This window comes from Prevotella sp. RM4, from assembly GCF_000701965.1.
GTDB lineage: Bacteria > Bacteroidota > Bacteroidia > Bacteroidales > Bacteroidaceae > Prevotella > Prevotella ruminicola.
The window spans coordinates 1-57,417 of the sequence record NZ_JNKG01000002.1 but is presented as its reverse complement, the minus strand read 5'-3'; the positions used below and the strand labels follow the sequence as shown (position 1 = coordinate 57,417).

The following is a 57,417-nucleotide window of genomic DNA, read 5'->3' as shown; positions in this document are numbered from 1 at the left end:
CATCGCTGAACAGCTTAGCCAGGGGCACTACACCATTGTGAGCCCAAGGCAGATTAGGAGCAAACTCGATTGTGCCATTATAATAGTTGCCGTTAGGAGCACCAATACCCATGGCCTTGATTTTCTCGATACCACCAACCTGCTCGATGATAGGCTGCAAAGCCTGGACCGATGCGGCCACGTAATCATCTACATTACTGTAACCACCAGTTTTGATGGCTGTAGTGGCCTTGATATCGCCACGGGCATCAACAATACCAAATACCGAATTGGTACCTCCTAAGTCTAAGCCAATAACGTAAGGCTTAATTTCTGCGTTCTGTTCGTTCATAATTATAATAAGTTTATTAGTCTATATTAATATCGTATTTTGATTTCAAGGCACAAAATTACTAAAAAATTCGGCATAACACTTGACTTTTTACGGAAATTAACCATTATTTTATAAAAGAATGACTAAAATCAGCCGTAAGCGGAAATTTTTTCGTAACTTTGCACCCGTTATGCCAATTCATATACCAATAAATATATTAGACTTCATCTTTAAAGGGATGTTGATCGGTGTGATTGCCAGCGCACCGATGGGACCGGTAGGTATTCTGTGCGTACAGCGCACACTGAATAAAGGCCGCTGGTTTGGCTTTGCCACTGGCATAGGTGCCGCTGTGAGCGACATTATCTATGCGGCATTTGCTGGCTTCGGAATGTCGTTTGTGATGGATTTTATCACCAACGATCAGAACAGATTCTATCTGCAGATAGCGGGTAGCATATTGCTGCTGTGTTTCGGCTGGTACACCTACCATACCGACCCCACACAGAAAATGCACCAGAGCGGTAAGCAGCAGGGCACACTGTGGTACAACACGTGGACGGCCTTTCTGGTTACATTCTCTAATCCGCTCATCATCTTCCTGTTCCTGGCCATGTATGCCCAGTTTGCCTTTGTGCTGCCCAACCATCCGTTCGAGATGATTGTGGGTTTTGCCAGCATTGTAGCAGGCGCGCTGCTGTGGTGGTGGGGACTGACATGGCTGGTAGATCAGATACGCACTAAGTTTGATACTAACGGTATCAAGATCATCAACAAAGTAATTGGCGTGGCAGTAATCGTGGGCAGTATCATTATGCTGCTCGGACTAACCACCAACCTGGTAAGATTTTTTTAGCATAAAATATGTTTATAGCAAACGAACTTAGAAAAACCAACATTGCCGAGTATCTGCTGTATATGTGGCAGATGGAAGACACGGTGCGAGCATTCGACTGCTCGCTGCAACGCATCAAGCGCGAGTATATTGAGCGCTTTGACTACAACGACGAACAGAAGGAGGAAGAGACCGACTGGTTTGGCAACCTGATACGCATGATGAATCAGGAGGGATGCCGCGAGCAGGGACACCTGCAGATTAACAAGGTTACCATGCAGATGCTGATTGAGCTGCACCAGCAGCTGTTGCAGAGCAGCAAATTTCCCTTTTACAACACGGCTTACTACAAAGTGCTGCCCTTTATCGTAGAGCTGCGCAACCGTGGTGCCAACAAGGAGGAGAACGAGATTGAGACATGTTTTAACTCGCTGTACGGTGTGATGTTGCTGCGCCTGCAGAAGAAGGACATTTCGCCCGACACAGCACATGCCGTAAAGGAGATAACAACTTTTATCGGCATGCTCTCAGATTATTATAAAAAGGACAAAGAAGAAGGATTGAAATTCGAGTAATTATTAGGCACGGATTTACACGGCTTTTAATAAAAAGACACGGCTGGCTGCGCAAAAAAAGCAGTGTTTCTCTAAAAGAGAGCCGCGTAAATCCGTGCCAAGAAAAAAAATAGAGCGTCATGAGGATATTGATAACCGGATGCAATGGGCAGCTTGGAAACGAGATGCAGCTGCTGGAAAAGGAAAACCAGCAGCATACCTATTTTAATACGGATGTGGCTGAGCTGGATATTACCGACGAGGAAGCCATCAACCGATTTGTAACTGACAACGAGATTGACGGCATTGTGAACTGCGCCGCCTACACTGCCGTGGACAAGGCTGAGGAGAACCAGGAGCTGTGCCACAAGCTGAACGCCACCGCCCCAGGATTGCTGGCCAAAGCCATCGAGAAGCGTGGTGGATGGATGATTCAGATTTCTACCGACTATGTGTTCGACGGTACCAATCACCGCCCTTATACCGAGCAGGATAGTGTATGTCCCAACAGCACCTACGGTCGCACCAAGCTGGAAGGCGAGCAGGAGGTAACCAATGGTTGCAAGCGCTCGATGATTATCCGCACGGCATGGTTGTACTCTACATTCGGCAATAACTTTGTAAAGACGATGATTCGTTTGGGTAAGGAGAAGCCCGAGCTGGGTGTTATCTTCGACCAGATAGGTACACCTACTTATGCACGCGACTTGGCTGTAGCCATCTTTGCCGCCATCAATCAGGGCATCGTGCCAGGCATTTATCACTTCAGCAACGAGGGTGTTATCTCGTGGTACGACTTTACCAAGGCCATCCACCGCATTGCCGGTATCAACACTTGCCATGTGCGCCCTCTGCACACCAGCGAGTACCCTACTCCCGCCGCCCGTCCGCACTACAGCGTATTAGACAAAACAAAAATAAAGCAGACCTACAACATCGAAATCCCCTACTGGGAAACCAGCCTAGCCGAGTGCATCGCTCTTTTAGGCACGGATTAACACGGCTTTTTAAAAAAAAGGACACGGCTATGTTATACGAAGATTTATCAAAGAAAATTGTACATGCCGCTCATCTCGTACACGATGAGTTAAAATTTGGTTTCCTCGAGGCCGTGTATGGTAACGCTTTGTATAAAGAGCTTAGTAGAATGGGCCTGAAGTGTGAATGTCAAAAACCATTAGATGTTTACTATAAAGGCGATAAAGTTGGGCACTATGTTGCCGACATGGTAGTTGAAGATAAGATTATTATAGAATTAAAGGCTGTAACTGATTTACGACCAGAGCATGAATGGCAGCTAATAAACTACTTGGCAGCCACCCATATGGAGTTGGGACTATTGATCAATTTTGGTCGCTCAGTGAAAGTTAGACGTAAGATATTAACAAAAGAAGGGCAAACGGACGAAGAATAAGCCGCGTCTCTTTTAAAAAGAGCCGTGTTAATCCGTGCCTAAAGAATATGATTTATGAATCAGGAAATAGAAAGAAGACGTACATTTGCCATCATTTCGCACCCGGACGCGGGTAAGACTACACTGACAGAGAAATTTCTGCTGTTCGGTGGACAGATACAGGTGGCTGGAGCTGTAAAAAGCAACAAGATTAAGAAAACTGCCACCAGCGACTGGATGGATATCGAGAAGCAGCGTGGTATCTCTGTATCGACCTCTGTGATGGAGTTCGATTACACCCCCGATGGCAAGGACATCGAATACAAGGTGAACATTCTGGACACCCCAGGTCACCAGGACTTTGCTGAGGATACCTTCCGCACACTCACCGCTGTAGATTCGGCTATTATCGTAGTGGATGGTGCCAAAGGTGTTGAGACTCAGACCCGCAAACTGATGACGGTGTGCCGCATGCGCAAAACACCCGTTATCATCTTTATCAATAAGATGGACCGCGAAGGTCGCGATCCCTTCGACTTGCTCGACGAACTGGAGCAGGAACTCGAAATCAAGGTTCGCCCACTGTCTTGGCCTATCAATCAGGGTGCCAAGTTCAAGGGCGTTTACAATATCTACGAACAGAAGCTCGACCTGTTTACACCCGACAAGCAGCGTGTAACAGATAAGGTAGAGGTTGACATCGACAGCGAGGAACTCGACCAGCGTGTAGGCGAGGAGAACGCCGCCAAGCTGCGCGAGGACCTGGAGCTGGTGGATGGTGTTTACCCCGAGTTCGATGTAGAGACCTATCGCGAGGCCGAAGTGGCCCCCGTATTCTTCGGATCGGCCCTGAACAACTTTGGTGTGCAGGAGCTGCTTAACTGCTTTGTTGAGATTGCACCATCGCCCCGCCCCACCAAGGCCGAGGAGCGCGATGTGCAGCCCGAGGAGCCCAAGTTTACAGGATTTATCTTTAAGATTACCGCTAATATCGACCCCAACCACCGCTCGTGTATCGCATTCTGTAAGGTATGCTCTGGTAAGTTCCAGCGCAACCAGCCTTACCTGCACGTGCGCCAGGGTAAAACGATGCGTTTCTCAAGCCCCACACAGTTTATGGCGCAGCGTAAGAGCACCATCGACGAGGCTTGGCCAGGCGATATCGTAGGTCTGCCCGATACAGGTGGCATGTTTAAGATTGGCGACACACTGACCGAAGGCGAGAAGCTGCACTTCCGCGGACTGCCTTCGTTCTCACCTGAGTTGTTCAAGTATATCGAGAACGACGACCCCATGAAGGCCAAGCAGCTGCAGAAGGGTATCGACCAGCTGATGGACGAGGGTGTGGCACAGTTGTTCGTTAACCAGTTTAACAACCGCAAGATTATCGGAACCGTAGGACAGCTGCAGTTCGAAGTTATCCAGTATCGTCTGGAGAACGAGTACAACGCCAAGTGCCGTTGGGAGCCCGTACATCTGTATAAGGCCTGCTGGATTGAGAGCGACGATCCACAGGAGCTGGAGAACTTTAAGAAGCGTAAGTACCAGTACATGGCTAAGGATAAAGACGGCCGCGACGTGTTCCTGGCCGATAGCGGCTACGTGCTGAGCATGGCCCAGCAGGACTTCGAAAACATCAAGTTCCACTTCACATCAGAATTCTAAATGATAGGCACGGATTAACACGGCTTTTTAATAAAAGACACGGCTGGCTGCGCAAAAAGCAGCGTTTCTCTAAAAGAGAGCCGTGTTAATCCGTGCCAAAAGAAAAAAGCGTATGAAACAAGAAGACGATATAAGACAGGCTATTGAGACGATGCGTAAGGGCGGTGTAATCCTCTACCCTACCGACACCGTTTGGGGTATTGGTTGCGATGCCACTAACGCCGAGGCCGTGAAGCGTGTTTACGAGATTAAGCAGCGCGAGGATTCGAAGGCGCTGATTTGCTTGGTGGATAGCGATGCCCGCATGCAGCGCTACTTCCGCAATGTGCCCGATGTGGCCTGGCAGTTGATCGACAGCTTGAAAGAGGCTACCGATGCCAAGCCAACCACACTGATTCTGGATGGCGCTATCAACCTGGCACCCAACCTGATTGCCGAGGATGGCAGCTTGGGTATCCGTATCACCAACGAGCCTTTCTCGAAGGAGCTCTGTTTCCGTTTCCAGAAGGCCATCGTATCAACATCGGCCAACATCAGTGGCGAGCCTGCCGCACAGAACTACTGCGACATCGACCCACGTATCCTTGAGGCTGTAGATTACGTATGCTGGAGCCGTCGCCAGGAGCACAAGCCCCACACCCCCTCGAGCATTATCAAACTGAAAGAAAACGGCGAAGTTACAGTAATACGAAAATAATAATTAGGCCGTGCCAAAAATAAAAAGATGGAGACAACAGTAACAGATAGAAGACCGGAGTGGCTGAAGCGGTTGCACGACTGGCGCGTGGAGCACGTAAGCGAGAGGATGTTTATGATTATCCTCGCCCTGCTTGTGGGCTTTTTCGCCGCCGTGGCTGCCTTTGTGCTGCACTGGATTATCAACCAGATTGTAACGCTGCTCACCAGCTCGTTCAACCAGAGTCGTGCCAACTGGCTCTACCTGGTTTACCCCGTTGTGGGTATCTATCTCACGTCGCTGTTTGTACGCTATATCGTAAAGGATAACATCTCGCACGGTATCACGCGCATTCTCTATGCCATCTCATCCAACCGTTCGCGACTGAAATCGCACAACTGCTGGTCGAGCGTCATCGCTTCGGCCATCACCATCGGCTTTGGTGGATCGGTAGGAGCCGAGGCACCTATCGTGCTTACAGGTTCGGCCATCGGTTCAAACCTGGGTCAGCTGTTCCACCTCGACCGAAAAATGCTGATGACGTTGGTTGGTTGCGGTGCTGCAGGTGCTATCGCCGGTATCTTTAAGGCCCCGATAGCCGGACTGGTGTTTACGCTCGAGGTGCTGATGATAGATATGACCATGTCGGCCCTGCTACCTATCCTGGTATCGTGCGTAACAGCCACCGTGTTTACCTATATCTTCAGTGGCGACTCATCGCTCTTTACCTTCCATCTGGATAGCGAGTGGAGCGTGGAGCGCATACCGGCCTGCATAGGCTTAGGCATTGCCTGCGGACTGGTTTCGCTTTACTTTATCCGCATGATGGGCGCCTGCGAGGATGTGTTCTCGAAATTCAAGGATAAGCCTTACGTAAAGCTGGCCATCGGTGGTACCACGCTTAGTCTGCTCATCTTCCTGTTCCCAGCCCTCTACGGCGAGGGCTACAGCAGCATTAACCTGCTGTTGAACGGACAGAATGCCGACGATTGGAACCGCATACTCAACAACTCGATGTTCTCGGGGCAGGGTTCGCTGTTGTTGGTATATATCGCCTTGGTACTGTTTACCAAGGTAGTAGCCACATCGGCCACCAATGGCGGAGGCGGCTGCGGTGGAACATTCGCACCATCGCTGTTTATCGGCTGTTTTACCGGCTTCCTCTTTTCGCGACTTTGGAACATCAACTCCATCGGTGTGTATGTGCCCGAGAAGAACTTTGCGCTGCTGGGTATGGCAGGTGTGATGTCGGGTGTGATGCACGCGCCGCTTACGGGTATCTTCCTGATAGCCGAGCTGACTGGCGGCTACTCGATGTTTATGCCGCTGATGATTGTGAGCGTAGTGGCCTATATGACCATCAGCATTTTCGAGCCTCACAGCATCTATGGCTCGCGCCTGGCCAAGCAGGGAAAACTGCTTACCCACCATACCGACCACGCTGTGCTGACGCTGATGAATCTCGACTCGGTAATTGAGCGCGACTATCTGGGTGTTGAGCCCGATATGGAGCTGAACGAGATTGTACACAAAATCAGTCGCAGCCACTCCACAGTACTGCCCGTGCTCGATGCAGGCGGCAAATTGCTGGGCGAGATCGACATTATGAAAATCAGAAACGTAGTATTCAGAATAGAACTCTATCACCACTTCAAGGCGTCGCAGCTGATGACCGATCCCAAAGCACTGCTCACGGATGGCATGCAGATGCGACAGGTGATGCGCACCTTCGACCGCACCGGTGCCAACTGGCTCCCCGTGCTCGATGCCGAGAACCGTCTGAAGGGTTACATCTCGCGCCAGCGCATCTACACCATGTATCGCAAAATGGTGGCCGATATGTCGGAAGATTAAAATTTAGGCACGGATTAACACTGCTTTTTAAAAAAAGACACGGCTGGCTGCGAAGGAAGCAGCGTTTCTCTTAAAGAGAGCCGCGTAAATCCGTGCCCCCCAAAAAAATAAAAGAAATGAAGAAGGAAAATTTGCGTATTATTTTTATGGGAACACCCGAGTTTGCGGTGCCAACACTGCAGGCTCTGGTTGAGAACGATTATAATGTAGTGGCTGTAGTAACTCAGCCCGACAAACCCGTTGGTCGCCATCAGACTGAGATGCAGCCATCGGAAGTTAAGAAGTATGCTCTTGAGCACAACTTGCCCGTACTGCAACCCGTAAAGATGAAGGATCCCGAGTTTGTAGAGCAGTTGCGCTCGTATCAGGCCAACCTGCAGGTGGTAGTAGCATTCCGCATGCTGCCCGAGGTGGTTTGGGATATGCCCGCCTACGGCACCTTTAACGTACATGCCGCTTTGCTACCACAGTATCGCGGTGCAGCCCCCATCAACTGGGCGGTGATTCACGGCGAAACACAAACAGGCGTAACCACCTTCTTCCTCGACCACGATATCGACACCGGTCGCATCATCATGCAGAAGCCCTTCGCTATCCCCGACACAGCCGACGTAGAGTATGTGTACGACGGACTGATGAACCTGGGTGCCGAGATCTGTCTGGAGACATTAGAAAAAATTATCGCTGCCGACGGACACCCCGAGAGCATTCCTCAGGAGCAGATGATTCCCGTAGGTAGCGAGCTGCACGCAGCACCGAAGATATTCAAGGAGACCTGCCAGATTAACTGGAACCAGCCAGCCAAGCAAGTTTACGACTTTATCCGCGGTCTTTCGCCCTACCCCGGCGCCTGGACCACACTGGTATCGCCCGATGGTAAGGAAACGGTGCTGAAGATTTTCAAGACCAACAAAACCGGAAATACCACCGGCGAGCTCGGTCACACCGCCATTATCGACCGCAAGCCCTGCATCAAGGCAGCCGACGAGTTGCTGATGATCGAGGAGCTGCAGTTGGCAGGAAAAAAGCGCATGAATGGCAAAGATTTCCTGAATGGCATTAAAAATTTCGATAATTATATAATAAAATAAGGTATATTTGCGTTACTATAATAGGTAGAACAATAAAAACAGATTGCCTATGAAGATTTTTACTCCAGACGACAACATGTTCAGCGAGAAGACGTACAAGCCGCGCAAGCAAACGCTCGACCTCATTCGTCTTGTTGCATACACCTATCGTAGTAACTGCAACAAAACGTCGAACCTGAACTAACTTAAAAAATTATGGCATTAGTATCACCATCATTACTTGCCGCAGATTTTCTGCATCTCGACCGCGACATCGACATGATTAATCGCAGTGAGGCCGATTGGCTTCATCTGGATGTGATGGACGGATCGTTCGTACCCAACATCTCGTTTGGTTTCCCCGTACTCGAGGCAGTAGCAAAAGCTTGCAAAAAGCCACTCGATGTACATTATATGATAGAGCACCCTGAGCGTTACATTGCACAGACAGCCAAGTTGGGTGCCATGATGATGAATGTGCACTACGAGGCTTGTGTACACCTGCATCGCACCATTCAGGAGATTCACCAGGCTGGTATGAAAGCCGGTGTAACACTGAACCCCGCCACGCCCGTTAGCGTGTTAGAGGATATTATTAACGATGTGGATATGGTACTGCTGATGAGCGTAAACCCAGGCTTTGGCGGACAGAAGTTTATCGAGAACACCATCGATAAAGTAAAGCGCCTGCGCCAGCTGATCACCGAGAAAGGCAGCCACGCACTCATCGAGGTTGATGGTGGTGTGCAGGGCCAGACAGCCCCACGCTTGGTCGAAGCTGGAGTTGATGTGCTGGTAAGTGGCAGCTACGTGTTTGGCGCAGCCGATCCCGAGGGCATCATCAAGTCGCTCCGTTCACTCTAAGCTGAGATTAAGATTGTATTCGCGCGAGTATTTGCGCATGTTGATCAGGGCGTAACGCATACGTCCTAACGATGTATTGATGCTGCATCCCAACTCCTCGGCTATCTCCTTGAACGACATATCCTGGAAGTATCGCATATACACCACCTCGCGCTGTGGTGCAGGCAGGGCATTCATCAGCAGCACCAACTGCTTCAGCGTGCGCTGGTTGGTAAGCTCGGTTTCGCGATTCACATCTATCACCTCTTCGCCCTTCACGGCACTCAGATCGTTCTCCTTAGGCGCATCTACCACAAAATTCTTCTTCAGGTCGCGATAGTAGTCAATCACCGTGTTATGTGCCACGCGAATCATCCACCACTGCAGTTTACCTGTCTCGGTATACTGGTGGTTCTGTATCTTGCTGATAATCTTCAGGAACGTTTCCTGAAACAATTCGTTAGCCAACTCCTCATCCTTCACTACACGTATAATGTAGCTGAAGATATTGTCCTGGGTGCGTGAGAGTAACTCGTCGAATGCATGGTTATTACCATCTAGGTAAGCCTGAACTAATTCCTGGTCAGTCATACTTGTAAATGTACTCATATGCTCAAAAATTAAAAATTGAGTAGAGTTTGTTTCGATAGGCAATAATCATTTAAATTGTTAATAATCTGCGGCAAAAATAGATATTTTTATCCAAATCACCAAAAAAAATGCTCAAAATCTTAACATTGTGACATTTTTTTACTACTTTTGCAGTATCGAAGTAACCTAAAAAGGAAAAAATATGAAACTATTCGTACCAGGACGCCTGTGTCTGTTTGGTGAACATACCGACTGGGCGGGACACTACCGAACAATGAATGCCGACATTAAACCTGGAGCAGCTATCGTGACGGGTATCGAACAGGGAATCTACGCCGAAGTAGAGAAGTCGAGCATTTTTGAGCTTTACAGCACAGCCGATGAGATTAAAAGCGTGTGGCAGGATTTCAGCTGTCGCATGGACGAGACAGAACTAAAGCGTATTGCAAAAAGTGGATCATTCTTCTGCTACTGTGCGGGTGTGGCATCGTACATGCTCGAGTGGTATAAGGTTGGCGGTGTGCGCATTCGCATCACCGATATGACGCTGCCCATGAAGAGTGGCTTGTCGTCGTCGGCCGCCATCTGTGTGCTGGTGGCACGCGCTTTTAATCAGTTATATAATCTGAATCTCAACACGTTAGGCGAGATGAACATTGCATACTTAGGCGAGTTGCGCACCAGTAGCCGTTGCGGCCGCTTAGACCAGGCCTGCGCATTTGGTGTAAAGCCTAACCTGATGACCTTTGATGGCGACGAGATCGAGGTACGCTCGCTGAACGTCAAGAAACCCTTGCACTGGGTGTTCGCTGATTTGTGCGCCGAGAAGGATACCATCAAGATTCTGTCGGATCTGAACAAGGCCTACCCCTTCCCCAATAGCGATGCCGAACGTGCCGAGCACGAAGCTCTGGGACAGCTTAACCTGGATATCGTCGATCGTGCCATCAAATACATGGCTGCCGGCGATGCCGAGAGCTTAGGAAAACTGATGACCGAGGCCGAGGCGATGTTCGACGAGAAGATTGCGCCTATGTCCGAAGCCCTGCACTCGCCCAAGTTGCACGCCACGTTGAACGATCCCAACATCCAGCCTTTGGTTTGGGGTGGTAAAGGTGTAGGTTCGCATGGCGATGGTTCGGTACAGTTCCTGGCGCGCGATGCCGAGTCGCAGCAAAAGGTGGCCGATTATCTCAATGCGCATGGCATGAAAGCCTACACGCTCACACTCAAGCCCGTACACACCGTGCGCCGTGCTATCGTGCCCGTGGCAGGTTTCGGTACACGTCTTTACCCCGCCACGCGTGTTATCAAGAAGGATTTCTTCCCCATCCCATGTCCCGATGGCATGGTACGTCCGGTGATACTCATTCTGCTCGAGGAGCTTATCCAGAGTGGTATCGAGGAAATCTGTCTGGTATTAGGTTCCGAGGAGGAGCGCCAGCAGTATGCCGACTTCTTCGAGCATCCCCTGCCCGATGAGCATCTGCGCAAGCTGAACCCCGAAGCCCAGGAGTACGAGAATCATATATTAGATATAGGTAAGAAGCTGCACTACGTATATCAGCGCGAAAAGCGTGGCTTTGGTCATGCTGTTTACCAGGCAGCACAGTTTGCAGGTAACGAGCCCGTATTGCTGTTGCTGGGTGATACACTGTATCGCAGCGATTCAAATAAGCCTTGTGCCTTACAGATGATCGAGGATTACGAGCGCTACAACCGATTGATGGTAAGTATCCATCCTATCCCCCTGGCCGAAGTGAGCCGCTATGGCATTCTGCACGGTGTTTGGGAGGATAACGATCACACCATCCTGAACGTGAACGCTATGTGCGAGAAACCCAAGGCCAGCTATGCCGAGGAGTTCTTAGGTGTACGCAACAAGAAAGGCGACAAGGAGTACTACAGCGTATTCGGACAATATATCCTTACCCCCGAGGTATTCTCGCAGTTGCACGAGGACATCATGCAGAAGGAGATTGAGGGCGACCACGTAACCGAGATTGAGCTTACCGCAGCTCTCGAGGCTGTTCGCAAGCGCAGTGGCATGGTTGGTGTAAGGCTACGCGGACGTATGTACGATATGGGTAACCCGCTATCACTTGCCAAAGCAACACTCGAGTACCCACAGCAATAACAAAAAAGAATCCCGCACTTAAAAATGCGGGATTTCTTTTTTTATTTTACTAAGCTTAACAAGTACTTGCCGTAATCGTTCTTGGCCATCGGTTTGGCCACTTCCTCAAGCTTCTCCTTGCTTATCCAGCCACGTTTAAAGGCAATCTCCTCCAAGCAAGCCACCTTCAGGCCCTGGCGCTTCTCAATCACCTCGATAAAGGTCGAAGCCTCCGAGAGCGAATCGTGTGTACCGGTATCCAACCAGGCAAAGCCACGCTGCAAGGTCTGCACCTTCAGTTTCTTCTGTGCCAGATACTCCTGGTTAACGGTGGTAATCTCCAGCTCACCACGAGCCGATGGCTTGATGTGCTTGGCAATCTCAACCACGCTGTTGGGGTAGAAATAAAGACCTACCACGGCGTAGTTCGACTTGGGGTGCTCGGGCTTCTCCTCAATGCTCAGGCAGTTACCCTCGGCATCAAACTCAGCCACGCCGTAGCGCTCGGGGTCGTTCACGTAATAACCGAACACAGTGGCCTGATCGCGCTTTTCGGCATTCTCAACACTCTCCTTCAGCAGGCCTGTAAAGCCCGAACCGTAGAAGATGTTATCGCCCAGCACCAAGCAGGCGCTGTCGTCGCCAATAAACTTCTCGCCTATGATAAATGCCTGTGCCAGTCCATCGGGTGATGGCTGCTCGGCATACTCAAAATGCACACCGTAATCCGATCCGTCGCCCAGCAAGCGCTTAAAGCCTGGCAGGTCGTGTGGAGTCGAGATAATCAGAATCTCGCGGATACCAGCCAGCATCAGTGCCGATATGGGGTAGTAAATCATCGGTTTGTCGAAAATAGGTATCAGCTGCTTACTGATGCCCTTAGTAATGGGGTAAAGGCGTGTACCTGAACCACCAGCTAAAACAATTCCTTTCATACGTTGATATTTAAAATTTGGTGCAAAGATACAGTTTTTGGCACGGATTACACGGATTACACGGATTTTTTATATAAAATTATTATTAATCTGTGTTAATCCGCGTAATCCGTGCCTAATTTTTATTAATTTTGCAGTCGATTTGTAATTATAAATAGATTTTTATGGGATTTTGGAATAAATTATTTGGCAATAACAGCGAACAGAAGGTTGGCGGCATGGAGGATTTCATGACGCTGATTCGCGTATATTTCCAGGCAGCCATGGCAGCCGACTTGGGAATTACCAACCTCGCTGCCCTGCCCGACCTGCGTGTGTTTAAAACCACACTCAAGGTAGCTACCGTAAACAATAAGTTAGGTGTTGGCGAGCGCACCCGTTGTAAAAAGATGCTCAAGGAGATGTACGGCATGGACGACGATTTCTTTAAGGAGATCGACTCAAGCCTGCGCAAGCGTTGCAAGAAGGTTCAGGATGCACAGACCTACCTGCTGCAGTTCCAGGGCTTTACTCAGGACATCATGATGCTTACCGGCAACCTGATGAAGTTTAAGCTCCGCCTGCCCGGATTCATGAAGAAGGCACTCTACACCATGACCGAGAAGACCGTGAACGACATCTTTACCAAGAACGACTTTACCGACCCCGCTGTACTGAAGAGCGTGGTAGCCGTTCGCGAGTACAACCGTCGCTTAGGTTTCTCACAGAAGTGGGTAACCGACTTTGTGTTCAAGGTGGTGATGCTGGCTAAGAAAGAACCCAAGCCCGCACAGGACGACAAGTAAAAGGTTTAAAATATCTTAAAAGATAGCTGATACGCTATACTTTAAAAGATAAATTATATAACTTTGTACACCAAATAGTTACATCATGAGTGCAAACGAGCAAACGATATTGGCGTTCGAAACGCGTGTAAGACAGATGATTCTCCACTTCAAGCAGTTGAAGAAGGAGAACGAAGATCTTCTGGCACAAATCGAAAAGGGTAAGCAGGACATAGCCGACCTGCAGGCCAAATTGACTCAGGCACAGAATGATTACAATTCACTGAAGATGGCTAAGATGATGCAGATTACCGACGGTGATCTTGAAGGCGCAAAAGCCCGCGTCACCAAGATGATAAAAACGGTAAATCAGTGCATAGCCATTCTGAGCGACGAACAATAAATAAAAGGTGCCCACAATGACAGAAGTGAATAACGAGAAACTACATATCAGGTTGCACGTCTACGACGAAGAAATCGAAGTAACCATCAAGCGTTCCGACGAGGAATTCTATCGTAAGGCAGCCAAACTCATTACCGACCGTTATAACGCCTATTCGCAGGCTTATAAGGGTAAGAAGGGCGAGCATACCATAGCGCTCATGACGCTGATTGATATCGCCCTGATGTACGAGCGTGAGCGCGGCAACCACGACACTGATCCCTACAATAGTATTCTCACTAAGTTGACTTCTGAAATAGAGGAGGCACTTAAGTGAGAATATCATTTTATTAACATAGATTTTATATGGATATCATTATTGTACTACTGATCGCTGCAGGCGCCCTCGCATTAGGAGGAGTCTGCGGATACCTTGTATTCCGCTACGTTCTGAAGGGGAAATACAATGAAATGATCGACACTGCCACCAAGCAGGCCGACGTCATCAAAGAGAAAAAACTGCTCGAGGTGAAGGAAAAATTCATCAATAAGAAGAGCGAGCTGGAGAAGGAGGTGCAGCAGCGCAACCAGCACATCCAGCAGAGTGAGAACAAACTCAAGCAGCGCGAGATTTCGCTCAACCAGCGCCAGGAAGAACTGGGCCGCCGTAAGAACGAACTCGACAATCAGCAGCAGCGCATCGAGAACGAGAAGAAGCTGCTCTCTGTAAAGGCCGAGGAGCTCGAGAAGATGCAGCTCAAGGAGCGCGAGAAGCTCGAGGAGGTATCAGGTCTCAGCGCCGAAGAGGCTAAGAACCGCCTGGTTGAGTCGATGAAGGACGAGGCTAAGACTGCCGCTGCCAGCTACATCAACGAGATTATGGACGAGGCCAAGCTGAACGCTAACGCACAGGCCAAGAAGATAGTTATCCAGACCATTCAGCGTGTAGCTACCGAAACCGCTATCGAGAACTCGGTAAGCGTGTTCCACATCGAGAACGACGAGGTGAAGGGTCGCATCATCGGTCGCGAGGGTCGTAACATCCGCGCACTCGAGGCCGCCGCAGGCGTTGAAATCGTTGTCGACGATACTCCTGAGGCAATCGTTATCTCTGGTTTCGATCCTGTTCGCCGTGAGGTTTGCCGCCTGGCACTCCACCAGCTGGTGAGCGATGGCCGTATCCACCCTGCACGTATCGAGGAGGTAGTTGCCAAGGTTAAGAAGCAGCTCGACAACGAGATTATCGAGACTGGTAAGCGCACCGCTATCGACCTGGGTGTTCACGGTCTCCACCCCGAGCTCATCCGCATCATCGGTAAGATGAAGTACCGCTCATCATACGGTCAGAATCTGCTGCAGCACGCGCGCGAAACAGCCAACCTGTGTGCCGTTATGGCCAGCGAGCTTGGCTTGAATCCTAAGAAGGCTAAGCGTGCCGGATTGCTGCACGATATCGGTAAGGTACCCGACGAGGAGAGCGAGTTGCCACACGCTATCTACGGTGCTAAGATTGCCGAGAAGTTTAAGGAGAAGCCTGATATCTGCAATGCCATCGGTGCTCACCACGACGAGATGGAGATGCAGACACTGCTGGCTCCTATCGTACAGGTGTGCGACGCCATCTCAGGTGCCCGTCCTGGTGCACGTCGCGAGATTGTAGAGGCTTACATCAAGCGTTTGAACGACCTCGAGGCCATCGCTATGAGCTATCCCGGTGTTACCAAGACCTACGCCATCCAGGCTGGTCGCGAGCTCCGTGTGATTGTAGGTGCCGATAAGATGAACGACGCCGAGAGCGAGGCCCTCAGCGCCGATATCGCTACAAAGATTCAGAACGAGATGACCTATCCTGGTCAGGTAAAGATTACCGTTATCCGCGAAACACGTTCTGTAGCTTATGCTAAGTAATCTTTAAATAATCTGTTTGATATCAAGTAAATCAGATACTGTGTAAGTGGGGGCCTCAGGGTCTCCACTTTTTATGTCGTATCCCCAACGGTTAAACAGCAGCGCATCTATGCCCACGGCCATCGCGCCCTTAATGTCGGTTTGCAGGTTGTCGCCTATCATCAGCGTTGTTTCGGGCTTGGCTCCTGTCTGCTTAAAAGCATACTCAAAATAGCCCGCAGCAGGTTTGTTTACCCCCGCATCCTCGCTCAGCACAATCGTATCAAAATAGTCGCGCAAACCGCAGGCAGCCAGTTTTTTGTACTGCACCTCGTGGAATCCGTTGCTCGTCATGTGCATACGGTAGCCCTTTTCGCGCAGGTATTGCATCAACTCGTGTGCACCCTTCACCGTGCCGGGCTTATTGCTGCAGTACGCCAGAAATTGGTCGCTCATCTCCAGGCAGTACGCCTCGGTAGCAGCATCACCCATGCCCACACTCAAGGGTCGGCGGAATCGCTCCACTATCAGGTAGTCGCGCGTAATCTCACCCTTCGAGTAGCGACCCCAAAGGTCGATATTCGCCTCCCAGTAAGCATCGTAAAACACCTGAGGGTCAGCAAAATAGCGTCCCAGCTGGTAATACTCGAACGTTTCGCGTATGGCAATCTCCGAGTTGCCATGGGTGTCGTAGAGCGTGTCGTCAAAGTCTACAAACAAATCCTTATATACCTTATTCTTTTCCATACGCTGGCAAAGGTACGAAAATAGTTGCAAAGTTACGTACTTTTTTAGTGCGCAGTTTGGTATATTGCCAAAAAATCACTAATTTTGCAGCCAAAGCTCTATAAATGCCCTAAGCAATGAAACGTCTACTCATATTTTTCATCACCTTAACAGCTGCTTTTGCAGGCGTTAAGGCGCAATCGGTGGAAAAGGAATTGCAGGCCGACCCTAACCGTGCGGCAGGTATGTTCTATGCACTCCCCATAGGCAAGATGCCTAAGGATACCCCCGCGCCCGCCGGTAAAAGACCATTCTACATCAACCACTACGGCTGCCCGGGTTCGTATTATCTCGATAAAAAGGATTACTATACCGATACCTACGCCACCTTTGCAAAGGCCGACAGCTTAGGCAAGCTTACCAAGCTGGGTAAGGATGTGTTCCGCCGTATCAAGTTACTGTGCCAGGATGCGCAGGATCGCGATGGCGAGCTCACCCCTATCGGCGCCCAGCAGTCGCGCGACATGGTAAAGCAACTGGTTGATCGTTACCCCGATATGTTCACCCCCGATGGCTACTACAGCGTGCGCAGTATTGTTGAGAACCGCTGCATTATGACCATGCAGGAGGGGCTGCTGCAACTCTCGGCCATGCACCACCCCATCATTGCCCGTAGCAAGGCTTCGGTACAGGAAAATCGTTTTATGTGTCCCGAAGATAAGATACTTACCTCGCAGCGTACCGATTCGCTCACCATGCTGCATTACAATCGCTTTGTATCGCTCAACTCGAGCGACAACCGCCTGATGCAGTCGCTCTTTAACGATCCCTTCTACGTGGTTTCAAGCATCGATGTACCCAAGCTGGCCCGCCAGTTGTTTATTCTGGCAGGTAACGTGCAGCATGCCAACATCAATAAAAAAGTTACCCTCTGGGACATTTTTACAGATAAGGAGATTCACCAGCATTGGCGCAAGCAAAACGCCTGGCACTATATTAACTATGGTGGCTGCACCCTTAATGGCGGCTATCAGGCCTACCTGCAGCGCGCCACCCTGCGTAATATGATGCACATGGGCGACAGCGTGCTTAAACGTTATAGTCCACTGATGCACCTGCGCTACACCAACGAGCAAGTTATCATGTCGATGGCCTGCCTGATGGAGCTTAATGGCTGCGGTTTGCATACCGACAACCTCGACTCGCTCGAAGCCTATGGCTGGGCCAACTATCGCATCGCCCCCTTAGGTGGCAGCATTATCATGATTCACTATCGCGCCAATCACGACGATCCCGATGTGCTGGTAAAAGTACTGCTCAACGGCGAGGAGGCACGCCTGCCCATCAAAACCGATTGCGCCCCCTACTACCACTGGAAGGATGTTAAGCGCTACTATCTGCGCAAAATCTATCGCTACGAGAACCGTCGATTCAGCCACAAAAAAAGATAACATTTCATGAACACCAAAATCAAATACACGCTCCTGTTGATACTGGCCGTAAGCAGCTGTAGGCTGTCTGTGGCCCAAAGTGTTATCGACCTGATCAAGCAGCGCCCATCCTACGCATCATGCAATTACGATGTGTATCCCGATAGCATCACCGCCAAGCTCACACCAGCCCCCGCTGACAAAAAGCCGTTCTATATCTCGCACTATGGTCGCCATGGTTCACGCTACATCAGCAATCGCAGCGGATTCGACACCCCCTACTTCATGATGCTGCATGCCGACAGCCTCGACGAGCTTACACCTACAGGCCAGCAGGTACTGCGCCACATGAACAATATCATGCGCAACACCGAAGGCCGCTGGGGCGAACTTACCGGCTATGGCAAACAGCAGATGCAGAATATAGGTCGCCGCATGGCCGAACGCTTCCCCGAGGTGTTCCATCCAGGCGCCAACGTTACCTGTATCAGCACCGTTGTGCCCCGTTGCATCGAGTCGATGGGCTCTTTAGCCATGGAGATGCTGCAGGTATGCCCGCAGCTGCACATCACCATGCAGGCCTCAAAGCGCACCCAGTGGTATATGAATTATCAGGACAAGAAATTACGTAAGAGCTATATGACCCCTGAGGCTCAGAAAGCCTTAGACGCCTATACCGCCACCCGTATGGGTAACACCCGACTGATGGAGCTGATATTCAAGAATCCCGATATCGCCGAAGAGTTTGTAAACCAGGAGGACTTCAGCTATTATCTCATGAAGATGGGACTCTTCCAGCTCAACACCAACTTTAATCGCAACACCAACCTTATTGGTCTTTTTAATACCAACGATCTGTATCGCATGTGGCAGGTCGACAACGCCTACTGGTATCTGCAGCATGGCGCCTGCAAACTTAACGGTGGCAACCAGCCTTACACGCAGCGCCACCTGCTTAAGAAGATGATTGCCGATGCCGACAGCTGCATCAAACTACCCGATCCTGGTGCACAGTTGCGTTTCGGTCACGAAACCGTACTGCTCCCATTGGTATGTCTCATAGGTGTTAACGGGTTTGATTTCTCTACCGACAACCTCGACGAGCTCGAGGGCCATGGCTGGTGGTGCAGCAGTGTGTTTCCGATGGCCAGCAACCTGCAGTTCATCTTCTACCGCAGCAATCCCAAGGATAAGGATGTGCTCGTAAAAGTACTGCTCAACGAGGTCGAGGCCACCCTCCCCATCTCCACCGACTGCGCCCCCTACTACCACTGGTCCGACTTCCGCCAGTACTGCCTCAACAAACTCGCCGCCTATAAGCAATAACTGCTTATATCATTTATACTACGCTTGTATAAACGCCACCTTTCTACGATTATCTTTGGGGCGCACGGCGAAGTGCAACCACACGGCACCATAGCGATTCTTTTCTATCAGCAGTTCGTCATAATCCTGCTGCGTCTCTTTAGCATAATCGATAAGGATGGCCGCATAGCAGATGGCCTGTTCCATGCCATTAGTGCGGATATCCACCGCACAGCCCGTTAAGTGATTACTGGTTGGGGCTCCACCAACTTTTCTGTTCAACTGAGGCGATCGATAACCAGAGTTAATGATAATCGGTTGCGAGGATCTTTCCCTCAGAACCTCCAGCCAAGTGCAGAGGTTTTTCAAATGGGCTATAACCTCATGACTGGGAATGTTATACACCTCAGGATACTTGCTCCTGGTGAACTCCCCGAGCACAAAATGCTCGGAGAGGTTTGCTTTACTGTTTAACTGTACTATCTGTTCCATTTTCTTAATGTTAGTTTGTTAGGATGTTAGGACGTTAGATCATGAGCAGACCGGTTTTACGATAGCGCACCTTGGCGCAACCATCTTCAACATAGTCTTCTGCCTTTTCTATCAGTCGGTCCTTGGTTAGTCGGCTGATACGCATATAGGCTGTAGCAGCACTCTTAAGCTGGAAGCAACGCACCACATCATCGGTTGTAAACACATCGGGCAAGCGTTCGAAACCTTCGTAGGTTTTCTGACGACGCTGAACGTTTACGCTGACATCCTTCAGTTTGTTGTCGAAGTAGGTTTCGGCCATCGCACCAAAGTAGTAACGCTGGCAGGCGTACTGTATGTTTACTATCAATTCTGCCAATCGCCAATCGATTTCGTCCGTTTCGAATGTACCACACCAGTAGTTGCCTTCCTGATGCAGATCGCCCCAGTGGCGCATCACAATAAACGGAGCCGAGAAGTTCAAGCCATGGTAGGCACAACGCTTTAGCAGCATCTCGTCGGCTTTGCTGTCGTTCTCTTCAGCATCGGCCATTCGACGGGCTGTCCAGTCGTAGAGTTCATCCACCAGCTTCTGAACTGAGAGCTCGCCCTTGGTACGATCCAGCTTTTTAGCCCATTCCTTTAAGCGGTTGTCGCTATCGTAATCCACATTGCTTTCACGACTCATCATCTTAAAGTTGGTAGCGGGCAGCGGAATGCAGGTCAGTCGGGTGGCCAGTCCTGAGCCGAAGTTCTGCGCGTTCACCTTCTTTTTCAGCGCGATGGGCGTACCCGTGTAGATGTAGTTCCAGGTTACGAAGAAATCCTGCAGGATAGAGTCGTTGTTAGAGTAAGCCTGTCCATCCTCCTCGTTGTGGAACGCCTTCAGTTCCATGCTCTGCTTGTCGATCCAGCTACCACCTTTCTGCACGCAGATGGTGTTGTCCAGCTCGGTATCAAACGTCAGCATGTGCAGCTGCATGGGCTCGCCATCCACCTCCTCTACGCTGTTAACCATGTCCTGAATAAACTGGGCATTACTGGTTCGTGCGGGGTGTACACGTACAATCACCTTAGGTTTCTTAGGCTTCTCCTTGTTGGCGCCCTTGGTGCGCATCTGTTCACGATAGGCATTAATGGCCTCCTTACCTACTTTATCAGCCTCGATGATAGGTGCTGCCAGCAGCTTAAACAAGCGGGTGGCAAAACTCTTACCACTTGCTGGATCGCCGATAATCAGCGTTGAGTTGTTCAATCGTCGCAATTCCTCTGGACGATGGTAAAAGCGATACGTGCATCGTGTCATCAGCGTCATCAACAGGCCGCCTGCTACAAACAGGGCCGCTGGGTACTGGTTGTGCTTCAAGCCCTTGCACACATCCTTCAGGGCTGGATAGTACTCACTCAGGGCCTCAATCTCTTCACCCCATTCCCACAGCATCTGTGCCATGGTATCATCCTTCAGCACCGCCGCCGTTGACGCTTTCGTGCCCTTCGTAATCTCCTGGTACGTCTTACCCGTAACCTCCTGGATAGCCTCAAGCATGGGTTTACTGGGCAGCTGATTAAGGAATTTCTTCTCCTTATCGCGTTTGTGCTCAACGGCACTCGATATGGTGTTCTCCATCCTTTCGCCCTCGCTGATGAGTTCCTGTACCCACGTCTGCTTTTCGAGCACTCGCTGCACATCAACCCTATCGCCGTCGAGTAGTGTGAGCAGATCAGAGGCCAACTTGAGGCTTTCGTTATGTCGGTTTCTATCCTCTCGGCATGGCAGCTTATCGCCATAGCGCTTATCAATAATACACTGTACATCATATCCACGCCACATTACAGGTTCGTTACTATGCTCGATGGGAGTTGATGTTTCTGGAAGATTCGCACTCTCGCTCTGTGAGCGACCGTCTCGATATAGAGCAGTATATCGCTCAGCATACTCTTGGTTCTCATAACTAAACAGTTCTTTATCAATAAATAAAATATCGGTATATTTACAAATGTAACTCATTCTCGACGAGTCTTTGCAGGCCTCATCCACTACCACCTCGTCGCCCAGCAGTTTGGCCATAGCGTGCTGATTATCAATCAGGTTGCCCCAATCCAGTCGGGCCTTGAACACAATCTTCAATCCCTTTCCACTGGGTGTGATATACACGAGAACAATGCCCAATGCCTTCAGGTCGAGGCCCTTATCTATCCAGCCCTGATACAGGGTTAACGGGTTCTCGATATGGTCGAGATCCATCACCACCAGGCCCGTTAAGCGGGTGGCTGCCTGTTTGCGCCAGGCACCTAATCTACCTTTGGCCGATGTTGTTTCGTCGAAAGTAGCCTGGAAGATGAATGCAGGCAGTTTGCGTTTCAACGCTGCATCACCCGTTTCACGATACTTATCGATATTCTCGTTCCACTTGGTGCCCTTAACAAGAGCCCAGAACTGAGCCTCATCTACCGGCAAGGTGGGGTTACTAAAGTTTTTCTGATAGCAAAACATAATCTTAAATTTTCAATTATCAATTTCGAATTAAGCCTTAGCAGAATTCAATCAGTTCACGTTCTATCATCGCATTCTTGGCGTCGCGATGGTGATCGTCCATCAGCCCCATCACTGCTGCAGCACCCAATTCTTTGGGGAAACTGCCATACACCTTGATACGCTGTATACTCTCCTTAACCCAGCCCCATGGCAACTTTTTTACCAGGCGGTCGTTCGCGCAATTACGCGACTTACGCTTATAGGCATTAAATGTTATCACTCCCGTAAACTTGTCACGATGTAGTGAACCCTCTACGCGCTTTCCTTCAACGAGGCGCACAAGAACCTCTTCGTCAATAGCAATATATTTTTTCATAACTTGTCGAATTGATGAGTGAAGGGTTGTGTTAGAATTTGGCCATTTTCACTACGTAGACTTCCTCCACCACACTTCGACTCGGTTATTTACTTACCTTTCTTAGATGTTACCTTTCGCAATTTCCCTTGCAGCCTGTTTCTTGTATTCCTTCAAGGCATCATAATAGTTATCACGTATAGCCTTCTCCAAGTTCACACCATCAAACATGGCGTTAACCGTTATACATGCCAACATGTTGGTCAGAATAGCTACCAGCACAGCCTGATCCCAAGGGTTACGGATGTCGAGCTTATCGGCTATAGCTGTAAACTCATCACCCCAAGTCTGTACATCATTAGCAAACTGCTTTTCAATATCGTCGGTGCCGCTAAACATGCGCACCATCTTTTCAATCTTTGTCATTTTCTTCATAACTTTACTTTTTTATTTGATTAGTACTATTTGAGTTCCTTTCAGGCGAACCACGGCTCCCTTTTGCAAGCCTGCATTGCGCAGACAGTCGTTCATTTCCCACTCAGAGCATACCGATTTCTTTTCTACCATCTGCCCCGTCTTAGTGCACTGCCTTGTACCATCATTCTGGCTTTCCTTATGCTTGCACGATGCGCAGCATTTGTTCACCTTAATGTGATAGGCATTAACTATCTGTTCCATCACGCTACACCTCCCTCTCTTCCTCTATCCATGCGTAACACGTTTCCAATACGTAATCAGCCGATGGGCATCCCGTCATTCGTATCACGTCGTCGCACACATAGTCAACCATATCCATTGCCAGTTCTTGCTGCATCTGACTGCTGAACCCTAACAGCTGTTGGTTAAGCATAAACAGCAACGGTTGGCTTAACTTGTTCTCCAGTTGGCACATCACGCTCTCGGCATCATGCTCCAAGCACTGTACTCTCATCAGGTCTTCATCTTCGTAGATGAACTGACCGCCTTTTCTCTTTTCAAAAATACTTTGTCTTACCATAACTTTTAATTTTAAATTTGCGTCGTTTTTTCCTTTCGACAGTGCAAGGACAGTGCAAACCGAATGCAATCGAGCTCGCTCGAATTGCTGAGGTGCAGCCTGTTCTCGCTGATTTCATCGGCAAAGTTCGCAATAAAAATTCACCCCACGAAGGCTTTATTTTCTATTGTCCGACGTATCGTCCGACACCTTTAAGCTTCGTCCGACCAACCGTCCGACTTATTGCTTTGAGCCCTCATAAAGGCACTCAAAAATCGCTTCACCAAGTTCTTTCTGCGTAGTGCCTCGCTGGCTTTGGGGCTATCGGTAAACGTCCAGTCGGGGTACTTGCCTTTTACCTTAGCTATGGTATCGTAGATAGTGGTGCGACCAGGCAGATTATCAAAATCCGATTGGTGCATATAGTCGATAAAATCTTTGGGGGTATAGAAAAAGGGCAATCCTTTTACCACGCTCTCGTTCATAGCCACCATCAGGTAAGCATAGTCGCAGGGATTTTTAAAGGCCAGGGCCTGTCGCATTTCGCGAATGGCCGATGCCACATAGGCATCAATGGTAAGTTTCTTGTCGCCAGTGCCGCAAACATTCAGCACCTCTACCATCGGGCACAGATCAACCATACCCATAAACTTCTCAAAAGCTGCGTCGTCGATACGCAATACTACTTGTTTCATCTTTTCCAAGTGTTTTGTGAGAAGAGCATGATTGCTGCAGCTTTTCACCTCAGAGGACTCCCACCCCACTCGGATTCAACATTAATTTTAATTATCAATGGCAAAGGTACAGTTATTAAAACAAAAAAAGCCCCTATATAGGGGCTATAATAGGGGCTATAGTAGGGACTATATAGGGGATACTTATATTGATTATCAGGCAGTTACATTAATCCTTAAAAACCACATCGATATCATCATAGCGGGCAGGTAACTTACCTAACTCTGTGCATTTATGCTTTTCCTGGGCCAGATTGTTGATACCCCAGAAGTCTTCAAAAGTTTTCCATTTGGTTTCCAGTTCCAGCTTTTCTGCAAATAGTTCTGCAATATACATTGCTTGCTGGCGAGTAGTGCTTGCCAATAGCATGTAGTGCTGGTCAACAAACTGCTGTTTTACCAGTCGTTCCCAGTATTTCACCGCTTTTTCTGAAGCTAAAACTCCCGTCAAAGTACGCGTATGGTAGTCTACATCAAGTCCGTACTCTGCAGCATGGCCGTTAATCACATCTGTCAGGATACAAAGGATATCCAGCGTTTCAAAAAACTCATCTATTTCTTTCTCCCTGTCGGCATCGTCATAGGGTATGTTTTGCGAGAACACACGCCAAGCCTCATCATCGTCTTTCATCTGATACCAGCGGCTGGCAAGTTTAATACGCGCAAAATTCTCAATCAACCGCTCGCGCTCCTCAATAGCTTCTTGCAGCAGATATTCGCTCATGCACCCCTTTGCCCATTGTACCAGTCTATCGTTGGTAGATCTATAGGTAAGCGTAAGACTTTGCGCAAAGCGATACTCCCTATTGTTAGATAGCTGAGTGCGCAGATCTACGTATGGTTCTGGCTTAAGATTGGCGTAAAACTGCACTAAAGCCTGCTGACATCGCTTTCGAACTGCACCCAATGAGAATAACCGATCGGCATCTTGCTTTAACCGGTTAATCCTATCACGTACTACTGGCGAATAGTCGCCACGTGGTATTAGTGGTTCTTTATTCAAGGCGGTAATCATCGTAACAATAAATTGATTCCAACCAATACTTAAGATAACTCAACGGTAGACTATGTTCATCGTCAAGTTCCATGTCAAGATTGTATTGCTCTGCAATCGGCAGAGCAATTTTAAGCATATCGTTAACGAATAATTGATAATTCTCTCGATTCCTGCTGCCATCACAAAAACTATCACGAACAGGCTTTATCTTCTGCCAAATCTCCTTAGTTGCAGCTAAATAGTCTTTATGGTAGGTATGATTCACATCACCCCAAAGTGAGTCAATCAGCCCAACTTCTTCGATACAGAGCCCACGTTGTGCACCTTCCTTGATATGGGCGTTTACATTATTTATTATATCAAGCAGGCTATTGATATACGAATTACATTGGTCTACATTGGCCCAATCAGGGATAAAGCCATGTAGTTTCTCCCATATATAATCATAAACAGCCGAAGATATTCTCTGGTATTCGAGCATAGTTATACTTTCTACCATCTTGGCGACAAGCGCAGCTATTCTTCTATATTCCGTAACCTCCAGCCAATACAAAAGTTCTTCGTTTTCTGGTGAGAACTGATACGGATCGTCTCCAGTTCCAGCCTCAAACCTAGAGCTGAGCCATCTTAACGAAAAGCACTTTCCCCAAGGGTTCTGCCCCATCAAGCATCCCATCAGCCTTACCATATCAAGAAGCCAGCCATCCACATTCTCCATAGGTATAAACGGGAATGGTTCGTCTAAATCCAACAGTTTTTTCTCACCATATATTTGCGACACGTACTTCTGGGCTGCATCACCATTTGGCTGCTGACCAATTATCTTTTCTATATTGTAAAGCATAAACTGCCTGCTATCGCTTTCATTAATGCCTTTAAAAATAGTAAAGTCAGTACCTTCAAACACCTTTTTCCTAAGGTCAGTCTGCTGCAGACGTTTCATATACTCAGAAGAAAACAGCTTTGTTTCCTTCTTAAATCTCCATAAGCGCTGAATCTCTTCAAGCAGCCTACCATACTCCTTCTTCAGTTTTTTGTTTTCATACTGAAGTTGTTTTATGTCTTTTGTTTCCATATATTACATATCTTATTATAACAGTCCAAATATTATTCCTAACTGGTCACATTTTGTGACCGGTTCAACCTCTATTTGGTTTTTGTTGTTCTTAGCCATTGATTAATTCAAATTAATTTAAGTACACAAAAGTACAAATAATCCTGCACCTAACAAAAAATGCTGGATAGATATTAAGACTATTTAGCAGAAGGCTTGCCAATCAAGAAAATTTATTTCCATAGTGTTTTTCCGCAAAAAATCGTTAAATTGCACTACTTTAGTGCATTTTTCTTTCATTTTATGCACTGTTATAGTGCATTTTTATTATATTTGCAGCAAAAAATATAACGATTATGGATATTTCGCTTATTGAATTTATGGAGAGTCAGTTGAAGTTAACCACTTCAACATTCCATCGGTATATGTACGATCAGGTGAGTTGGGAGTCGAGAATGTTTGGACTTGTTGGGCCACGTGGTGTGGGAAAGTCAACAATGATCCTACAATACATCAAAGAGAACAGAGACAAGCGACACATGCTATATGTAGCCGCCGACCATCTGTATTTCTCAACCCACACACTTATCGACACAGTAGATGAGTTTGTAAAAGACGGTGGTGAGCAGATATTCATCGACGAGATTCATAAATACGAGAACTGGTCGCGAGAATTGAAACTCATCTATGACTCTCATCCTGACTTGAAGGTTGGATTCACAGGCTCATCAATACTTGATATCACAAAGGGAGCATCCGACCTTAGCCGACGTACGCTGATATTCACTATGCAGGGACTTTCGTTCCGAGAATATCTGGCATTGTTTCATAACATAACCGCCCCGGTATATACCATCAACGATATCCTGGAGCATAAAGCGAAACTTGATACCATCAATCATCCACTGCCCCTATTCAGGAATTATCTAAAAAACGGCTACTATCCATTTGCAAACGAGGGTGGCTATGAGATGCGTTTACGCCAGGTTATCAACCAAACAATGGAGGTAGACATCCCCCAATATGCGAATATGAACGCATCAACAGGCCGCAAACTAAAGAAGCTACTGGCCGTGATAGCACAGAGCGTACCCTTTAAACCTGTCATGGAGTCGTTGGCCACAGTGATAGGTGTAAGTCGCAACGTGCTACCCGACTACTTCCTCTACATGGAACAGGCTGGTATGATAGGACAACTACGCGACGACACTGGCGGCATACGTGGTTTAGGAAAGGTAGAGAAAGTATATCTTGACAACACGAACCTGGCCTATGTACTTGGACATGAGAGTACCGACATTGGCAACATCCGCGAGACTTTCTTCTACAATCAGATGCGTGTAACTACTGATGTCATCAGTTCACGAATAAGCGATTTCGAAATAGACGGCAAGACCTTTGAGGTGGGCGGAAAGAGCAAGAAGCAGAAGCAGATACAAAATGTAGCCCAAGGCTACGTAGTAAAAGACGATATCGAAACAGGCCATACCAACATCATCCCCCTCTGGCAATTTGGACTGACCTATTAGCAATATAATAACATTCTAAAAAGTACAAATAATCCTGCACTTAACAAAAGATGCAGGATATATATTAAGACAATTTAGCACATGGGCTTCCATCCCCTTAGACATTCACTCACATATGGTGAAATATCTTCAGGTTTTGATGTCACAAAATGTGACTTCAAAACTTCTAAGATCACCGCTCGGCCCTATGGGACGCTTGCCTAAGCAAGAATTTGAGATCTTAAACATTAGGTGGTCGCAAATTGCGACCACCTAATTCATATCCACTTTCTGTTAATAATTAGAAATCATCAAGAATGTCTTTATTAATAGAAGAATCTTTCATCTTTTTCAAAATAACACTTCGGCACTTTTCCAAATAACTGCCAAGCTGGTTTTTAATATACTCCCTATCAAGGAATTCTGTTCCTGTAGATACCCGTAGCTTAATGATACCGTGTTCTTCTATCTTATTGATTATATTCGGGGTGAGTTCGAATATTGCAGAAAAATAATCCGCTTCACCTGATGGATAAATTTTCGTTATACTCCCAATAGGTATCCCATAACCCGGAGTATCTATTTTTCCAACATTCAGATTTTTGCAAGGAAGACACAAAGATTCACAATTGCCCAGTTTTATGACCACCTCACACGAAGGAGCCATACTATGGTGCGTAGCTACAAGTAAATACCAAGTAGTTTTATATTTCCCCTCAAATATTTTCATGCCGATATCAAACGCAACACCATCAACTTTAAATTTCTTTGTTGTTGTCATTATCTGATGAAGCCCATCCTCTTCAATCCTATCAACGCTTATCTTTTGTGCATGAGCGGCCATACACAACATGGATAAACCAACTATAATTACGTGTTTCATACTGCACCCAAACATATTATTCTAAACTTAGCATTCCAATGATGCTTGCAAAGATAGCACAAATATTTGTAAGCTACAAAGTTTTTAAAGCGAAAATGATCTTTTCCACTCAATCGTAGGAATCTTGTAAAGGTCAACAATTTGCTTACACATAGAAATATCTATTTGGAAACCATTACATTTCTTGCTTTCTTCTATACTATTTATCTCATTATTTGATACTAAATCACGTATATTATACCCATAGTGAACACATCTTCCTCTGTTTTCCATGCAATGTTTACAAAAACGGCAATCGTATATCTTATAGCCATTTACAAAAGCTCTCATCAATCCATAAGTCATGAGGTTGTAGGACGAAGTAAAAACGTCTGGAACAACAAGACCATAAATAGCATTATCCGGCCAGTTGTCAATATGACGGCAATCAGTATCTTCTAATAATTTGTAGTCAGTTTCGCCACCATCTTTTGTCAACACAAATCTTTTAAGTTTAATTGTACACTCTTCACAAACCACCCTTTCAAAATTGTAAAAACGGACACTTGGCCGAAAAACACTATCATATGGATTATTTGGACACTCCACATTTATATTCAACAGATCTTCCGTTAATGGTTTTTCTGCATCAGAATAATTAAGAAGTTCTATAATTTGCCCTCTAGCTTCATAACTAGCCTTGCCTTCAAAAGAGCATTTGATTGTAGTATATGGAACGGAAGAATTCTGCTTGATTAATACAAGATTACCATTTTCATCTTCCATACAAATATCATAAACCTCTTTTAAATCTTTTCTTATTGTTATTTCTTGTTTTTTACATTCGTCACATGCAAACTTGCATCCGGGATATTTGGGGCATTTTTTGATAGCATTATATTGTATAAAAAAAGTATCGGATTGATAAAACCTCTGTACAAGACTTTGCTTGGCTTTTATGTAGCGATACTGAACACACTTTTTGAATATGCTACTTGATTTTTCTACTCTTTTAAAATTGAAAAACCTAACCTTTGGTAAATAGCCATATTGATAAGGGTTTCCTGATGTATAATCTAACATCACTAAGTCTTCATTCAATGGACTAGAAATATCATTGTCTTCAGAAACCTTAAGCTCTATAATCTGAATACCTGAGTTAATTTTTACAGACTCACAGTCGTGCGTATATGCTATTTCTAAGAAAACCGGCTTCCTATTTGGATGATTATGGCTGGATAGTTTTAAATCTGCCCGAAAAGGGAAATGGGAATCCTTTTCTTCGATCTCACACGTATCGTATTTCTCTTTTAAATCGACTTGTTTCAAATAATCCCTCACACATGCCTCTGAATGCTTTTTGCAACTATTATAATTAGAGCATACCTCTTTCACATAATATGAAACAATAAAACTTTCACTCTCATCAAAACGTTTCTTAATTATCTTTTTTGCTAATTGATGAAGATAGCTCTCATGGTTACAATCAGGATTTACTGTCTTATGTCGAAAATGCCAATCTCTTACCTCCCCCATAACTGGGCGCATGGTCTCACCACAAGCTATACACCTATAGTCATCACGTATAACTTCCATACCTTTAGTCAGATGAACAAGCTCATCTTTATCATTATAAGCATAATGATGAAAATTGTCTTCTATTATATTATGATTATCCATTCTCGCTTAAACAATAATTAACCGCTACATAATTAATATTCAACGATCCATTCAGGCTCATCTGAAGGATACCACTTGCTGTACTGGAATGCGATATATGTTATCAATCCGAACTGATCTGCACTATATTTCTCTGCCAGCTTCTTTATATCATCATTAGCTGTCTTGAGCCACTCTTTGCCTTCTTGCTTCCACATACCGATTTTCTGATGAGTGGTAACAAACATCATCTCACCATACCAGAACTTACTTCTAATATCATCAGGGGAAAATGGATTATCCTCCTCTCTATTGTAGTATAAGAAAGACATGTATGGATTGAAATACCACTTTCCTAATTGCCAAAGATACATATCCAATTCTTTGATAGAACATTGCAAGCCATATCGCTGTTGGAATGCTTTAATGGCCATCATAAACGTACCATAATCCTTTAAGTCTTCACGCTTAAAGTCAGCAAATCTATCCCGCATGTTCATTGACACCAAAACGTTTTCTACATAGCTGTCGTATATCGCATAGTAATCTGGCTGATGATGGCTACAATATTTTGTGGCAAATGAATAGTACTTTTTACCTATCTCTTTTACATCTGCAATATCCTCAACTAATGACAAGTCGTGCTTTTCCAGTCGCTCATCGATATGCAACGATAGGATATGCTGAGCCACAGCATGAATATCATAGATGTTTGTGCTATAGAAATCATTTAGCGACGAACTCTTAATCAGAATGTCCTCTATGCATTCATTGTATTTGCATATATCCAAGAAGAGTTTATTCAAGGCTCCCTCCTGATCAGAATCCTCTCTTGAGTTCTTCCAATAATCGATAAAACAATCAGCGTCTTTGACAGATGGGATATAATCTTTTGGTAAATCATTCTTATCCATAATTATTGCCATTTATTTTGTAAGTTCTTGCATACGTCGCAATATGGCTAGGAACCACTCCTTGTCATTGTCTGTAGCATGTCCATATGCCCAGTGATTAAAGTATCTCCATCGAGAGAAAAACGCTGAACCCAGGATTATTATATCGTCAACTTTCTCAATAACCGATGACAGTTGATTGTGAGAACGCCACGCTTCTTCGCCATAAGCAGCAATAAAACTCTCTCCACAATCCATATCGAAACCTAAGCCCCAACACTCATCAGGAAAAGATGGCGAATCAAACAAATCGTAATATGCATGAGAATCTGGAGCGAATTTGTTAAGGAAGTAGTCAATATACTTCTCAACAAAAGTATTTATGCCGATCGTTTTTATCTGCTCATAGCTCTTCCAGGCAGACAGTACTTTTCTCATTCTGCCGTCGAGATATGAAAGTGCAGTGGTTCTGATGTTTTCGGGTATACCCCAAACAGCCTCTGCAATACTACCCACAATAGCACCTAATGTATCGGCATCAGCACCAAGACTAACAGCACGGCGGATAGCATCCTCAAAGTCTGTACTCTGACTGATAATCCATAAAGCAACAGGTACAGTTCCTTGACATGTTTCATCAAATTTGTTTTGAACTTTCTCTTTTTGTAAGTTGATGTCATATCCGGAGAAGTCTACACATTCAGCAATTACTTTCTTTACAACATCGCGTGCCTTAGAATTCAGTCTCCGGAGCTGAAGAGCTCTACATATAGCAAGTGCCACAGTCTGAGCACCCTTGATGCCTTCAGGATGATTATGTGTACATTCTGCAGTTTGCTTAGCTGCTTTAAGAGCGTTATCCATGCTATGAAATGCCCATGCCACAGGACTGACTCTCATAGCAGATCCATTACCATAGCTGCCATAGGGTTGTGGATTATCACTACGGATCCACCCGGAAAAGCGACCACCATAAGCCCCTTTGGGATTAGGATAATTCCTGCACCACTCGTGAATATACCTGCCATAATCGGCAGAATCGTGCAAAATTGCATCAGCAACTGCAATGGTACAAATAGTATCATCCGTAAAACCATTCTCATCCGAGAACAGTTCGAAATGGTAGTCATTAGTAGGGTTGAATTCCCAGCGACTCCCCACAATATCACCTATTATTGCTCCTAACATATCAACGATATCCAATTGTAAGTTACAAAAATAAAGATTATTATCGAAACAATTCACAACCAGGCGAGATTTTAACATATAATTTAATACAACCTAACCATCTAACCACCTAACAAACTAACATTTGGTATTTTGTTAGGTAGTAACTAACGTGCTTATTAGAATATATATTATTATATTATATATTATAATATATAATATAATAATATATATTTATAGAGAGTATTGATAGGTGATGGGATAATAGAAAACTCATAATGTTAGAACGTTAGGACGTTAGGTGCTCGGTAGTGGTAAATCTATGTAGAAATAAATTAAAAATAAAACGAACAAACGCTTGTATATGTGCTGAATTTTTCGTACCTTTGCATTGTCAAATTGAGAGAGTAAGAGCAGCGGCATTAAGGCTAAAAATTGCGAGAATTAAATCTAGAAATTGCGCGCATTAATAGTAACAATTGAAAGTACTAATAGCGGCTAAAACCTGCACTCCAAGGCGACAAAGCGAGATTATTGAAAATATTAAACATTAAACATTAACCATTAAAATTTTTAGAAGTATGGCGATTAAAGTAATTGCTCAGCGCCGAGAGCTTAAAATCGGCAACAAACCAGGTAAGCGTTTCATTATGCGCCCCGACCTGTATAGTGCAATCGCAGAGAAGAAGGTGTTTCGCGACGCAGCCACTCGTAGTGGTATCTCTGCAGGTGTGATTAAGGCAGCTTGGGATGCTGCAGGTGAAGTAATCCGTACGTGGGCCACCGAGGGCCACTCAGTGCCCCTGCCAGGACTGGGTACCATGCGATTCGGAGTTCGCAGTAAGGCTGTTGAGGAGCTGGAGGATGTGAAGACTGGTCTGATCACCACCCGTCGTATCGTGTTCACCCCCAGCGTGGACGTAAAGGACGAGCTGAAGAATACCAGCATCCAGATTACCTGTCTGGACGAGGATGGTAAAGTGCTGAAACGTGTGACCAGCGGTGATAGCGGCGATATCGAGGATCCCGACCAGCCATCGAACGGTGGTAATACCGGCGGAAACACTGGTGGCAATACCGGTGGCGGTGGAAACCATAATGAGCCCATCGGAGACTAAGGGTTTGGGGCGAAAGCCCCACCCTATCCATTGACCATTGACCATTAAACATTAAACATTAAAAGCTATGACAAAGAAAGAGACATTGAAGTTTATTGTGCAGATGATTGCCAGTATCGCTACAGCGATTGTAACGGCCCTGGGCACGACATCGTGCATCGGGGCTTAGCCCCGATGCGCCACAAGTTCTTGGACAAGCCAAGCGGCATAGCCGAGCTGCATGGCAGGTTGAACAACAACCACGAACCATTAACCATTAAAAGAGATAGAGCCCACAGCATGGTCTGTGAGCTCTATATTTGATTGTAATACGCTACGGCGATATCGGCATAGCAGTAAAGGCGGGTGCTGCGGGTTTTGATAACATCGGTGTGGTAATGGCGGTGGTGCTGCATTTTGCGTATCTGACTATAGGAGGCGGTAAAGGAGCGGTTATAAGCGGTGGCTAAGAAACGCACCTGGTCCTTGTGCGACAAACGGGACAACTGGGGATGGCGCTGCTGTTGTAACAAGATAAAAATGGCCAGATAACGGCACTGGCCTTGCATGGTGGAGAGTCGGCGAATGCGCGAGCGACGGGCTTGGTTGTTGGGCTGCAGGTTGAACACAAAGCCGTATTGCTTGGATAACGAAGAACGGTTCCACGCCTGCTCTACCTGCTCGGCAAACGAGGGTTTCATCTGGAACCGACCAATAGAGAAGTCGGCACCCTGACTGCCTTTGGTAACATAAAGACCATTAACGGCGGCTCGCTCTATCTCGTCCTGCCACATGGAATAGCGGATAAGCTCTGGAAACACGATAGCCTCGGCCAAACGTGCATCCACACCAAAGGGCGCAAACTCCTGCTGCCACTCGGCGTGGTGATCGGCCACATAACGTGCTGCCGAGGTCCAATCGCTACCAAACACTTTTTGATAACGTGTGGAAAAAACAGTGGTGCTGCCCATAAAGAGCAGCAACCACAGTATGAGATAGCGCAAACCTACCATTTTACAGTTTGTAAGTACACTTTACAATCTTACCCTCATCGAAGATAATCCACTCTAAACGATCGGGGTTAGCAGTGAAGGCCGCTGGAGCGTAGGTGGTCATACCATTCAGGATAATCTCGCCCGTTTTAGAGTACTCTACAACGCGCTTGCCACTACGACTCTTATAAACACCATAAGGTGGGTTAGTGCCTGAATTAGCGCCCTTCTTCAGTCGGGCATCGGCCTTTTTATTAATGGCCTTCAGCTCATCCTCGTTAATCTTGCGGAACTTGCCATTCTCGACTACTGCATACTCGCCAGCCTCAGCGTTCTGGGCCAACAAAGGCCAGTTGCCACCAGGTGATTTAAAATCGTTTACGCCACCAATGTAGCCACGGCACTCCCAGGCACCAAATGTCCAGCCTTTTGGCAGTTCGTAGACGGTTTCCTGACAAACGGGCGATGCCTGCAGCTCGGGCAGATCCTTATAGGCCTGGTCTAAGATGTTGCCCACGGCAATCACGCTATTCAGGTCGGCACGACCGATGGCACATTCTGGCAGATCGCCACTGGCAACCACCTCACGCGACAAGCGGGTATATTCGGCAGCAAACTTCTTGTGCTCGGAAATCAGGCGCAGCAGCGAGGCGCGATACTCCTTGGCAGCCTCTAAACGATAGTTGTACAGCAACTGATCGGCCTCATCATAAAGGGCATCAATCTTGGCTGCATCATCTATACCACATATCTGCTCGTAAAGCTTCTGCAACTTACTATCGTACTTTTTGCCAATGGCACTGTAATCGTGATTGGCCTCGCGCGTAATCACCTTAGCAAAGTTTTGAGCCAGCTGTCCCACCTTAGCCTCATAGCCTGTAAGGGCACCTGTAGTTTGCTGCATCTGCTTGCTAAAGTTGCCAGCATTCATGGCCATCTTCTGCATCTTCTGTACAAAATCGGGGTGAGCCTTGATGTAAGCCTCTTGCTCTTTCTCGCTCATCTTCTCAAAGCGTTCCATCTCGCTCATGTTAACATTGCCACCCATGATTTTAGCCATCACTTTTTGCTGGATGGGCTCCTTCTTCGAGTCGGGCGCGTTCTCATCGTTCAGGATAGCCATCTCCTCTTTGGTAAGGCCAAACATATCCTGCACTTTGCGCTCCCACTTTTGGCGCAGGGCTTCCATATCGGCATCGGAGCAGCCGTTGGCACCCTCCTGCAACTGCTCGGCACGGGCCACAACGCGGGCTATCTTAAGTGCATAGGCATCGCGCTCCTCCATGGTGCTGCGGGCCATCTTCTCGGCCGATGGCAACTGTGGCAGCTCGGCCATCAAAGCCGAAGCCGACGAGGCCGATGAGGGGGTAAAGGTTCCATCCCACGTAACTGTAGGGGTTTTACGCTTAGGCACGATATCGTCGCCAGCGGCCACAGCCAACTTAGATGGGTCGGCAGGCTCATCGCTCTCGTCCTGCACAGCCTCGCTTATCTCGGCAGTTGCTTTTTTACCGATAACGGCTTGCTGTGCCTTTTGTTTTAGTTTGCCCAGAAATCCCTGAGCATTGGCGCCTGCTGTGCCCATCATGAGCAAGGCAGCCAGCATTACTAAGTGTTTTTTCATATCGGTACTTGTTATTTCTTAATAAACTCTACACGGCGGTTCTGGGCGCGGCCGGCATCGGTCTTGTTGTCAGCTACGGGTTCGTGACTGCCTTTGCCTACGGCACGCAGGTTAAACTCGTCGCAACCTAACTGAGCGAGGGCTTTAACAACGGCCTCGGCACGCTGCTGCGAAAGGGGATCGTTGATTTTATCGGAGCCCTGATTATCGGTATGGCCCTGCACCTCGAAACGCACACTGGGGTTCTTCTTCATATAGTCGGCCACCTTCTGAATCTCTTCCATCGACTCGGGCTTCAGGGTAGCCTTGCCCGTCTCGAACAGGATGTTATTGGTGACGAACTTACCCGTCTCGGCGATGGCTTTCTCAACAGCTGAGAGATCGGTAGCCTGGCGCTGATAGAGCTCTACTGCACCCTTGGCAAGCACCACATTGGCAACGCCACGATAGGGATTCTCGTCCTGGATAATGAATTCGAAACGAGCGGGGGCTGCTACATTAGGCAGATTGATGATGCGCGTGCCATTGAGGTAGAACTTAAAAGCACGCTTGTTGAACGAGATGGCGAAATGATTCCACTGGCCAACCTTGGTGTATTGCTTTAAATGATCCCAATCCATACTGCCACCAACATTCTGATCGATACCACCACCCTTCTTAAAGGTATAGTTGCCGTAACAATCGGGATTGCCTGGGCGATAGCGCAGATAGATATGGCCCGTCTGATTGCCACTTGCATCAAGGAACTGGAACTCGAAGGGGAAATCGGGGATATCGCCAGCCTTACAGAAGAACTCATCCCACTCGAGGGTGAACACATCGGGCAGGTACGACTTCATATTCTCCATCAGGGGCGAAAATCGTGAGTCGGGGGCATTACTGTGCGCATACTTCTTACCATTAATAGAGGCTGTCTCCAAGCTACCATCACTAACATCCCATTTTGAGGGGAACTCACCCATCTGCTCGGTAGCGAAGTCGTCCTGGAACAGAATAACGCTACCACGAACAAAGTCGCTCTTCTGGTTCTGACCTACGGCATCGGGGGTGTCGTCGACCGCTTCGGCATCGTCGGCCTGATTTTTAGCTTTCGAGTTTTTCTGGCCCTTTTTACCGTCGAGCACTGCATCCATCTCCTTATCAACGGTGCGCTCAACCTTGTTCTCAATCTTGTCTTTTGCTTTTTCGAGGGCTTTATCCTTTAGCTTCTTCAGAAAGCCCTGCGCATCGGCCGTTGCACTAAAAGCAACCATAGCCAACAATAGTAATAATAGTTTTTTCATAAGCTTTTAGTTTTAGTATAAATAATATGTTAACGATTAGATTGGGGCAAATATACGAAAGATATTTGAAAGTTGCAAGTAATTGGCGCTAAAAAAACAAAAACGACTTTTCTTTGATTTCTCGGCTTTCTTGGCGGCTTTCTCGGCTTTCTTGGCTTCGCGCTTGGCCTGGCGCTCGGCTTTGCGGGCCTCTTTGCGCTCGCGTTTGGCCTGCTTGGCCTCGTCGCTCATCTTATGAAACTTCATACGACCGCGACTTACCTTGAGCTTGTGCATCTGGTTGGTATCGGTAAACGAGAACGAGCAGGAGATATCACGCCAGTTGCCACGCTGGATGACATCGCCGGTAGCCTCAGCGCCATTGCTATTTACAATAACGGCCACATTGCGCACATGAACGCCTTTATAACTGCAATCATCGATGGTGGCATTAACAGCGCCTATAGGCAGTTTGCCACCTAACTTGCGACGCATGGCGGCGGTGCGGGGCTTGCTGATATCAATCTTGAAATCGGCCTTGGCTGCCAGGGGACCGACATCCTTCATGCCCATGACCTTACCAAAATGCAACTTTCGGGTGCTGGCATTACCTACGACATACTTGTTGCGCTCGTCGAGCCAGAACTGGAACTTAAGACTACCCACGGCGGTGCCAAGGGTACCCCAGAAGCGCTCTTCCTTACGGATGACACGGAAACTACCCACATAGCTGATATTACCTAAGTTATGCAGCTGCGCCATCATGAGGCGCTTAACGGGGAACTGACTGATGATGCGCTCCTTGATACCACTCTTGGCCGTCATCCGGTTGACATGGAACAGCACAGTGAGCTTTTCCTTGCTCTTGAGGTTGGTGATATCGCCGGTGGCAGCGATGGACAGGCGCTTATCGGCGGTGCCAACCTTTACCTGACGGAAGCTGAGCACATCCTGATTACCACTCATGGTACAACTGAGCTGGAGGGGCAGCGTGAACTTACTGAGCACGGGGGCAAAGGCACGCGAGATATCCTGGAGATAAACGGTGCCAGCGATGGGGCCTGTGCTGAAACTGAGGGGGATGCTATCGCGCTTACTGGGCAACTGCATAGCGGCATGGGCGATGTGCAGCTGGGTGTGCTTTTGCTGTACCTGCACATTGTTTAAAAGCAGCTTTTTACCTGCCAAGCGCACCTGGGCCTGCAGGTTGCGGATATCGATGCCGGTGATGGAATCGCGGGCCTGCAACTCAGAGAGATTGAAGCGGAGGGTGTCCTTTTCGGTGGCATCGATAGCGGCCTTGAAATGGCAGGTGACATTGAGATGACCTACATCGAAGAATCCGCGTTTGGGCTTGCCTGCATTTTTGCGGGGCTTGTGATTATCGGTAGCCAGCTGCAACTGGGCCTGCGCCTGATATTTACCCTTGCGCCCCTTGATGAGGGCCTGGGCAAGCTGCAACGACAGCTGATTATAGGTTACCTGGATATCATTCAGGCGCACGCTGTGGATATCGAACTGGATACGCTTGCGGGGCGCCACAGTGGTATCACGTTTGGCCTTGGGTTGCTTTTTAAAGGCATCGATGATGAACTGGAAGTTGGATACCGAATCCTTTGAGGGCTTGAGCAACAGGGCGCGGGCCCCCGACAACTCGACATCCTTGATGGTAAACTTAATACCCAGCAGTTCGCTGATATCTACATCTACCCCGGCCTGGCGGACAGTGAGCAGGGGGCGCTGCTGTTGGTCGGCTACATGCAGTCCGTACAGGCGCAGCTGCTGTGCCATAAAGCGGATATCAACACTATCGATACTTACCTGCGTTTGCAGGCGCTCGCTCAGCATCTGGGTGGTTTGCCGCAGCACACGCTGCTGGAAAGCCTTGGTATTTACCAACACCACGCCTGCACCCACCAACAATACTACCAGCAGCAGGAAGGCTGCCAGCAGCTTGAAGGCCAAGCGAAGGGGTTTCATGCTAAAAGGCTACTAGAACTGAGGCATGTTGGGCAAGCACACGGCCTTAACGGCCATGCACTCCATCTCGATGAGCCACCCGGGGCGGCACACCGGCGCATGAACGATGACACAGGGTTTGCCTGGGAACCGTTCGGCATAGAGACTGCGCACCAGCTGATAATCGGCCACATCGCGCAGATAAACTATCATGTGGGCTACATCGTCGAAATTGCAATCGGCCTCGACCAGCAGTGCCTCGACATTCTCCCACATACGTTGGGTTTGTTTCACGATATCGTTGGGATACATCACCTCGCCCTTATTATTGATAGAAGCGGTACCTGAGATGAATACATGGCGGCGATCGGCATAGCTTACCATGGTGCCGCGCTCGAATGATACACCATAGTCGCTGGTGCGATTAAGATGGGTAGGCGCATAGAGATAATGCACCTGTTCGGGGCGCACGCCAGCGATGGCATAGTTATCCATCTGGGCGAGCACATTAGGATCCTGCTGGCGACCACCGATACCGGTAGAGGCAATGAAGTGGGTATTGACAGTTAGGCCCTGGGTGAAGAACACCTGATTGCGGGCACGTACCACACCACCGTAGTTCAAGTCGATATCGTTGACAAACAGCCAGGTACGGATACAGTTATCGGCCAGCGTACAGCGCTCCTGGGCCAGCTGCATGATATACTCGTTGAAGAGCAGGCGCATCTGGTACTCGGAGTTGGCTGCCAGGTTATGAGCCGAGGCATTAAACAGGTGGCGGAACTGACCGTGACTAACCTCGTAGAGCTCACTCTGCGTCATAGAGGTTTGCACATCGGTCATGAGCCACACCCACAGCGCCACCTTGGTACCATCCAAAGGAGCCTGCTGGATAATGCTCTTGGCACAGTCGGTAACATCGTTTACTACTATAGCGTCGGCCTGATTGGCTGCATCGCTTAAAAAATAACGTTTAAATACGGCTTGCGCACCAGGCAACTGGGCCAGCAAGCTGTTGTAGGCATTCAGCACAGCCTCGACCTGCTGGGCAAACGGAAGGCACGCCTGCTGCACGCGAATGATGGCATGATACTCGCGCACCTGGGTTCCGTTATCAAAACAGAACACGTCGGCCCCAGCCTGTTCGAAATCTATGTGAGATAGTTTCTGGTTCATATAGTTACTTACTTTTGGGCACAAAGGTACGAAGAATAATTGAGAAACGTGCAGCAAGCAACAAAAAAATACCTAATAATAAGTATTGTATATATGAAAAAATAGTATTAATTTTGCACCCGTAATCATTAATAGGCATACAGGTAAGGAAATGAAGAATCAGAAGATGTATGAAGCGGACGATAAAATGATATCACTGATCCGCGATAATTACGATTTGTTGCAGGCACTTGGAAGCTTTGGCATAAACCTGGGTTTTGGAGATAAGACGGTACGCGAAACCTGCGAGGACAATGATGTGGACACCTACACATTCCTGGCAGTGGTGAACTTCGCCATGAACGGTTATGGTGAGTTTGACAACGACGAACAGATCAGCGTGCCCACCCTGCTGCACTATCTGGAGGCCAGCCATGCCTATTTTCTGGAGTTCCAGCTGCCTTACATTCGCAGAGAGCTGAGCGAGAGTCTGGACGAGAACGACTCGCTGGGCCGACTGATACTGAAATTCTACGATGAGTATGCCCACGAAATACGTCGCCACATGCAGTACGAGCAGAAAACCTTGTTCCCCTACGTACAGCAGCTGATAGATGGCGAGCCTGCCAATGATTACAACGTAGAGACATTCTCGAAGCACCACGGTGCTACCGACAAGAAACTGCGCGAGCTGAAACTGCTGATTATTAAATATCTGCCACAGGACGGACTGCACAACAACCAGCTTACCGCTACACTGCACGATATTTACGAGAACGAGGTTTGGTTGCGCCAGCACGCGATGGTTGAGGACCATATTTTTGTGCCTGCCATCCGCCGATTGGAGCAGATTACCAAGCAGCAGGACGTGACACGCAACATTTCGGGTATGGTGTTTGGCAATGCCACCGCACAGAATCCCGACGCGCTGAGCGACCGTGAAAAGGATGTGATTATTTCGCTGGTGCAGGGTATGTCGAACAAGGAGATAGCCGATCACTTGTGTATATCAATCAACACGGTGATTACCCACCGCCGCAACATAGCCCGCAAGCTACAAATACATTCACCAGCCGGATTGACCATCTATGCAATAGTCAATGGGCTGGTGGACATATCAACTGTAAAGTTATAAAAGGTGTAGTTGTTTGCTTAAGAATGTAACAACAGCACAAAGCGTGTACCCTTGGTGAACTCGGGATCGATATCGAGGTCGCCCTTCATCTTGATGGCCATCTGCTTACAGATAGGCAAGCCAAGACCGTCGCCCTCGGTAAAGTCCTTCACCTCGGTAAATGGCTTGAATACGTCGTCGCGCTTATCCTCGGGGATAGGCTCGCCGGTGTTAGATACCAGGAACTGGTGAACGTGTGCACCACGCTTCTTGTATTCCAACCAGATAGTACCATCCTTTGGAGCATAGATAGCAGCATTAGCCAGCAGGTGCTGCAGGATATGCTGTACATACTCCTTATTCATATTAACGCTCAAGGCGGGCACGTTAGTTTTTACTACCACGCCTGGGTTAACCTTGCTCTTGATAGCGTCGACCAGCTCGTTGCAGAATGGGGTGAGCTGTACATCGGCTGTTTCTACCTCCTGACCGATGGTGTTCTCAAGATCAGAGAGGGTGGCGATATGCTCAGAGAAATCGAGCAGGGCCTTAACCTCGGGAATCTTGGCATCGAGCTTGTGGAGTGTAGGATTAAGCTGAGCTGAGATATTGCTGATGAACTTGGCCTTGAGGGCATTGTTCTCGTTGGCCAGGTTAATGAGCTTCTTCTGCTTACGGGTAAGCAGGATAAAGCGCATCAATACAATACCACCCAATACCAAACCTGCAGCCAGAGCTACTGCCAGGATGCACAGACCTACGATAATGGCCTGGCGCGCTGTGAGCGAGCTGGCCTGATCGTCGATCTTAGCCTCGTTGTCAGAAATCTGCTTTTTCAGTGCGCCAATCTCATCGGCATGCTTCAAGGTGTTAACCGAATCTTTCCAAGCCAGATAGTTGCTGTACGACTGTGCCACCATATTGGCATTGCCACTACGACGGGCATTGGCAATCAGGGTTTTGTAAACCTCGTCAACCTTGTCGTACTGCTTAGAGGCGGTAAGCTTACCGGCCATCTCCTTGAACACCTCATTACCCTGGGCATTCTGTCCGAATGAGTAATGATATACGGCTTTATTATAAAGAAGGTCGTTCTTGAGTTCTTCGTCGGCAGCGTAGGTAACCTGGGTCTCCATCAGGCCAAGCTGATCCTTGGCGCTATCACTCTTGCGCAGCTTGATGTACATGGCCAAGCGCTCTTTAGTGATGATGTAATGGAGGGCAGCCTTCTCCTTAGCATTCTTGCTACGTGCATCAATCTCAGCATCGGCACGGCGAAGCAAATCGAAAGCCTCTTTCCAATAGTTATCCTTGTAATACAAAGCAGCACCACGAGTGGCACACTCCATGCCAACCTTTAACTGGCCCTGACGGGTGTACTCTTCGAAAGCGCGGATAAAGCTAAAGCGGGCACCTGCCACACTACCTTTCTGCATTTCGCTCTCGGCACGCTGATGTAACTCACTCTTCGTGGCTTGCTGAGCCTGGGCAATGCCCACACTGAAGCACACGACTAACAGAAGAACAAAAACCTTTTTCATAATATGCGTTAGATTAGATTAGAACTTTGCCATCTTGATGGCTACAACGGCACACTCATCACCCTTATTACCCAAGCGGCCACCGGCACGGTCGAGTGCCTGCTGCTGGTCGTTGGTGGTGAGCAAACCGAAGACTACAGGGATATTGCTTGTTGCATTAAGACGAGCCACACCCTCGGTAACGCCCTGGCAGATGTAATCGAAGTGAGGAGTCTCGCCACGAATCACGCAACCAAGAATAATGACGGCATCGTAACCATCATTAAGGGTCATCTGATGAGCGCCATAAATCAGCTCGAAGCTACCAGGCACCGTCTTAACATGGATATTTTCAGGCAAAGCGCCATGCTTTTCGAGTGTGCTAACACATCCGTCGAGCAGGGCGCCAGTTATTTCGGGATTCCACTCGGCCACGACAACTCCGAAGATCATGTTCGAAGCGTCGGGCACTGTGGTAATATCGTATTCCGATAAGTTTTTAGTAGCCATGGAGATTATTTTGATGAAACACGCTCAATATAGCCATCGATAGTCTGATAAGCCATAGAGTTGAAGTACTTCTCTTTAACCTCCTGATACAGCTTCAGGGCCTCATCGTTCTTACCCTGGCTCTCGAGAATCTCACCAGCCTGGATAAGGAAGGTAGGCGACAGAGAGTTGTTGTCGGCCTTCTCGGCAGCGCTCTTCAGGTGTGATACAGCCTTGTCGAGCTGGTTCAGGTGTGCATAAGCGTTACCCAGAGCACCCTCGGCAGCTGGAGAAATCATCTGATCGTCGGCACCATCGAACTCCTCGAGGTACTTAGCAGCATCCTCCCACTTGTTAAGCTTAGCGTAGCAGAGACCGGCATAAAGGTTTGCCAGGTTACCAGCTGCTGTGCTGCTGAACTCGTCGGCGAGCTTTACAAAGCCCTTGAAGCTGGCGCTGTCGCCATTCAAAGCCTTCTGATAATCGCCTGCCATGAAGAGCTCCTGACCCTTGGCGATAGCTGTGCTAGCCTTAACCTCCTTAGGACCGCTAACGTAGGTCTTGTACAGAACCACACCAGCGATGATGATTACAATTGCTGCTACGGCAGCACCAATGGCCTTCTTGTACTTAAAGAAGAAAGCCTCACTCTGATTCAGGCTCTGCTCAGCTGTCTGGGCGGCCTGCTGTTGATTTGTTGTATTTGCCATTATAATATTTATATTTAAATTTCCAAAAATCGGGTGCAAAGTTACTAAAAAAGACACACATTTTATATTTTTTTGCGGAAAATATTTATTAATCTGTGTTAATCCTTAGCATCAATGCCCAAAAAACGCTACCTTTGCACTATGATTCTAGAAAAGTTATCGGTCATCAACTACAAAAACATAGCAGAGGCCACACTGGATTTCTCGCCCAAAATCAACTGTCTGATAGGACAGAACGGGGTGGGAAAAACCAATGTGCTGGATGCGATTTACTACCTGTCGTTCTGCCATTCGGCCAATAATCCTATCGACTCGCAAGTGATACGTCATGGGGCCGAATTCTTTGTGCTGGAGGGCGCCTACGAGGGCGACCTGCACATTTACTGTGGCATGAAGCGAGGCACTAAAAAACACTTTAAGCGCAACAAGAAGGAGTATCGCCGACTGTCGGAGCATATCGGACTGATACCGGTGGTGGTGGTATCGCCATCAGACACCCTGCTGATTGAGGGTGGCAGCGAGGAACGACGCCGCCTGATGGACATGGTGATTGCCCAATACGAACATGGCTATATGGAGGCCATGAACCGCTATAACAAGGCCCTGCAGCAGCGTAATGCGATGCTGAAACTTGACGAGGAGCCCAACCCGGATGTAATCAGCCTGTTTGAGGAACAGATGGCCTACGAGGGGGAGCGCATCTACAAGAGCAGAAAGGCATTTGTTGAGGAGTTGACACCTATCTTCCAGCGCATTCACGAAACCATCTCGGGTAATCGCGAACAGGTGGCACTGAACTACGTGTCGCATTGCCAGCGCGGTCCGCTGTTGGAGGTGATACAGCGCGACCGATTCAAGGACCGTGCCATAGGTTACTCGCTGCATGGTGTACACCGCGACGACCTGGAGATAACCTTAGGCGGACACCTGATGAAACGCGAAGGCAGTCAGGGGCAGAACAAGACGTTTGTGATTGCCCTGAAGCTGGCACAGTTCGACTTCCTGAAGCGTACCAATTCGAAGACTACCCCACTACTGTTGCTCGACGATATTTTTGACAAGCTGGACGCCCAGCGCGTGGAGCAAATAGTAAAACTGGTGGCAGGCGATGATTACGGACAAATTTTTATTACCGATACCAATCGCGACCACCTGGACCTGATACTGAGCCGGCAGACGCTGGACTATAAGATTTTCCACGTAGATAAGGGAGAAATAACAGAAACGCAGAAAGATGTTTAAGCGCGACGTACATAATGTAAAAGATTTGATTCTGAAGAATCTGAGAGCACAGGGACTGGAGACGCCCTTGTTGCAGAAACGACTGATGGACTCGTGGGCCGAGGTGGTTGGCGAATTTGTGGCCAACTACACCGAGAGTATGTACATCAGAAACCAAACACTATACGTACATCTGACCAACCCTGCCATGAGGGCTGACCTATCGATGATGCGCAGAGAGATAGTAAACAAACTGAATGCCCATGTGGGCACTCAGGTAATAGCCGATGTAAGGTTTAACTAATCAAGCCATCCATACACACATCGTGTTCGTCGGCGGGAATCGCATCTACACGCTGGAAATCAAAGCAGACACCATAGAACACAGCGCATCGCGGCTGAGAGAATGAACTCAGGAAACGATCGTAATAGCCCTTACCGCGACCCAGGCGGCGGTTCTCCTTATCAAAAGCCACACCAGGCACCAGCACAACTTTAATATCGTTGTACTTCTCTTTTGGCATAACCGGACCCGTTGGTTCCATAATACCAAAAGCCCCCTTCTGCAGACTATCACGCCCCGTATATCGGCACAGCACCATCTCGGTATCGCTTACCACCTTCGGCAGGTAAACGTTTTTGCCTGCTGCCAGCAATTCGTCGAGCAACTGATGGGTACATACTTCGTCGGGAAGCGAGTAATAGGCCACAATGTTGTCCATAAACATGAGATACTCCCTCATATGGGATACCACAGTAGCAGACAGTTCACCCAACTGTTGTTGAGTGAACTGCTGTTTACGTTCGCGCATCAGGGCGCGAAGAGCGTTCTTATTAAGCATGAGCTATCATTTTACTGAGCAACCTGATTTCGCGACTGTCGGCAATCTTTGCCACCTGCTTGCCCTTGGTTTTGGGCATCGGTTTCTGAGGGAATGCGCCCTCGGAATGGAACAGTCTCAGAGTCTCATCAATCACAGGATCGTTCTGGTTGAGATACTCGGTCCAGGCCTGCTCGTTATGGATGTTATAGATAATTCGACTTACTACAAAGCGCTCGAGCAACTTGTACGACTTCTGAATCATCAGGTTACGACGCTTCAGTCCGTTCTTGTCAGCAAAGTTTACAAACTGCTCAACAATATTCTGGCGTTTCAGATAGGTTTCCATCTCCTTTACGTTGGTAATCGCACCCAGCTTGGCACGGTTATCGTCGGTATAGGTAAATGCAAACTGCAGGATAAGACCCGACATGGCAGCCTCCTTGTAGTAAGAGGTAACGCCAAGGGTATCCTCAGGAATAAAGATATCAGGAGTGATACCGCCACCGCCGTACACAATACGACCATTGTTGGTGTGGTACTCGGGACCTGTATTCTTAATGCTATCCTTTGAGAAGAACTCGCCATGCTGATAACGGGTCAACCAATCGTCGTCGTAATGGTTGCCATTGTTATAAGGCTTCTGGATGCAACGACCAGATGGGGTATAATAACGAGCAATGGTGAGGCGAATCATTGAGTGGTCGCTGAACTCCATAGGTTTCTGAACCAAACCCTTACCAAACGAACGGCGACCGATAATGGTACCACGATCGTTATCCTGAATGGCACCTGCCAAAATCTCAGAAGCCGAAGCAGAACTCTCGTCGACCAGCACTACCAGAGGCAGGCGCTGATAAGAACCACGACCATCGGCACGGTAATCCTGACGTGGGAAAGCACGCCCCTGGGTGTAAACAATCAGCTGGCCACGCGACAGGAACTCGTTGGCAATCTGCACTGCCGACTCTAAATAGCCACCGGTGTTGCCACGAAGGTCGATAACCAGATTGCTGAAACTCTGCTGCGACAGCTTGGCCAGTGCAATCAGCAATTCGGGATAGGTATTCTCGCCAAAGTTACGAATCTTGATATAGCCACACTCGTCGTCGAGCATGTAGCAAGCGGTAACGCTCTTGGTAGGAATCTCGCCACGGGTAATGGTAATATGACGGATTTTCTTCTCGCCATAGCGGATAACGCCCAGTTTAACCTTGGTATCCTTTGGACCCTTAAGGCGGTGCATGGCCTCCTCGTTGGTAACCTTCTTACCTACAAAGGCCGAATCGTCAACCTCAACAATCTTATCGCCAGCCAGCATACCGGCACGCTCGGCAGGACCATTACCAATCACGTTTTGCACACGGATGGTGTCCTGACGGATGGTAAACTCGATACCGATACCAAAGAACGAGCCGCGCAGGTCGTCGTTGGCAATCTCGCCATCACGGGCACTGATGTAAACCGAATGGGGATCGAGCTCAGCCAGAATCTGAGGCATGGCTTTCTCAACCAGCTCGTTGATGTTCACCGTATCCACATACTGATCGTCGATGATATGGAGCAGGTTGTTGAGCTTGTTACCACTCGAGTTGATGATATTCAGGCGGTTGCCTGAGAAATGGTTGGCATAAAACGTTCCGATAACAATACCCACAACCACACATACGGCCATAAGCAAAGGCATGAAACGATTAGTTCTATTCTTACTCATTTTTTATTTATCTTCTAATCCAATATAGATAACCTCGATGCCAGCACGCTCAAGCAGCTCGATGCCATCGGTGAGGCGGTATTTCTCGCCATAAACCACACGCTTGATACCAGCCTGGATGATAAGCTTGGCACACTCGATGCATGGCGAAGCGGTAATGTAGATGGTGGCGCCATCGCTGTTGTTATTGCTACGCGCCAGTTTAGTAATGGCATTGGCCTCGGCATGCAGCACGTAAGGCTTGGTTACGTTGTCGTCGTCCTCACACACGTTCTCAAAGCCGCTGGGAGTGCCGTTGTAACCATCGCTGATAATCATCTTATCCTTTACCACCAGCGCACCAACCTGACGGCGCTTGCAGTAGGAGTTCTCAGCCCAAATACGTGCCATACGCAGATAGCGTACGTCAAGTTTACTTTGCTTGTCGTTTTTTGATTCCATTCCGTTTAAGTAATGCGTCAATGGTGGGTTCGCCACCCTTGAACCGTTTATATAATGTCATCGGATTTTCGGTACCACCTTTCGACAGGATGTTCTCGCGGAAACTGCTGGCTGTCTTCTTGTCGAAAATGCCATGTTTCTTGAACACGCTGAAAGCATCGGCATCGAGCACCTCGGCCCACTTGTAGCTGTAATAGCCAGCGGCATAGCCACCTGCCATAATGTGCGAGAACTGCACCGTCATACAGGTATCGGGCAACTGAGGCAGCACCATGGCTTTCTCCCAAGCCTTCTTCTCGAACTGAATGATATCGGCTGTAAACTCATCCTTCTGGGTGTAGTAAGCCATATCCAGCAAACCGAAGCTAACCTGACGCATGCAAGCGTAAGCCACATTAAAGTTACGACTCTTTACAATGCGGTCGATAAGTTCATCGGGCAAAGGCTCGTCTGTCTGATAGTGGAAGGCAAAGGTGCGCAGGAACTCTTTCTCGATCGAGAAATTCTCCATGAACTGCGAGGGCAGCTCCACAAAGTCCCACCACACGTTGGTGCCACTCAGGCTCTCGAAACGGGTGTTGGCAAACATGCCATGCAATGAGTGTCCGAACTCGTGCAGGAAGGTCTCCACCTCGCCCAATGTAAGCAGGGCGGGCTTCTCCTCGGTAGGTTTAGTAAGGTTCATCACCACACTGACGTGGGGACGCACATTACGCATATTATCATCGCCAAAAGGTTTCTTCTGGTCGATACGTTCTTTCCACTGGCCCTGGTATTCGGTCATCCAGGCTCCACCCTGCTTACCCTTGCGGGGATGGAAATCGGCATAGAATACAGCCAGGAACGAGCCATCCTCATCAAACACCTCGTAAGCCTTTACATCAGGGTGATAAACGGGGATATCCTTGTTCTCCTTAAAGGTGATACCGTACAGACGATTGGCTAATCCAAACACGCCGTCAATCACCTTCGAGAGTTCGAAGTATGGGCGCAGCATCTCGGCATCGAGATTATACTTTTGAAGCTGCAGCTTGTGCGAATAGAACGAAAAGTCCCATGGCTCGAGCTTAAAGTTGTTGCCCTCCAGCTTGCGTGCCATTTTCTCGATAGCCTCTACCTCCTTGATGGCTGTGGGCTTGTAGGCATCAATCAAGTTGTTAAGCAACTTATATACGTTGCGCACATTACCTGCCATACGGTGCTTGAGCACGTAATCGGCATAAGTTTTATGACCCAGCAACTGAGCCAGTTCGCGACGCAGGTTGATGAGTCGCTTACATATCTCGAGATTATTCTCGGTATTATCGTGGATACACTCCGTATTCTTAGCCATATACAGCTGGCGGCGCAGTTCGCGCTGGGTGCTGTAGGTCATAAAGGGCGAATACGAGGGAAAGTCGAGTGTAAATACCCAACCCTCTTTCTGCTGCTCCTTGGCTGCCAAAGCTGCTGCCTCGCGAGCAGTATCGGGAAGGCCATCAAGTTGAGCCTCGTCGGTAATATGCAGTGTAAAGGCCTTGTTCTCCTTTAGCAGATTCTGCGAGAACTGCAAGCCTAGCATCGAAGCCTCTTCGGTAAGCTGGCGCAGACGCTCCTTACCAGCGGCATCGAGCAGAGCACCACTACGCACAAAACCATCGTAGCAGTTATCAAGCAGCATTTTCTCCTCGGCAGTAAGCTTACGATGATGCTGATGAACATATTTTACGCGCTCAAACAGGCGCTCGTTCAAACGGATATCGTTGGCATGCTTGGTAAGGATGGGACTCATCTTCTGAGCCAACGCATCCATCTCGTCGTTGGTCTCGGCCGAAAGCAAATTAAAGAATACAGTAGAAACGCGACCCAGCAGATCGTAGTAGCCCTCCTTATCCTTCTCGTCATCTACACTGATAATAGTATTGTCGAATGTAGGTTTTGCAGGATTATTGATAATACGCTCTATCTGTTCATCGTCGCGACGGATGCCTTCCAACATAGCCTCTTCGAAATCTTCCATGCGGATACGGTCGAATGGGGCTGTGTCGTGAGGTGTGTTATAAGGTTCAAAGAACGGGTTCGTTCTAGCTTTCTTTTCGTTTATCATTATACTAACTCTTTTCGGATTGCAAGGACGGTGCAGCCCGTTCTCGCATTTTCGATGCAAAGTTACGACAAAAATCCGATACTTTACAAAACAATACATTAAAAAAGCTGAAAACGCAAAGAATAGGCGTTTCTACTTGGTATAAAGCAGGCGTTCGAGCTGAGGAATCTCTATTTTACCACGACTCAACTCTATCAGTCCACGGTGCTGCATATCGTTCAGAATACGCGACACATTGAGGCGACTATCGTTCACCTCCTCGGCCAATCGGGTCATCAGGATATTAAACGTTTTATGACCGGCTGGATACAAGCAACGCTGGGTAAGGAATCGTACCACACGGTCCTCGAGCGACTGGGGTGCACGGTACCACACCTGACGCATCTGCTTCTGCGTCTGAGTGGCAAAATGGTTAATCATATTCAAGCGGAACACCAGGAAATCTTCGGTAAGTCGCACTACCTCCTCCTTGTCGAGCGTCAGGAAGTTCACATCGGTCTGGGCTATAAAATCGCGGGTGTAGCGCTGGTTATAGCCAAACACCGCCTCCAACTGAATGATATAAGGAGCCGAAATCTGTTCCTCAACATGATAGCCATAGTCGTCGGCAAACGAGCGCACTTTCAGACTGCCATTTATCAGGAAATAAAGCTGATGACAGTTATCGCCCGATTTCATCACGGTCTTACCAGCATTCAACTTCAAGAATCCGAAACGGGTGTGACCAGCCACAATCTCCAAATCGTCGCGACTCATACCCTGGAACAAAGGGAACTGCAGCAGCTTATCAAAAATCTGGAGAACAGCCATACGCTTTTATTGCTGAATCTTATTCTTAAGCGAGGGCGAATACCAAACGGCATTCTTACCATCCTGATCGCAGTAAATCAGATAAGCCATCAGTTCAGGGTGCTGCGCAAGTACCTGCTTAGCCTTTTCTACACCCATCACCATAAACGAGGTGGCATAGGCATCGGCCACAGCACAGGTGTTAGCAAACACCGTAGCCGAAAGGATGCTATGCTGAACGGGATAACCCGTCTTAGGATCGATAGTATGGGCGTATTTCTTACCGCCCTTATAGTAGAAATTACGGTAGTTGCCACTGGTAGCCATCGCCTTATCGGTAATAGCCACAATGCTCTGAACCTCCTGACCTGCGCCCTGCACATCGTCCTCAGGCTTAGAAATACCTACGCGCCAAGGTTTCTGATCGGGGTTCAAACCACTGGTAACAATCTCGCCACCAATCTCGATCATAAAGTTATTAACGCCCTTGCTACGCAGCAGTTTGGCCACTACATCGGTACCGTAACCCTTGGCAATAGCCGAGCAGTCGAGCATGATGCGATCATCAGTCTTACTGATCTTACCTTTTTCGAGGGTAACCTTCTGATAGCCAATAATCTGCATCAGACTATCTACCTGCTGTTTCGAGGGCTCGATACCATTCTTAAAGCCGAAGCCCCAAGCATTAACCAACGGGGCAACAGTGATATCAAAAGCACCATCAGTCTCTTTCGAGATGTTCATCGCCAATTTGTACACTTCGAGGAACATATCGTTAAGCTGCACATCCTGATTCTGATTTACAGCAGTGATAATCGATTGGGGATTGAATGGTGACAGCGAGGCATCTACCTTAGCCAACTCTGCGTTGATGCTATACGTCATATCCGAATCACACTGATACACAGCGTGATAGAACGTTCCGAATACCTTATCGGCACTTTTATGATAAGGCATATTACGCTGCTGACGGATAATCAGCACCGTACCAACAATCAGCAGTACCAGAAATGGCAACTGCCACAAAAGCTTTTTGTTCTTGGGTTGCTGCATCAGTTTCTTAGATATCAATAATCACATTGAAGGTTCCACCCAGACGGGTATCGCCAAAGATTCCAAAGCCTGGCACATACCAAGTATTACCAAAATCGCCCTCTTCCTTATGGGCAATGCGGCGCTTATAGCGCAGGCTCCAGCCCAAATGCAAGGGACCATAAATCTTGGCATCAACACCCACTACAGCCTCTATCCAATGGTAGTTGCAAGGGGCATCTAACACACCATAACCAGTAGGCCACTTCCAAGTGGGATCGGTAAAATCAGGGCACGAAATATCAACCTTATACGATGTAAAAGCATAACGCAAACCACCATACAAACGGTTATCACCGTGTTTATCCTTCAATAGATTCTTATCAATACCAATACGGAAATAAGGAGCCGATGTGCTATAGTGAATCTTTGTTACATCATCGTTGTGATTAGCACGTCCCAATCCAGCCTCGATAATCGGGAACCACTCGTCGTGCAAATTAACACGCAGGGCACCTTCGTACTGACCATTATCAGTAAAAGCCATCAGTCCCGCTCCAACCAGATCGAACGAAACAGCAAAACCACGGAACATGGGCACAGAGTCTTTCTGGAACGAGAAAAACTTCTGAGCCTGAGCTGGCACCGATGCCGAAAGCACCAGGATACTAATCGTCGCTCTTAGGATAGAGGTAGAAATGAACCGTCTTAGAATCATAGGTTACTGATGGGTTATTAATCACAATTGAGTCGATGTAGTTGCGGGTATAGCGCACACTGGTGAGCGTGTGGAAAAAAGTGGTATTACAATCCACCGATTCGAAATGGGGATAGTCGTCCTTCTTAATCCATACGGTATCGCGTACCAGCGAATCAGTATTGGCTATTTCAAACTTGAACAGCAGCACATCCTCGGGATGCGAGTAACTGATAGGCAAGTTAAACTGACTAATGCCTACACCTTTATTATATATAATAGAGTCGCGACCACTGTAAAGCACCACGTTCTCATTATCGACATTAACGGTCGAAATGGTCATTGTATCAGTAATCGTTAATTCATTACCATCGCTGGTGCGTATCTGATAAAGAGTTGCCACCGTACGGTCGACAGGACAATCGACAGACGAGCAGGCTACCATCAGCGCTGCCAACGACAGATATAACAGACGTTTCATCATATCTTCTCCTCTATCTGATAATCATTACGTCCGCTCGACGAGCGACTAATCAGATCGCCCAGGAAGCCTGTCAGGAACAGCTGTGTTCCCATCAGCATCATGGTAAGCGCAATGTAGAAGAATGGTGAATTGGTTACCAATCGCTGGGGGATATGGTTAGCCAAGCACCACAGTTTATCAGCACCAATCCAAGCTGCAGAAATAAAACCAATAAAGAACATCAGTGTACCCAGGAAGCCGAACACGTGCATAGGTTTCTTACCAAATGTGCTCAGGAACCAGAGTGTGAGCAGGTCGAGATAACCATTCACAAAGCGGTTCAAACCCATGAACTTCGACGAACCATACTTACGTGCCTGGTGCTGTACCACCTTCTCGCCAATCTTATTGAATCCAGCATTCTTGGCCAGATAAGGGATATAGCGGTGCATCTCGCCATACACCTCGATATTCTTTACTACCGCCTTGCGATAAGCCTTCAGTCCGCAGTTAAAGTCGTGCAGATTCTTAATGCCGCTTATTTTGCGGGCTGTAGCATTGAACAGCTTGGTAGGGATAGTCTTCGAAATGGGGTCGTATCGTTTCTGCTTGTAGCCACTCACCAGATCGTAGCCCTCTTCCTTAATCATACGATACAACTCTGGGATCTCATCAGGCGAGTCCTGAAGGTCGGCATCCATGGTAATCACCACATCGCCCTGAGCCTGCTCAAAACCACAATACAGAGCAGGACTCTTACCGTAGTTTCGGCGGAACTTGATGCCCTTTACCACACCGGGCTGCTGCTTGTTCAGCTCCGAGATAATCTCCCACGAACGATCGGTAGAACCATCGTTAATGAAAATCACCTCATAGCTGAAGTTGTTTGCCTTCATCACACGCTCTATCCACGCATAAAGCTCAGGGATAGACTCATCCTCATTATAAAGAGGTATAACTACTGATATATCCATAATTTCAATTCAAATTTTCAATTCTTTTGCGCTGCATAATCAGTCCGATGGGCACACCAAGAATGAAACCCAACGAGATATTGATGGTGAGAATATTCAGCGCATAGTCGATAGGACGCGTCATAGCCATTTCGGCCAAACTCTCGTCCACCATTTGGGTCATACCATATTGCTCCAACATGGCCTTACCCTCCTCAGTGCTCATCATCTTGGCAAACGAACTTACCAGATAGCCATTATCCATATAAGCAAAATACAGATACTGAACCACTGCCAACAGCACGGCGCCATAAAAGAACACAAAAATAGTATAAGCATAACTACGGGCAAAGGAGATAATACCCTCCCTACCCTCGTCGCGGAATTTGCGCAAGCGGTTGGCTACAAAGAATGGCGTCATCACAGCCATCAGCATAGCAGCCATAGCCAGAACCTGATTAGTCAAGCCAACAATGTAGCTTGCGAAGCTAGCAATCCAAAGGATAGCCAGAAAGAAACCATCCTGACGAGCGTAAGCCTTTAATTGTACATATTCTGGTGCGGTCATCTTTTAACATTTACCTCTTACAGGGTGCAAAATTAAGCATTTTCCTGCATATAACGGGGGCAATCCCTGAAAAAATAGTTAAAATCACGAAATTTTTCAATTCTCGATTCTCAATTCTCAATTAAAAGTAGTACCTTTGCACCCGCTTTAAGCAAATAGTTCTTTAAAATTACACGGGTAAGTCCTGTACGGCCAGCTCCCTTTGAATCCCCCAGGGTGGGAACGCAGCAAGGGTATTAGGTTGTAGCGGCGCGATGCAGATCGCTTACCCACCCGCCTCTTTAGCTCAGTTGGCCAGAGCACGTGATTTGTAATCTCGGGGTCGTTGGTTCGAATCCGACAAGAGGCTCGTTTTGAATATGAGGATTGACGTTAGTCAGTCCTCTTTTCATTTTCAGACGTATGGACGATAAGCGTTATATCCATAGCCTCATTCGTGAGGGCGAACACCAGCAACAGGACTTCAAGTACCGTGTGTCTGACGCCTGTAAACTGGCTAAATCAGTATCGGCATTTGCCAATACCGATGGAGGACGGTTGCTGATAGGCGTACGCGATGATGGAAATCTATCAGGCGTCCGTTCCGAAGAGGAAATATACATGATGCACCAGGCGGCTTACAAATACTGCAAGCCCGAAGCAAGCATTAAGTTCGACACCTATCATATTGAGGGACGTACCATTGTGATTGCTACCGTTCCGCCATCTACCCGCAAACCTGTTTGCGCCATCGATGCAGAAGGTAAGGCACGAGCATATATCCGCATCAACGACGAGAATATTGTGGTCTCTCCTGTTCACCTGGCCCTGTGGCGTGAATCACAGAACCCCCAAGGAACTGTCATGACCTACGATGACACAATACGTCAACTACTCGACGCCATGCCCACACAGCAAACACTTAACCAGATTGTTCGCCAATCACGCCTACCACGCCACAAGGTTATCACACTCCTGGCGCGACTTATCCGTTTTGGAACAGTCAGCTGGCAATATACTAACCAGCAGTTTCTGTTCAGCCTTGTATAAAGATTTTCTTAAAACTACACCATTTTCTTAGTTAATTTGTTTATCTTTGCAACGTGAAACAAATTAATATTAAGCATTATGGATTTATTACACATTATTGCAGTAGTAGCACTCATCATCATTGGTGTAGCTATTTATATCAATAAACGTAATGGCTAAGAGGCACTTAGTCATTACGTATAAGAATCCACATATCAAGGATTTACGGGCAGTCCCTGCATCTGCTTGATATGTGTATCAAGAATATGGAAGGCAGGATCTACCATACCACCATGACCATGACCATCTATCTCATACAAATAGGTTTGTTTGTGACCAACTAATTTCATCATACGGGCCAGATACTGATTCTCATCGTATCTACCATATAATTCCAACTCACGATCACCACAAATCAACACCAATGGTGGACAATCATTACGCACCCAATAAAGCGGCGCATACTGGTCGATAGTTGGCTGCAAAGGCCGGATGCCCTGCATCTTACGTACATTATAATGGGTAATAGCTTGACCACTAAAAGGAATATACTGCCAAACACTATCAGCATCAACCTGATAGTTATTAAGCCAAGCCTTATTTAAACAAAGCATCATGGCGAGATAGCCGCCTGCAGAGTGACCTGTTACAACTATTTTTCGCACATCGCCACCATACTCTTTAGCATGACGAAAAGCCCAAGCAACTGCTTCGGCAGCATCATCAATCGTTTTATCAACAGTAACTTTAGGCAATAAACGATAGTTAGCACCTATCACCACATACCCTTTATCCTTTAATCGTTGTGGAATCTCTTTCTGGCCAGCCTCTAATCCGCCACCATGAAACCATACTATTACAGGACAATCTTTCTTACCTTCTGGGTAATACACATCCAGTTTCAAACGCTCTTTAGCATAAGCATCAGTTTTTGAAGTATAACTGATATTTGAAACAGTTTTGTAATTCTGTGCACTGATGGCGACAACCATCAGAAGCAATACGGCTAATACATTTAATCTCTTCATAGTTCGTTAGTTTTTGAAAATAAAAAAAGCCCTAGAGAAGTGTATCTCCAGGGCTATCGTTAAAATAAAGACGGCGGCTTCCTACTCTCCCGCATTGCATTGCAGTACCATCGGCGCAGGTGGGCTTAACTTCTCTGTTCGGAATGGGAAGAGGTGGGACCCCACTGCAATAACCACCTAATA

60 protein-coding genes, 1 tRNA gene and 1 rRNA gene (1 of these 62 only partly in view) are annotated in these 57,417 nt (G+C 47.7%); 25 read left to right on the top strand and 37 right to left on the bottom strand.

Translation table 11 applies throughout. The features are described 5' to 3' along the window. Positions 1–331, bottom strand: partial view of an ROK family protein gene (locus T499_RS0100795; protein ID WP_033149388.1) — the beginning only. Its footprint begins 653 nt before the window's first position; 331 of the gene's 984 nt are visible here — the first part of the coding sequence; it begins with the start codon at positions 329–331; its stop codon lies off the left edge, out of view. Positions 332–503: 172 nt separating this feature from the next. Between T499_RS0100795 and T499_RS0100790 the strand changes: the two genes are divergently transcribed. The 10 genes from T499_RS0100790 to rpe all read left to right on the top strand — a co-directional run bounded on the left by T499_RS0100790 (position 504) and on the right by rpe (position 9,224). Further along, positions 504–1,169, top strand: coding sequence for a LysE family translocator (locus tag T499_RS0100790; RefSeq protein ID WP_033149387.1), 666 nt, complete (start codon positions 504–506; stop codon positions 1,167–1,169). Between the two features lie 8 nt (positions 1,170–1,177). Further along, entirely contained in the window at positions 1,178–1,723 is a 546-nt protein-coding gene (locus T499_RS0100785) for a DUF4924 family protein (protein WP_013064904.1), read from the top strand. Positions 1,724–1,842: 119 nt separating this feature from the next. Next, positions 1,843–2,700, top strand: a complete 858-nt coding sequence (gene rfbD / locus T499_RS0100780) for a dTDP-4-dehydrorhamnose reductase (RefSeq protein WP_033149386.1) — start codon at positions 1,843–1,845, stop codon at positions 2,698–2,700. A gap of 29 nt (positions 2,701–2,729) precedes the next feature. After that, positions 2,730–3,116 (top strand): GxxExxY protein, encoded by a 387-nt coding sequence (locus tag T499_RS0100775; protein ID WP_033149385.1) that lies wholly within the window; start codon positions 2,730–2,732, stop codon positions 3,114–3,116. Between the two features lie 54 nt (positions 3,117–3,170). Next, entirely contained in the window at positions 3,171–4,760 is a 1,590-nt protein-coding gene (locus T499_RS0100770; RefSeq protein ID WP_013063967.1) for a peptide chain release factor 3, read from the top strand. Between the two features lie 112 nt (positions 4,761–4,872). Beyond that, entirely contained in the window at positions 4,873–5,457 is a 585-nt protein-coding gene (locus tag T499_RS0100765) for an L-threonylcarbamoyladenylate synthase (protein ID WP_033149405.1), read from the top strand. Positions 5,458–5,484: 27 nt separating this feature from the next. Further along, positions 5,485–7,290 (top strand): chloride channel protein, encoded by a 1,806-nt coding sequence (locus T499_RS0100760; protein ID WP_033149384.1) that lies wholly within the window; start codon positions 5,485–5,487, stop codon positions 7,288–7,290. A gap of 116 nt (positions 7,291–7,406) precedes the next feature. Further along, positions 7,407–8,381, top strand: a complete 975-nt coding sequence (gene fmt / locus T499_RS0100755; protein ID WP_033149383.1) for a methionyl-tRNA formyltransferase — start codon at positions 7,407–7,409, stop codon at positions 8,379–8,381. Positions 8,382–8,430: 49 nt separating this feature from the next. After that, positions 8,431–8,565, top strand: a complete 135-nt coding sequence (locus T499_RS15045; protein WP_255327352.1) for a hypothetical protein — start codon at positions 8,431–8,433, stop codon at positions 8,563–8,565. A gap of 8 nt (positions 8,566–8,573) precedes the next feature. Then, positions 8,574–9,224, top strand: a complete 651-nt coding sequence (gene rpe, locus T499_RS0100750) for a ribulose-phosphate 3-epimerase (RefSeq protein WP_091861373.1) — start codon at positions 8,574–8,576, stop codon at positions 9,222–9,224. On the opposite strand, the gene T499_RS0100745 is transcribed toward rpe, so the two are convergent. Further along, the gene (locus tag T499_RS0100745; RefSeq protein ID WP_033149381.1) at positions 9,216–9,812 is read right to left on the bottom strand and encodes an RNA polymerase sigma factor; all 597 of its coding nucleotides are present in this window, start codon (positions 9,810–9,812) and stop codon (positions 9,216–9,218) included. The two genes, rpe and T499_RS0100745, sit on opposite strands and share 9 nt — an antisense overlap. Before the next feature lie 184 nt (positions 9,813–9,996). Between T499_RS0100745 and T499_RS0100740 the strand changes: the two genes are divergently transcribed. Beyond that, positions 9,997–11,931, top strand: coding sequence for a sugar phosphate nucleotidyltransferase (locus tag T499_RS0100740; protein ID WP_033149380.1), 1,935 nt, complete (start codon positions 9,997–9,999; stop codon positions 11,929–11,931). A gap of 41 nt (positions 11,932–11,972) precedes the next feature. Here T499_RS0100740 and rfbA read toward each other — a convergent pair whose 3' ends face one another. After that, entirely contained in the window at positions 11,973–12,845 is an 873-nt protein-coding gene (gene rfbA, locus T499_RS0100735; protein ID WP_033149379.1) for a glucose-1-phosphate thymidylyltransferase RfbA, read from the bottom strand. Between the two features lie 164 nt (positions 12,846–13,009). Here rfbA and T499_RS0100730 point away from each other — a divergent pair, with 164 nt between their 5' ends. From T499_RS0100730 to rny, 4 genes are all read left to right on the top strand, one after another. Next, positions 13,010–13,630 (top strand): hypothetical protein, encoded by a 621-nt coding sequence (locus tag T499_RS0100730; protein ID WP_013064067.1) that lies wholly within the window; start codon positions 13,010–13,012, stop codon positions 13,628–13,630. 85 nt (positions 13,631–13,715) lie between these two features. Next, entirely contained in the window at positions 13,716–14,012 is a 297-nt protein-coding gene (locus tag T499_RS0100725; protein WP_013063458.1) for a hypothetical protein, read from the top strand. Positions 14,013–14,028: 16 nt separating this feature from the next. Further along, the gene (locus T499_RS0100720; RefSeq protein ID WP_013063326.1) at positions 14,029–14,328 is read left to right on the top strand and encodes a cell division protein ZapA; all 300 of its coding nucleotides are present in this window, start codon (positions 14,029–14,031) and stop codon (positions 14,326–14,328) included. A 29-nt stretch (positions 14,329–14,357) separates the two neighbouring features. Next, entirely contained in the window at positions 14,358–15,899 is a 1,542-nt protein-coding gene (rny, locus tag T499_RS0100715) for a ribonuclease Y (protein WP_013065465.1), read from the top strand. 3 nt (positions 15,900–15,902) lie between these two features. Here the strand turns inward: rny and T499_RS0100710 are convergent, their stop codons facing one another. Continuing rightward, a complete protein-coding gene (locus tag T499_RS0100710; RefSeq protein ID WP_013064425.1) occupies positions 15,903–16,625 on the bottom strand; it encodes a YjjG family noncanonical pyrimidine nucleotidase in 723 nt (240 codons plus the stop codon). A gap of 116 nt (positions 16,626–16,741) precedes the next feature. Between T499_RS0100710 and T499_RS0100705 the strand changes: the two genes are divergently transcribed. Both T499_RS0100705 and T499_RS0100700 read left to right on the top strand, forming a co-directional pair. Beyond that, positions 16,742–18,055, top strand: a complete 1,314-nt coding sequence (locus T499_RS0100705) for a histidine phosphatase family protein (protein WP_033149378.1) — start codon at positions 16,742–16,744, stop codon at positions 18,053–18,055. A gap of 6 nt (positions 18,056–18,061) precedes the next feature. Further along, complete coding sequence (locus tag T499_RS0100700) at positions 18,062–19,360, top strand: histidine-type phosphatase (protein WP_052173247.1); 1,299 nt, start codon at positions 18,062–18,064, stop codon at positions 19,358–19,360. 18 nt (positions 19,361–19,378) lie between these two features. Here the strand turns inward: T499_RS0100700 and T499_RS0100695 are convergent, their stop codons facing one another. From T499_RS0100695 to T499_RS0100655, 9 genes are all read right to left on the bottom strand, one after another. Further along, positions 19,379–19,831: a YcbK family protein gene (locus T499_RS0100695; RefSeq protein WP_052173245.1), complete on the bottom strand. Its 453-nt coding sequence runs from the start codon at positions 19,829–19,831 to the stop codon at positions 19,379–19,381. Between the two features lie 34 nt (positions 19,832–19,865). After that, on the bottom strand, positions 19,866–22,304 hold the full coding sequence (locus tag T499_RS0100690; RefSeq protein ID WP_033149377.1) for a BT4734/BF3469 family protein: 2,439 nt from the start codon (positions 22,302–22,304) through the stop codon (positions 19,866–19,868). Positions 22,305–22,341: 37 nt separating this feature from the next. Continuing rightward, positions 22,342–22,662, bottom strand: a complete 321-nt coding sequence (locus T499_RS0100685) for a hypothetical protein (RefSeq protein WP_013063110.1) — start codon at positions 22,660–22,662, stop codon at positions 22,342–22,344. A gap of 102 nt (positions 22,663–22,764) precedes the next feature. Further along, positions 22,765–23,076 carry a hypothetical protein gene (locus tag T499_RS0100680; RefSeq protein ID WP_157054457.1) on the bottom strand — a complete coding sequence of 104 codons (312 nt, stop codon included), beginning with the start codon at positions 23,074–23,076 and terminating at the stop codon, positions 22,765–22,767. Positions 23,077–23,088: 12 nt separating this feature from the next. After that, entirely contained in the window at positions 23,089–23,319 is a 231-nt protein-coding gene (locus T499_RS0100675; protein WP_033149375.1) for a hypothetical protein, read from the bottom strand. A 4-nt stretch (positions 23,320–23,323) separates the two neighbouring features. Beyond that, the gene (locus T499_RS0100670; protein WP_033149374.1) at positions 23,324–23,638 is read right to left on the bottom strand and encodes a hypothetical protein; all 315 of its coding nucleotides are present in this window, start codon (positions 23,636–23,638) and stop codon (positions 23,324–23,326) included. A gap of 191 nt (positions 23,639–23,829) precedes the next feature. Then, the gene (locus T499_RS0100665) at positions 23,830–24,312 is read right to left on the bottom strand and encodes a hypothetical protein (protein ID WP_033149373.1); all 483 of its coding nucleotides are present in this window, start codon (positions 24,310–24,312) and stop codon (positions 23,830–23,832) included. Positions 24,313–24,520: 208 nt separating this feature from the next. Next, positions 24,521–25,222, bottom strand: coding sequence for a hypothetical protein (locus T499_RS0100660; protein ID WP_157054456.1), 702 nt, complete (start codon positions 25,220–25,222; stop codon positions 24,521–24,523). A gap of 124 nt (positions 25,223–25,346) precedes the next feature. Then, positions 25,347–26,423, bottom strand: coding sequence for a hypothetical protein (locus T499_RS0100655; protein ID WP_033149371.1), 1,077 nt, complete (start codon positions 26,421–26,423; stop codon positions 25,347–25,349). A gap of 335 nt (positions 26,424–26,758) precedes the next feature. On the opposite strand from T499_RS0100655, the gene T499_RS0100650 reads away from it, so the two are divergent. Next, complete coding sequence (locus tag T499_RS0100650) at positions 26,759–27,931, top strand: ATP-binding protein (RefSeq protein ID WP_033149370.1); 1,173 nt, start codon at positions 26,759–26,761, stop codon at positions 27,929–27,931. Positions 27,932–28,211: 280 nt separating this feature from the next. Here the strand turns inward: T499_RS0100650 and T499_RS0100645 are convergent, their stop codons facing one another. From T499_RS0100645 to T499_RS15075, 4 genes are all read right to left on the bottom strand, one after another. After that, entirely contained in the window at positions 28,212–28,793 is a 582-nt protein-coding gene (locus tag T499_RS0100645) for a hypothetical protein (RefSeq protein WP_157054455.1), read from the bottom strand. A gap of 84 nt (positions 28,794–28,877) precedes the next feature. Then, positions 28,878–30,452 carry a competence protein CoiA family protein gene (locus T499_RS0100640; RefSeq protein WP_033149368.1) on the bottom strand — a complete coding sequence of 525 codons (1,575 nt, stop codon included), beginning with the start codon at positions 30,450–30,452 and terminating at the stop codon, positions 28,878–28,880. Between the two features lie 32 nt (positions 30,453–30,484). Next, positions 30,485–31,345: a hypothetical protein gene (locus tag T499_RS0100635; protein ID WP_198021221.1), complete on the bottom strand. Its 861-nt coding sequence runs from the start codon at positions 31,343–31,345 to the stop codon at positions 30,485–30,487. 12 nt (positions 31,346–31,357) lie between these two features. Then, the gene (locus T499_RS15075; protein ID WP_369793340.1) at positions 31,358–32,590 is read right to left on the bottom strand and encodes an ADP-ribosylglycohydrolase family protein; all 1,233 of its coding nucleotides are present in this window, start codon (positions 32,588–32,590) and stop codon (positions 31,358–31,360) included. 482 nt (positions 32,591–33,072) lie between these two features. Here T499_RS15075 and T499_RS0100625 point away from each other — a divergent pair, with 482 nt between their 5' ends. After that, entirely contained in the window at positions 33,073–33,609 is a 537-nt protein-coding gene (locus T499_RS0100625; protein ID WP_033149367.1) for an HU family DNA-binding protein, read from the top strand. Between the two features lie 67 nt (positions 33,610–33,676). Then, entirely contained in the window at positions 33,677–33,778 is a 102-nt protein-coding gene (locus tag T499_RS14545; RefSeq protein ID WP_157054454.1) for a smalltalk protein, read from the top strand. Positions 33,779–33,902: 124 nt separating this feature from the next. Here T499_RS14545 and T499_RS0100620 read toward each other — a convergent pair whose 3' ends face one another. From T499_RS0100620 to T499_RS0100600, 5 genes are read right to left on the bottom strand one after another with little or no spacing between them, the layout of a single operon-like run. After that, positions 33,903–34,592, bottom strand: a complete 690-nt coding sequence (locus tag T499_RS0100620; protein ID WP_157054453.1) for a hypothetical protein — start codon at positions 34,590–34,592, stop codon at positions 33,903–33,905. A 10-nt stretch (positions 34,593–34,602) separates the two neighbouring features. After that, complete coding sequence (locus T499_RS0100615) at positions 34,603–36,204, bottom strand: hypothetical protein (RefSeq protein ID WP_157054452.1); 1,602 nt, start codon at positions 36,202–36,204, stop codon at positions 34,603–34,605. A gap of 11 nt (positions 36,205–36,215) precedes the next feature. After that, entirely contained in the window at positions 36,216–37,487 is a 1,272-nt protein-coding gene (locus tag T499_RS14900) for an OmpA family protein (RefSeq protein ID WP_084162837.1), read from the bottom strand. A gap of 36 nt (positions 37,488–37,523) precedes the next feature. After that, positions 37,524–39,446 (bottom strand): AsmA family protein, encoded by a 1,923-nt coding sequence (locus T499_RS0100605; RefSeq protein ID WP_033149365.1) that lies wholly within the window; start codon positions 39,444–39,446, stop codon positions 37,524–37,526. 12 nt (positions 39,447–39,458) lie between these two features. After that, positions 39,459–40,601 carry a Rid family hydrolase gene (locus tag T499_RS0100600; protein ID WP_033149364.1) on the bottom strand — a complete coding sequence of 381 codons (1,143 nt, stop codon included), beginning with the start codon at positions 40,599–40,601 and terminating at the stop codon, positions 39,459–39,461. Positions 40,602–40,752: 151 nt separating this feature from the next. Between T499_RS0100600 and T499_RS0100595 the strand changes: the two genes are divergently transcribed. Beyond that, complete coding sequence (locus tag T499_RS0100595; RefSeq protein ID WP_033149363.1) at positions 40,753–41,715, top strand: LuxR C-terminal-related transcriptional regulator; 963 nt, start codon at positions 40,753–40,755, stop codon at positions 41,713–41,715. 17 nt (positions 41,716–41,732) lie between these two features. Here T499_RS0100595 and T499_RS0100590 read toward each other — a convergent pair whose 3' ends face one another. The 3 genes from T499_RS0100590 to T499_RS0100580 are packed head-to-tail and all read right to left on the bottom strand — an operon-like array spanning position 41,733 to position 44,413. Further along, on the bottom strand, positions 41,733–43,235 hold the full coding sequence (locus tag T499_RS0100590) for a sensor histidine kinase (RefSeq protein ID WP_033149362.1): 1,503 nt from the start codon (positions 43,233–43,235) through the stop codon (positions 41,733–41,735). A gap of 18 nt (positions 43,236–43,253) precedes the next feature. Continuing rightward, a complete protein-coding gene (gene ribH / locus T499_RS0100585; RefSeq protein WP_013065589.1) occupies positions 43,254–43,724 on the bottom strand; it encodes a 6,7-dimethyl-8-ribityllumazine synthase in 471 nt (156 codons plus the stop codon). A 5-nt stretch (positions 43,725–43,729) separates the two neighbouring features. After that, entirely contained in the window at positions 43,730–44,413 is a 684-nt protein-coding gene (locus T499_RS0100580) for a tetratricopeptide repeat protein (protein ID WP_033149361.1), read from the bottom strand. Between the two features lie 141 nt (positions 44,414–44,554). Between T499_RS0100580 and T499_RS0100575 the strand changes: the two genes are divergently transcribed. Further along, entirely contained in the window at positions 44,555–45,655 is a 1,101-nt protein-coding gene (locus T499_RS0100575) for a DNA replication/repair protein RecF (protein WP_033149360.1), read from the top strand. After that, positions 45,648–45,938, top strand: a complete 291-nt coding sequence (locus T499_RS0100570) for a DciA family protein (protein WP_013064001.1) — start codon at positions 45,648–45,650, stop codon at positions 45,936–45,938. Before T499_RS0100575 ends, T499_RS0100570 begins: the two co-directional genes overlap by 8 nt. Here the strand turns inward: T499_RS0100570 and T499_RS0100565 are convergent. From T499_RS0100565 to T499_RS0100520, 10 genes are all read right to left on the bottom strand, one after another. Then, complete coding sequence (locus tag T499_RS0100565) at positions 45,931–46,476, bottom strand: 5-formyltetrahydrofolate cyclo-ligase (RefSeq protein ID WP_033149359.1); 546 nt, start codon at positions 46,474–46,476, stop codon at positions 45,931–45,933. The two genes, T499_RS0100570 and T499_RS0100565, sit on opposite strands and share 8 nt — an antisense overlap. Continuing rightward, entirely contained in the window at positions 46,469–48,169 is a 1,701-nt protein-coding gene (locus T499_RS0100560; protein WP_028908587.1) for a S41 family peptidase, read from the bottom strand. Before T499_RS0100560 ends, T499_RS0100565 begins: the two co-directional genes overlap by 8 nt. 3 nt (positions 48,170–48,172) lie before the next feature. Continuing rightward, positions 48,173–48,610, bottom strand: coding sequence for a deoxycytidylate deaminase (locus tag T499_RS0100555; protein WP_013065511.1), 438 nt, complete (start codon positions 48,608–48,610; stop codon positions 48,173–48,175). Beyond that, positions 48,582–50,696 (bottom strand): M3 family metallopeptidase, encoded by a 2,115-nt coding sequence (locus tag T499_RS0100550; RefSeq protein WP_033149358.1) that lies wholly within the window; start codon positions 50,694–50,696, stop codon positions 48,582–48,584. Before T499_RS0100550 ends, T499_RS0100555 begins: the two co-directional genes overlap by 29 nt. A 132-nt stretch (positions 50,697–50,828) precedes the next feature. Continuing rightward, positions 50,829–51,506: a Crp/Fnr family transcriptional regulator gene (locus T499_RS0100545; protein WP_013064931.1), complete on the bottom strand. Its 678-nt coding sequence runs from the start codon at positions 51,504–51,506 to the stop codon at positions 50,829–50,831. A gap of 6 nt (positions 51,507–51,512) precedes the next feature. Beyond that, complete coding sequence (locus T499_RS0100540) at positions 51,513–52,538, bottom strand: FAD:protein FMN transferase (RefSeq protein WP_033149399.1); 1,026 nt, start codon at positions 52,536–52,538, stop codon at positions 51,513–51,515. 7 nt (positions 52,539–52,545) lie between these two features. Further along, the gene (locus T499_RS0100535; protein ID WP_033149357.1) at positions 52,546–53,235 is read right to left on the bottom strand and encodes a DUF6048 family protein; all 690 of its coding nucleotides are present in this window, start codon (positions 53,233–53,235) and stop codon (positions 52,546–52,548) included. Then, the gene (locus T499_RS0100530) at positions 53,186–53,695 is read right to left on the bottom strand and encodes a DUF6452 family protein (protein WP_084162839.1); all 510 of its coding nucleotides are present in this window, start codon (positions 53,693–53,695) and stop codon (positions 53,186–53,188) included. The genes T499_RS0100535 and T499_RS0100530 overlap by 50 nt, the downstream gene beginning before the upstream one ends. Then, a complete protein-coding gene (locus T499_RS0100525; protein ID WP_013063969.1) occupies positions 53,695–54,651 on the bottom strand; it encodes a glycosyltransferase family 2 protein in 957 nt (318 codons plus the stop codon). Before T499_RS0100525 ends, T499_RS0100530 begins: the two co-directional genes overlap by 1 nt. A 4-nt stretch (positions 54,652–54,655) precedes the next feature. Next, entirely contained in the window at positions 54,656–55,198 is a 543-nt protein-coding gene (locus tag T499_RS0100520) for a DUF4199 domain-containing protein (RefSeq protein ID WP_013063416.1), read from the bottom strand. Positions 55,199–55,473: 275 nt separating this feature from the next. On the opposite strand from T499_RS0100520, the gene T499_RS0100515 reads away from it, so the two are divergent. Next, positions 55,474–55,547, top strand: a tRNA-Thr gene (locus T499_RS0100515). Positions 55,548–55,600: 53 nt separating this feature from the next. Further along, positions 55,601–56,227 carry an AlbA family DNA-binding domain-containing protein gene (locus T499_RS0100510; protein WP_033149355.1) on the top strand — a complete coding sequence of 209 codons (627 nt, stop codon included), beginning with the start codon at positions 55,601–55,603 and terminating at the stop codon, positions 56,225–56,227. Between the two features lie 194 nt (positions 56,228–56,421). On the opposite strand, the gene T499_RS0100505 is transcribed toward T499_RS0100510, so the two are convergent. Then, positions 56,422–57,234, bottom strand: coding sequence for an alpha/beta hydrolase (locus T499_RS0100505; RefSeq protein WP_033149354.1), 813 nt, complete (start codon positions 57,232–57,234; stop codon positions 56,422–56,424). A gap of 68 nt (positions 57,235–57,302) precedes the next feature. Beyond that, positions 57,303–57,415, bottom strand: a 5S ribosomal RNA gene (gene rrf, locus T499_RS0100500). Between the last annotated feature and the right edge of the window lie 2 nt (positions 57,416–57,417).

What these genes read in the sequence shown, in the direction of transcription:
- T499_RS0100790 (WP_033149387.1), top strand. Translation starts at nt 504, where the DNA reads ATGCCAATTCATATACCAATAAATATATTAGACTTCATCTTTAAAGGG.
- T499_RS0100785 (WP_013064904.1), top strand. Translation starts at nt 1,178, where the DNA reads ATGTTTATAGCAAACGAACTTAGAAAAACCAACATTGCCGAGTATCTG.
- rfbD (WP_033149386.1), top strand. Translation starts at nt 1,843, where the DNA reads ATGAGGATATTGATAACCGGATGCAATGGGCAGCTTGGAAACGAGATG.
- T499_RS0100775 (WP_033149385.1), top strand. Translation starts at nt 2,730, where the DNA reads ATGTTATACGAAGATTTATCAAAGAAAATTGTACATGCCGCTCATCTC.
- T499_RS0100770 (WP_013063967.1), top strand. Translation starts at nt 3,171, where the DNA reads ATGAATCAGGAAATAGAAAGAAGACGTACATTTGCCATCATTTCGCAC.
- T499_RS0100765 (WP_033149405.1), top strand. Translation starts at nt 4,873, where the DNA reads ATGAAACAAGAAGACGATATAAGACAGGCTATTGAGACGATGCGTAAG.
- T499_RS0100760 (WP_033149384.1), top strand. Translation starts at nt 5,485, where the DNA reads ATGGAGACAACAGTAACAGATAGAAGACCGGAGTGGCTGAAGCGGTTG.
- fmt (WP_033149383.1), top strand. Translation starts at nt 7,407, where the DNA reads ATGAAGAAGGAAAATTTGCGTATTATTTTTATGGGAACACCCGAGTTT.
- T499_RS15045 (WP_255327352.1), top strand. Translation starts at nt 8,431, where the DNA reads ATGAAGATTTTTACTCCAGACGACAACATGTTCAGCGAGAAGACGTAC.
- T499_RS0100745 (WP_033149381.1), bottom strand. Translation starts at nt 9,812, where the DNA reads ATGAGTACATTTACAAGTATGACTGACCAGGAATTAGTTCAGGCTTAC.
- T499_RS0100740 (WP_033149380.1), top strand. Translation starts at nt 9,997, where the DNA reads ATGAAACTATTCGTACCAGGACGCCTGTGTCTGTTTGGTGAACATACC.
- rfbA (WP_033149379.1), bottom strand. Translation starts at nt 12,845, where the DNA reads ATGAAAGGAATTGTTTTAGCTGGTGGTTCAGGTACACGCCTTTACCCC.
- T499_RS0100730 (WP_013064067.1), top strand. Translation starts at nt 13,010, where the DNA reads ATGGGATTTTGGAATAAATTATTTGGCAATAACAGCGAACAGAAGGTT.
- T499_RS0100725 (WP_013063458.1), top strand. Translation starts at nt 13,716, where the DNA reads ATGAGTGCAAACGAGCAAACGATATTGGCGTTCGAAACGCGTGTAAGA.
- T499_RS0100720 (WP_013063326.1), top strand. Translation starts at nt 14,029, where the DNA reads ATGACAGAAGTGAATAACGAGAAACTACATATCAGGTTGCACGTCTAC.
- rny (WP_013065465.1), top strand. Translation starts at nt 14,358, where the DNA reads ATGGATATCATTATTGTACTACTGATCGCTGCAGGCGCCCTCGCATTA.
- T499_RS0100710 (WP_013064425.1), bottom strand. Translation starts at nt 16,625, where the DNA reads ATGGAAAAGAATAAGGTATATAAGGATTTGTTTGTAGACTTTGACGAC.
- T499_RS0100705 (WP_033149378.1), top strand. Translation starts at nt 16,742, where the DNA reads ATGAAACGTCTACTCATATTTTTCATCACCTTAACAGCTGCTTTTGCA.
- T499_RS0100700 (WP_052173247.1), top strand. Translation starts at nt 18,062, where the DNA reads ATGAACACCAAAATCAAATACACGCTCCTGTTGATACTGGCCGTAAGC.
- T499_RS0100695 (WP_052173245.1), bottom strand. Translation starts at nt 19,831, where the DNA reads ATGGAACAGATAGTACAGTTAAACAGTAAAGCAAACCTCTCCGAGCAT.
- T499_RS0100690 (WP_033149377.1), bottom strand. Translation starts at nt 22,304, where the DNA reads ATGTTTTGCTATCAGAAAAACTTTAGTAACCCCACCTTGCCGGTAGAT.
- T499_RS0100685 (WP_013063110.1), bottom strand. Translation starts at nt 22,662, where the DNA reads ATGAAAAAATATATTGCTATTGACGAAGAGGTTCTTGTGCGCCTCGTT.
- T499_RS0100680 (WP_157054457.1), bottom strand. Translation starts at nt 23,076, where the DNA reads ATGAAGAAAATGACAAAGATTGAAAAGATGGTGCGCATGTTTAGCGGC.
- T499_RS0100675 (WP_033149375.1), bottom strand. Translation starts at nt 23,319, where the DNA reads ATGGAACAGATAGTTAATGCCTATCACATTAAGGTGAACAAATGCTGC.
- T499_RS0100670 (WP_033149374.1), bottom strand. Translation starts at nt 23,638, where the DNA reads ATGGTAAGACAAAGTATTTTTGAAAAGAGAAAAGGCGGTCAGTTCATC.
- T499_RS0100665 (WP_033149373.1), bottom strand. Translation starts at nt 24,312, where the DNA reads ATGAAACAAGTAGTATTGCGTATCGACGACGCAGCTTTTGAGAAGTTT.
- T499_RS0100655 (WP_033149371.1), bottom strand. Translation starts at nt 26,423, where the DNA reads ATGGAAACAAAAGACATAAAACAACTTCAGTATGAAAACAAAAAACTG.
- T499_RS0100650 (WP_033149370.1), top strand. Translation starts at nt 26,759, where the DNA reads ATGGATATTTCGCTTATTGAATTTATGGAGAGTCAGTTGAAGTTAACC.
- T499_RS0100645 (WP_157054455.1), bottom strand. Translation starts at nt 28,793, where the DNA reads ATGAAACACGTAATTATAGTTGGTTTATCCATGTTGTGTATGGCCGCT.
- T499_RS0100640 (WP_033149368.1), bottom strand. Translation starts at nt 30,452, where the DNA reads ATGGATAATCATAATATAATAGAAGACAATTTTCATCATTATGCTTAT.
- T499_RS0100635 (WP_198021221.1), bottom strand. Translation starts at nt 31,345, where the DNA reads ATGGATAAGAATGATTTACCAAAAGATTATATCCCATCTGTCAAAGAC.
- T499_RS15075 (WP_369793340.1), bottom strand. Translation starts at nt 32,590, where the DNA reads ATGTTAAAATCTCGCCTGGTTGTGAATTGTTTCGATAATAATCTTTAT.
- T499_RS0100625 (WP_033149367.1), top strand. Translation starts at nt 33,073, where the DNA reads ATGGCGATTAAAGTAATTGCTCAGCGCCGAGAGCTTAAAATCGGCAAC.
- T499_RS14545 (WP_157054454.1), top strand. Translation starts at nt 33,677, where the DNA reads ATGACAAAGAAAGAGACATTGAAGTTTATTGTGCAGATGATTGCCAGT.
- T499_RS0100615 (WP_157054452.1), bottom strand. Translation starts at nt 36,204, where the DNA reads ATGAAAAAACACTTAGTAATGCTGGCTGCCTTGCTCATGATGGGCACA.
- T499_RS14900 (WP_084162837.1), bottom strand. Translation starts at nt 37,487, where the DNA reads ATGAAAAAACTATTATTACTATTGTTGGCTATGGTTGCTTTTAGTGCA.
- T499_RS0100605 (WP_033149365.1), bottom strand. Translation starts at nt 39,446, where the DNA reads ATGAAACCCCTTCGCTTGGCCTTCAAGCTGCTGGCAGCCTTCCTGCTG.
- T499_RS0100600 (WP_033149364.1), bottom strand. Translation starts at nt 40,601, where the DNA reads ATGAACCAGAAACTATCTCACATAGATTTCGAACAGGCTGGGGCCGAC.
- T499_RS0100595 (WP_033149363.1), top strand. Translation starts at nt 40,753, where the DNA reads ATGAAGAATCAGAAGATGTATGAAGCGGACGATAAAATGATATCACTG.
- T499_RS0100590 (WP_033149362.1), bottom strand. Translation starts at nt 43,235, where the DNA reads ATGAAAAAGGTTTTTGTTCTTCTGTTAGTCGTGTGCTTCAGTGTGGGC.
- ribH (WP_013065589.1), bottom strand. Translation starts at nt 43,724, where the DNA reads ATGGCTACTAAAAACTTATCGGAATACGATATTACCACAGTGCCCGAC.
- T499_RS0100580 (WP_033149361.1), bottom strand. Translation starts at nt 44,413, where the DNA reads ATGGCAAATACAACAAATCAACAGCAGGCCGCCCAGACAGCTGAGCAG.
- T499_RS0100575 (WP_033149360.1), top strand. Translation starts at nt 44,555, where the DNA reads ATGATTCTAGAAAAGTTATCGGTCATCAACTACAAAAACATAGCAGAG.
- T499_RS0100570 (WP_013064001.1), top strand. Translation starts at nt 45,648, where the DNA reads ATGTTTAAGCGCGACGTACATAATGTAAAAGATTTGATTCTGAAGAAT.
- T499_RS0100565 (WP_033149359.1), bottom strand. Translation starts at nt 46,476, where the DNA reads ATGCTTAATAAGAACGCTCTTCGCGCCCTGATGCGCGAACGTAAACAG.
- T499_RS0100560 (WP_028908587.1), bottom strand. Translation starts at nt 48,169, where the DNA reads ATGAGTAAGAATAGAACTAATCGTTTCATGCCTTTGCTTATGGCCGTA.
- T499_RS0100555 (WP_013065511.1), bottom strand. Translation starts at nt 48,610, where the DNA reads ATGGAATCAAAAAACGACAAGCAAAGTAAACTTGACGTACGCTATCTG.
- T499_RS0100550 (WP_033149358.1), bottom strand. Translation starts at nt 50,696, where the DNA reads ATGATAAACGAAAAGAAAGCTAGAACGAACCCGTTCTTTGAACCTTAT.
- T499_RS0100545 (WP_013064931.1), bottom strand. Translation starts at nt 51,506, where the DNA reads ATGGCTGTTCTCCAGATTTTTGATAAGCTGCTGCAGTTCCCTTTGTTC.
- T499_RS0100540 (WP_033149399.1), bottom strand. Translation starts at nt 52,538, where the DNA reads ATGCAGCAACCCAAGAACAAAAAGCTTTTGTGGCAGTTGCCATTTCTG.
- T499_RS0100535 (WP_033149357.1), bottom strand. Translation starts at nt 53,235, where the DNA reads ATGATTCTAAGACGGTTCATTTCTACCTCTATCCTAAGAGCGACGATT.
- T499_RS0100530 (WP_084162839.1), bottom strand. Translation starts at nt 53,695, where the DNA reads ATGAAACGTCTGTTATATCTGTCGTTGGCAGCGCTGATGGTAGCCTGC.
- T499_RS0100525 (WP_013063969.1), bottom strand. Translation starts at nt 54,651, where the DNA reads ATGGATATATCAGTAGTTATACCTCTTTATAATGAGGATGAGTCTATC.
- T499_RS0100520 (WP_013063416.1), bottom strand. Translation starts at nt 55,198, where the DNA reads ATGACCGCACCAGAATATGTACAATTAAAGGCTTACGCTCGTCAGGAT.
- T499_RS0100510 (WP_033149355.1), top strand. Translation starts at nt 55,601, where the DNA reads ATGGACGATAAGCGTTATATCCATAGCCTCATTCGTGAGGGCGAACAC.
- T499_RS0100505 (WP_033149354.1), bottom strand. Translation starts at nt 57,234, where the DNA reads ATGAAGAGATTAAATGTATTAGCCGTATTGCTTCTGATGGTTGTCGCC.